This is a genomic window from Neorhizobium sp. P12A (genome assembly GCF_008365395.1).
Classification (GTDB): domain Bacteria; phylum Pseudomonadota; class Alphaproteobacteria; order Rhizobiales; family Rhizobiaceae; genus Rhizobium.
This window is the reverse complement of record NZ_QOVX01000005.1, coordinates 342,688-389,211: the sequence shown is the minus strand read 5'-3', so window position 1 is coordinate 389,211 and position 46,524 is coordinate 342,688. Positions and strand designations below refer to the sequence as shown.

40 protein-coding genes and 1 pseudogene (1 of these 41 only partly in view) are annotated in these 46,524 nt (G+C 60.0%); 16 read left to right on the top strand and 25 right to left on the bottom strand.

Annotated features, from left to right (window positions below):
- Positions 1-118 precede the first annotated feature (118 nt).
- The 3 genes and pseudogenes from DTW90_RS18060 to DTW90_RS18050 form a co-directional block, all read left to right on the top strand.
- A pseudogene (locus DTW90_RS18060) lies at positions 119-739 on the top strand (ATP-binding cassette domain-containing protein); the annotation flags it as partial.
- The gene (locus tag DTW90_RS18055; RefSeq protein WP_149339894.1) at positions 720-1,436 is read left to right on the top strand and encodes an ABC transporter ATP-binding protein; all 717 of its coding nucleotides are present in this window, start codon (positions 720-722) and stop codon (positions 1,434-1,436) included. The pseudogene DTW90_RS18060 and the gene DTW90_RS18055, both read left to right, overlap by 20 nt.
- Positions 1,437-1,605: 169 nt before the next feature.
- Positions 1,606-2,853, top strand: a complete 1,248-nt coding sequence (locus DTW90_RS18050; protein WP_149339892.1) for an MFS transporter — start codon at positions 1,606-1,608, stop codon at positions 2,851-2,853.
- A 66-nt stretch (positions 2,854-2,919) separates the two neighbouring features.
- On the opposite strand, the gene DTW90_RS18045 is transcribed toward DTW90_RS18050, so the two are convergent.
- The 5 genes from DTW90_RS18045 to DTW90_RS18025 form a co-directional block, all read right to left on the bottom strand.
- Complete coding sequence (locus DTW90_RS18045; RefSeq protein ID WP_149339891.1) at positions 2,920-4,023, bottom strand: ABC transporter ATP-binding protein; 1,104 nt, start codon at positions 4,021-4,023, stop codon at positions 2,920-2,922.
- A 120-nt stretch (positions 4,024-4,143) separates the two neighbouring features.
- On the bottom strand, positions 4,144-5,220 hold the full coding sequence (locus DTW90_RS18040; RefSeq protein ID WP_132522685.1) for an extracellular solute-binding protein: 1,077 nt from the start codon (positions 5,218-5,220) through the stop codon (positions 4,144-4,146).
- A 190-nt stretch (positions 5,221-5,410) separates the two neighbouring features.
- A complete protein-coding gene (locus DTW90_RS18035) occupies positions 5,411-7,150 on the bottom strand; it encodes an iron ABC transporter permease (protein ID WP_132522686.1) in 1,740 nt (579 codons plus the stop codon).
- 664 nt (positions 7,151-7,814) lie between these two features.
- Positions 7,815-9,425 carry an FAD-dependent monooxygenase gene (locus DTW90_RS18030; protein ID WP_246664967.1) on the bottom strand — a complete coding sequence of 537 codons (1,611 nt, stop codon included), beginning with the start codon at positions 9,423-9,425 and terminating at the stop codon, positions 7,815-7,817.
- A gap of 132 nt (positions 9,426-9,557) precedes the next feature.
- Positions 9,558-10,496: a LysR family transcriptional regulator gene (locus tag DTW90_RS18025; RefSeq protein WP_149339887.1), complete on the bottom strand. Its 939-nt coding sequence runs from the start codon at positions 10,494-10,496 to the stop codon at positions 9,558-9,560.
- Between the two features lie 114 nt (positions 10,497-10,610).
- Here DTW90_RS18025 and DTW90_RS18020 point away from each other — a divergent pair, with 114 nt between their 5' ends.
- Together DTW90_RS18020 and DTW90_RS18015 are read left to right on the top strand one after the other, a co-directional pair.
- Positions 10,611-11,630: an amidohydrolase family protein gene (locus tag DTW90_RS18020; RefSeq protein WP_149339885.1), complete on the top strand. Its 1,020-nt coding sequence runs from the start codon at positions 10,611-10,613 to the stop codon at positions 11,628-11,630.
- 513 nt (positions 11,631-12,143) lie between these two features.
- Complete coding sequence (locus tag DTW90_RS18015; protein WP_149339884.1) at positions 12,144-14,039, top strand: methyl-accepting chemotaxis protein; 1,896 nt, start codon at positions 12,144-12,146, stop codon at positions 14,037-14,039.
- A 134-nt stretch (positions 14,040-14,173) separates the two neighbouring features.
- Here DTW90_RS18015 and DTW90_RS18010 read toward each other — a convergent pair whose 3' ends face one another.
- A complete protein-coding gene (locus DTW90_RS18010; RefSeq protein ID WP_149339882.1) occupies positions 14,174-15,625 on the bottom strand; it encodes an aldehyde dehydrogenase in 1,452 nt (483 codons plus the stop codon).
- Between the two features lie 259 nt (positions 15,626-15,884).
- On the opposite strand from DTW90_RS18010, the gene DTW90_RS18005 reads away from it, so the two are divergent.
- On the top strand, positions 15,885-17,273 hold the full coding sequence (locus DTW90_RS18005) for a DHA2 family efflux MFS transporter permease subunit (RefSeq protein WP_149339880.1): 1,389 nt from the start codon (positions 15,885-15,887) through the stop codon (positions 17,271-17,273).
- A 190-nt stretch (positions 17,274-17,463) separates the two neighbouring features.
- Here DTW90_RS18005 and DTW90_RS37150 read toward each other — a convergent pair whose 3' ends face one another.
- The 3 genes from DTW90_RS37150 to DTW90_RS17995 form a co-directional block, all read right to left on the bottom strand.
- Entirely contained in the window at positions 17,464-17,619 is a 156-nt protein-coding gene (locus DTW90_RS37150) for a hypothetical protein (protein WP_188079966.1), read from the bottom strand.
- Positions 17,620-17,702: 83 nt separating this feature from the next.
- The gene (locus DTW90_RS18000) at positions 17,703-18,341 is read right to left on the bottom strand and encodes a YjbE family putative metal transport protein (RefSeq protein ID WP_246664966.1); all 639 of its coding nucleotides are present in this window, start codon (positions 18,339-18,341) and stop codon (positions 17,703-17,705) included.
- A 306-nt stretch (positions 18,342-18,647) separates the two neighbouring features.
- Positions 18,648-19,730 carry a porin gene (locus DTW90_RS17995; protein WP_132522694.1) on the bottom strand — a complete coding sequence of 361 codons (1,083 nt, stop codon included), beginning with the start codon at positions 19,728-19,730 and terminating at the stop codon, positions 18,648-18,650.
- A gap of 287 nt (positions 19,731-20,017) precedes the next feature.
- Here DTW90_RS17995 and DTW90_RS17990 point away from each other — a divergent pair, with 287 nt between their 5' ends.
- The 3 genes from DTW90_RS17990 (at position 20,018) to DTW90_RS17980 (ending at position 23,015) form a co-directional block, all read left to right on the top strand.
- Positions 20,018-20,992: a LysR family transcriptional regulator gene (locus DTW90_RS17990; RefSeq protein ID WP_188079965.1), complete on the top strand. Its 975-nt coding sequence runs from the start codon at positions 20,018-20,020 to the stop codon at positions 20,990-20,992.
- A gap of 249 nt (positions 20,993-21,241) precedes the next feature.
- A complete protein-coding gene (locus DTW90_RS17985) occupies positions 21,242-22,231 on the top strand; it encodes a PhnD/SsuA/transferrin family substrate-binding protein (protein WP_149339875.1) in 990 nt (329 codons plus the stop codon).
- Positions 22,232-22,322: 91 nt separating this feature from the next.
- A complete protein-coding gene (locus tag DTW90_RS17980) occupies positions 22,323-23,015 on the top strand; it encodes a class II aldolase/adducin family protein (protein ID WP_149339873.1) in 693 nt (230 codons plus the stop codon).
- A gap of 114 nt (positions 23,016-23,129) precedes the next feature.
- Here DTW90_RS17980 and DTW90_RS17975 read toward each other — a convergent pair whose 3' ends face one another.
- The 7 genes from DTW90_RS17975 to DTW90_RS17945 form a co-directional block, all read right to left on the bottom strand.
- Positions 23,130-24,647, bottom strand: coding sequence for an ethanolamine ammonia-lyase reactivating factor EutA (locus DTW90_RS17975; protein ID WP_149339871.1), 1,518 nt, complete (start codon positions 24,645-24,647; stop codon positions 23,130-23,132).
- Positions 24,648-24,651: 4 nt separating this feature from the next.
- Complete coding sequence (locus DTW90_RS17970) at positions 24,652-25,890, bottom strand: cupin domain-containing protein (protein ID WP_132522699.1); 1,239 nt, start codon at positions 25,888-25,890, stop codon at positions 24,652-24,654.
- A 185-nt stretch (positions 25,891-26,075) separates the two neighbouring features.
- Entirely contained in the window at positions 26,076-27,572 is a 1,497-nt protein-coding gene (locus tag DTW90_RS17965) for an ethanolamine ammonia-lyase reactivating factor EutA (protein WP_245512687.1), read from the bottom strand.
- 122 nt (positions 27,573-27,694) lie between these two features.
- A complete protein-coding gene (locus tag DTW90_RS17960; protein WP_210251416.1) occupies positions 27,695-28,918 on the bottom strand; it encodes a hypothetical protein in 1,224 nt (407 codons plus the stop codon).
- Between the two features lie 382 nt (positions 28,919-29,300).
- Positions 29,301-30,299 carry a tripartite tricarboxylate transporter substrate-binding protein gene (locus DTW90_RS17955; RefSeq protein ID WP_246664970.1) on the bottom strand — a complete coding sequence of 333 codons (999 nt, stop codon included), beginning with the start codon at positions 30,297-30,299 and terminating at the stop codon, positions 29,301-29,303.
- 138 nt (positions 30,300-30,437) lie between these two features.
- Positions 30,438-30,998, bottom strand: coding sequence for a tripartite tricarboxylate transporter TctB family protein (locus tag DTW90_RS17950; protein ID WP_149339868.1), 561 nt, complete (start codon positions 30,996-30,998; stop codon positions 30,438-30,440).
- Positions 30,995-32,512 (bottom strand): tripartite tricarboxylate transporter permease, encoded by a 1,518-nt coding sequence (locus DTW90_RS17945; RefSeq protein ID WP_149339866.1) that lies wholly within the window; start codon positions 32,510-32,512, stop codon positions 30,995-30,997. The genes DTW90_RS17950 and DTW90_RS17945 overlap by 4 nt, the downstream gene beginning before the upstream one ends.
- Before the next feature lie 437 nt (positions 32,513-32,949).
- Here DTW90_RS17945 and DTW90_RS17940 point away from each other — a divergent pair, with 437 nt between their 5' ends.
- The 4 genes from DTW90_RS17940 (at position 32,950) to DTW90_RS17925 (ending at position 36,207) form a co-directional block, all read left to right on the top strand.
- On the top strand, positions 32,950-33,525 hold the full coding sequence (locus DTW90_RS17940; RefSeq protein ID WP_165927809.1) for a chromate transporter: 576 nt from the start codon (positions 32,950-32,952) through the stop codon (positions 33,523-33,525).
- Positions 33,526-33,533: 8 nt separating this feature from the next.
- Positions 33,534-34,073: a chromate transporter gene (locus DTW90_RS17935; RefSeq protein ID WP_132522708.1), complete on the top strand. Its 540-nt coding sequence runs from the start codon at positions 33,534-33,536 to the stop codon at positions 34,071-34,073.
- A 169-nt stretch (positions 34,074-34,242) separates the two neighbouring features.
- Complete coding sequence (locus DTW90_RS17930; protein WP_149339862.1) at positions 34,243-35,109, top strand: phosphate ABC transporter substrate-binding protein; 867 nt, start codon at positions 34,243-34,245, stop codon at positions 35,107-35,109.
- A gap of 60 nt (positions 35,110-35,169) precedes the next feature.
- Complete coding sequence (locus DTW90_RS17925) at positions 35,170-36,207, top strand: amidohydrolase family protein (RefSeq protein WP_149339861.1); 1,038 nt, start codon at positions 35,170-35,172, stop codon at positions 36,205-36,207.
- Between the two features lie 32 nt (positions 36,208-36,239).
- On the opposite strand, the gene DTW90_RS17920 is transcribed toward DTW90_RS17925, so the two are convergent.
- Complete coding sequence (locus tag DTW90_RS17920; RefSeq protein WP_149339859.1) at positions 36,240-36,536, bottom strand: hypothetical protein; 297 nt, start codon at positions 36,534-36,536, stop codon at positions 36,240-36,242.
- Between the two features lie 165 nt (positions 36,537-36,701).
- Between DTW90_RS17920 and DTW90_RS17915 the strand changes: the two genes are divergently transcribed.
- From DTW90_RS17915 to DTW90_RS17905, 3 genes are read left to right on the top strand one after another with little or no spacing between them, the layout of a single operon-like run.
- Positions 36,702-37,811: an alcohol dehydrogenase catalytic domain-containing protein gene (locus DTW90_RS17915; RefSeq protein ID WP_132522716.1), complete on the top strand. Its 1,110-nt coding sequence runs from the start codon at positions 36,702-36,704 to the stop codon at positions 37,809-37,811.
- A gap of 10 nt (positions 37,812-37,821) precedes the next feature.
- Positions 37,822-38,499: an RraA family protein gene (locus DTW90_RS17910; protein WP_132522718.1), complete on the top strand. Its 678-nt coding sequence runs from the start codon at positions 37,822-37,824 to the stop codon at positions 38,497-38,499.
- 21 nt (positions 38,500-38,520) lie between these two features.
- On the top strand, positions 38,521-39,384 hold the full coding sequence (locus tag DTW90_RS17905; RefSeq protein ID WP_132522720.1) for an alpha/beta hydrolase: 864 nt from the start codon (positions 38,521-38,523) through the stop codon (positions 39,382-39,384).
- An 8-nt stretch (positions 39,385-39,392) separates the two neighbouring features.
- Here DTW90_RS17905 and DTW90_RS17900 read toward each other — a convergent pair whose 3' ends face one another.
- The 8 genes from DTW90_RS17900 to DTW90_RS17865 form a co-directional block, all read right to left on the bottom strand.
- Positions 39,393-40,313, bottom strand: coding sequence for a LysR family transcriptional regulator (locus DTW90_RS17900; RefSeq protein ID WP_149339858.1), 921 nt, complete (start codon positions 40,311-40,313; stop codon positions 39,393-39,395).
- Positions 40,314-40,534: 221 nt separating this feature from the next.
- Positions 40,535-40,738 carry a hypothetical protein gene (locus DTW90_RS17895; protein WP_132522724.1) on the bottom strand — a complete coding sequence of 68 codons (204 nt, stop codon included), beginning with the start codon at positions 40,736-40,738 and terminating at the stop codon, positions 40,535-40,537.
- 137 nt (positions 40,739-40,875) lie between these two features.
- Entirely contained in the window at positions 40,876-41,811 is a 936-nt protein-coding gene (locus tag DTW90_RS17890; RefSeq protein WP_132522726.1) for an ABC transporter substrate-binding protein, read from the bottom strand.
- Positions 41,812-42,128: 317 nt separating this feature from the next.
- A complete protein-coding gene (locus tag DTW90_RS17885; RefSeq protein ID WP_149339857.1) occupies positions 42,129-43,058 on the bottom strand; it encodes a LysR family transcriptional regulator in 930 nt (309 codons plus the stop codon).
- Between the two features lie 42 nt (positions 43,059-43,100).
- Positions 43,101-44,111 (bottom strand): 2Fe-2S iron-sulfur cluster-binding protein, encoded by a 1,011-nt coding sequence (locus DTW90_RS17880; protein WP_149339856.1) that lies wholly within the window; start codon positions 44,109-44,111, stop codon positions 43,101-43,103.
- 25 nt (positions 44,112-44,136) lie between these two features.
- Complete coding sequence (locus DTW90_RS17875) at positions 44,137-44,994, bottom strand: IclR family transcriptional regulator (RefSeq protein WP_245512671.1); 858 nt, start codon at positions 44,992-44,994, stop codon at positions 44,137-44,139.
- A gap of 42 nt (positions 44,995-45,036) precedes the next feature.
- Positions 45,037-45,561 (bottom strand): hypothetical protein, encoded by a 525-nt coding sequence (locus DTW90_RS17870; protein WP_132522732.1) that lies wholly within the window; start codon positions 45,559-45,561, stop codon positions 45,037-45,039.
- Positions 45,562-45,590: 29 nt separating this feature from the next.
- A protein-coding gene (locus DTW90_RS17865; RefSeq protein ID WP_149339855.1) for an aromatic ring-hydroxylating dioxygenase subunit alpha crosses the window boundary here: on the bottom strand, positions 45,591-46,524 show its 3' portion. Its footprint extends 353 nt past the window's final position; only the last 934 of its 1,287 coding nucleotides appear in the window; its start codon lies beyond the right edge, outside the window; it ends in the stop codon at positions 45,591-45,593.

The following is a 46,524-nucleotide window of genomic DNA, read 5'->3' as shown; positions in this document are numbered from 1 at the left end:
GAGCAGCAACGCAACGCCCATGGCGCAAAGATCCAATGGATGTTCACAACCGAAAACGCCCGCCAAAAACTCCGCAAAGCTTACCCTGTCAAAGAGTCATAATCTCTGTGGCCTGGTACTAGTGACCGGCAATCTTCGCCCCGACTCTGGTGAGGTGCGCCTCAATGGGGAGACGGTAACGCGCGTCGATGCGATCGGCCGCGTTCGACGCGGGCTCGTCCGCTCTTTCCAGGTCACGCGGCTGTTTCAGGACATGACGCCGGCCGAGCATGTCGGCCTCGCCATCCTGCTGCATTCCGGGCGATCGGGCCGTATGTTCGGCAATTTCCTGGCCATGGGCGACGTCATGGCCGAGGTCGATGGATTGCTCGGCACACTCGGCCTTCGCGAGCTGATGCATCGCAAGGTCGGCGAGATCGCCTATGGCCAGCAAAGGCTGCTCGAGATCGCCGTCGCCATGGCTCTGAAGCCGAAAGTGCTGCTGCTCGACGAACCGGCCGCCGGCGTGCCGCAGAGCGATACGGCGCGCATCGAGCGGGCGCTTGCGGATCTGCCGCCCGATCTCGCCGTGCTGATGATCGAGCATGACATGGATCTCGTCTTCCGCTTCGCAAAGCGCGTCATCGTGCTTGCAGCAGGAGCCATCATCTTTGATGGATCACCATCCGACGTTACGCGCGACCAGCGCGTCCGGGAAGCCTACCTGGGGAGCTACGCCAATGCCGGCCATGCCGCTTGAGGTCGACAATCTCTCGGCCGGCTATGGGCCAACGCGGGTGCTGGAAGGCGTCAGCTTCACTGCGCCGTCGGGCGCGCGGCTCGCCGTGCTCGGACGCAACGGCATGGGCAAGACGACCCTGCTTGCGACGCTCGCCGGTCAGACGCGGCGCTATGGCGGATCGATCCGTCTCGGGGGGACCGACGTCACCGCCTTTGCGAGCGCAAAACGCGCCCATGGCGGGCTCGGCTACGTCCCGCAAAACAGGGCGATCTTTCCGACGCTGACAGTGGAGGAAAATCTCTTCGTCGGCCTGAAGGGGAGACCGAAAAGCGCGATTACGGAAGCTTACGAGATGTTTCCGCGGCTGCGCGAGCGGCGCAAAAACCTCGGGACCCAGCTCTCCGGCGGAGAGCAGCAGATGCTCTCGACGGCGCGAACCATTCTCGGACGGCCGAACGTGCTGCTGCTCGACGAACCCCTGGAAGGGCTGGCACCCGTCATCTGCGAGGAGTTGATGGCCGCCTTCGTGGAACTCGCGAAAAGTGGCGACATGACGATCCTGCTCGTCGAGCAACGGATCCAGAGCGCGTTGGATTTCGCCGATCAGGTGATCATCCTCGAACGTGGGCTGCTGGCCTGGAGCGGGACACCGCAAGCACTTTCGGCGGATCGCGATGCAGTCGAACGATTGCTGGGCGTTGGCGGGTTGGAATAGCGGCGCGGGCGGCTTCGAAGCGCCCATCGGGCAGATACAAGGAGTACTTCGCGCAACACGGAAAGTTGATTGGCGGGGAAACCCAATTTCTGGACATCAGGCGCCCCCGAGGCTTAGGTCGGGGTAGTCAACTTCGATATCTACAAATTTCCCAACAATAGAATTTCAGATGACCGAGAGTTATTCAGGCGCCTCCAGCGATTCAGCGACCATGCGTTCGCCGGAGCTCGAGCCGAAAGCCACATCTAAAAACGCGATCTACTCCACATACCTGCCAGCCTTTGTCTTGGCGCTTGGTACGGGGATCGCCGTTCCGGCTATCCCCACTCTGGCGAAATCATTCGGTGTCGAATTCGGCGCGGCAAGTGGCATCATAACAGCATTTCTTCTCGGCAACCTCGTCGGAACCCTCCCCTGCGGCTGGCTCATCGACCACTTCGGCCGGCGGCCGATCATGATCGCTGGTCCCTTGCTGACAGCGCTCATGGCCTTTCTTTGTGCCTTTGCGTTCTCATTCCAGGAGCTTTTGCTCCTGCGCTTCCTGGACGGCTTTGCAGCACAGATGTGGCTGATGGGCCGGCTGGCTGCGATTTCGCAAGGTTCGGCTCCCCGTGAACGCGGCAAGCATGTCAGCTGGATGTTCGGCATGAACAATACAGGCGCGCTTGCCGGCCCCATCATGGGGGGCATGATAACGAGCATTTGGGGCGCGCGGTCACCCTTCATTGTTTTCGGTGCCCTTGCGCTCGTCTCACTTCTTCCTACCCTATTTTTCCCTGATGCCGGGGGACGCAAAACGATTTCGAAGCCTTCAGGGAAAAGTGCTGCGACCGGCATTTCGTGGAAAGAGATTATTCTTCCCCGCCTGCCCTACTTTGGCGTCGCATTGTTCGCTGGCCTGACCAGGGGACCTATTTTTGCCGATCTCCTGCATCTATATGCAGCCTTCGCCTACCATCTGGGTCCGCAACAGATCGGTTATTTGGCGACCGGAGCGGCCTTGCTGGCATGGCCGATCGGCTTCCTCGCCGGGTGGATGATGGATCGTTACGGCCGTCTGCGGACGATGATTCCCGGTTTCGGAGGGGTTGCACTTTCCATGGCTGCACTCGGCGTATCCACCTGGATGGGGCTGGGGCTGGATTGGTATATCGTCCTGTTTTTTATCGCTGTTATTCTGCAGGCGCTAACGGGAGGTTCAATCCAGACCGTCGGCGCCGATGTCGCGCCCCCGGAAGCGAGGGGACGATTTCTTGGGGTATGGCGCTTTGTCGGCCAAGGCGGCGCGACACTCAGCCCGATGCTTTTCGTAACGTTGGCACGGTTGGACTACGGGGCGTCCTTCCTGTTCATATCGATATGCGCGGTGGCCGTGGTCGGCCTGCTTATTAAGTACGTTCCCGAGACACGCGAATAGAAGCGGGTTACGAGTTTCGCGCGACCCCGCTCCTTCCTGCCTTTCCGTGATACCCCGGAAAGCACCTCAGTTGCGGACGAGCGTGCAATGTTCCGGCTGGATGTCGACGTAGATCTTCTCGCCGATCGGCGTGCGGAGCGAGGGATGAGCACGCGAGAGAAGCTTGGTACCCCCGAGATCGATCTGGAAGTCAACAAATTCGCCGAGGAACAGCTTGCTGTCGACGCTGCCTTGCAACAGATGACCGGTGGCGTCGCGCTCCACATGCTCCAGCAGGCGCACGTTTTCCGGGCGGATGGAAAGGCTGATCTTGTCGCCCGCTTTCAGAGCATCATTATTCAGGACACGGAGCGTGCCGACCTGGCTGTCGACCACCCAAGCGTCGCTCTCAGAGTCGCGTCCCCGCACGGTGGCGTCTACAAAATTGGTCGTGCCGACAAAATCGGCCGCGAAGTGCGACGCCGGCTTCTCGTAGATCTCACGCGGCGTGCCGAGCTGGACGATCCGACCGCTGCTCATGAGAGCGATCTGATGAGACAGAGCCAACGCTTCCTGCTGATCGTGCGTCACATAGATCGTCGTGAGGCTGAGTTCCCGCTGCAGCCGCTTGAGCTCGAAGCGCATCTTGTCGCGCAACTTGGCATCGAGGTTGGAAAGCGGTTCGTCGAGCAGCAGCAATCGCGGCTCCATGATCAGCGCGCGTGCGAGAGCAAGACGCTGTTGCTGGCCGCCGGAGAGCTTTGTCGCCTCTCGGCCTGAAAAATTTTCGAGCGCGACGACCGACAGGACGCGACCCACCTTCTCGTCGATCTCCAGCTTGCTGAAGCGCTTTCGCCCGACGCGCAGCGGAAAAGCGGCGTTCTCGAAGACGCTCATATGCGGCCAGATGGCATAGCTCTGGAATACCATTCCGAAGTTGCGCTTGTTGGGCGTCACGAAAACCTTGCGACTGGAAGAATAGACGATCGAATTGCCGACCGCGATCGTACCGCCGACCGGTCGTTCCAAACCGGCAATGGATCGCAGGGTGGTTGTCTTGCCGCAACCGCTCGGGCCGAGCAACGTGAAGAGCTTGCCTTCGGGAATTTCGAAGGCAACGTCCTGGGCGGCCTTGACGACGTTTCCGTTCTTGTCGGGATATTCGGTGCAGAGTTCTCTGACGGAAAGCATGGCGATTTCTTCTCCTGGCGGATCGTGTGCCGGTGGATCGGAACCGGCACACCCGAAAGTGTGGATCATCAATGGTCTTGCGGCCGGAAGGCGATGCTCCTCCCCTTCCGGCCCGCTGCATTATTTCTGCTGCTGGAGGACGATCTTCTCGAAGAGGTCCTGCCACTTCTTGCCTTCGTCGAGAACGACCTTGGAATCGATGACGTCGAGGCTAACGCCCTTCGGCAGCGGGAACAGAGTAAGGTTGGTTGCCGTGAAGCCCCGCTTGACGAGGATCGCCTGCGCATCGGTCATTTCGAATTCCTGGAGGAGCAGCGCGGCGTTCGGGTGCGTCGCATGGGCGGAGACGCCGATGCCGTTGACGCGCGAAGGGATCGGCGAGATGCCGAACCAGTCGACGGGCGCTCCATCCGCCTTCAACTGCTGCGCCTTATATTCGTAGACCGTCATCGAGAGCGGCACTTCGCCGGAAGCGACCAGATTGGTCAGCAGCGTATGGCCGGAACGCACGGAGAGGCCGTTCGTGCTGACGAGCTTGCGGAAGAAATCAAGGCCTTCCTGTTCCGAGGGGAAGCGCTTTACGATTGCAGCCATCCAGTCGTAATCCTCGGCCTCGACGCCGAGCTTGCCCTTCCATTGCGGATCGAGGAAATCCGTCCACGTCTTGGGAACGGAAGAGGCGTCCACGAGATTGGTGTTGTAGGCCGAGGTCATGACGTTGAGGCGCGTGCCCACCCAGTTATTGTGATCCTGGACCGCCTGCGGCATCAGCTGCTTGAACGTGGGGCTGGATACCGGCTGCAGCATCTGTTCGCGTGTCAGTGCTTCCAATCCGGGACCGTCGGTTTCGTAGACGTCGGCGGTGTAGCGACCGGCCTTGGTTTCGGTCACGCCGCGGGTCAGCAGGTCTTCCGAGCTTCCGCGCCAGACGTCGACCTTGATGCCATACTTCTTGGTGAAGGCGTCGGTAATCGCATTGATGTCGTCCACGGGCGTCGATGTGTAGATCGTCAGCGTCCCCTCTTGCTTGGCGCCGGCAATCAGCTTCTCCATCCGGTCCGCGCCATCATATTTGGCAAGATCGGCTATGGTGGATTGGGCGAAAGCCGGGGCTGCCGCAGCCAGCGAAACAAGCGCTGCAGCTGCGAGGCGGAGCGTGTAGCGGGTGGAACGCCTGTCGGTCCGGGTAGAATGCATGGTCATGTCCTCCTTTTGTTGTGTAGTCACCAGATGCGGGCTTTCTGCCGCATCGCCTCTCTCTGCTCGCCACTTTGCCGGCGGCGAGCTCCTCCTGATTGGGCGGCATGCGTATGCGAGGTCGGCCTGTTCCTTGCCAGCCGTCGTCCCGGTCGCCGCCGGGACGACGGCTGATGGGGCTTTGCGCAGATCAGCGTTCGCTGACCCCGAAACGGCGGCCGACGAGCTGGGCGATCATGACGATGACGAAGAGCGCGGCGATCAGCATGACGCCGAATGCCGAAAGCTCGACATACTGGCCGTTCTGCCAGAGCTCCCAGATGACGATCGACACGACTTCCGAGCCGGAGCTGTAAAGAAGCACCGAGCTTGACAGTTCGCGTACGGAGACGACGACCACGTAGATCCAGCCGGCAAGCAAGCCGGGCTTCAGCAACGGCAAAAGGATGCGCCAGAAGGTCGTGAGCCAGCCCGCTCCGCTCATCGCTGCCGACTCCTCGAGTTCGCGGTGGATCTGCAGCATCGACGTCATGTTGTAACGCATGCCGTAGGGCATGAAGCGCGTGACGTAGGCGATCAGCATGATCCACAGCGTCCCGTAGATCCCGATGTCGAGATAGAGGTAGCAGATCATCACCGACAGACCGAGGACGAGGCCGGGGAAGACCATCGGCAGCGAGGTGAGATTGTCGAGCAGCCAACGTCCTGGAAGCTTCGTCCTGACGACGATCCAACAGATGATCGAGGTCATCAGCATGACGATGAAGGCGGATCCCAGCGAGAGGAGCAGGCTATTGAAGACCGCGCGATCGACCGTCGGGTAGTTGATCATCTTGATATAGGCGGCGAAGGAGACGTTCTTCAGTGCCGCCCAGCTGGGCACGCTGTAATATTTCTGCAGCGACGACCACAGCAATACGAGGAAGGGCAACACCACGACCAGGAGCATATAGAAGACGAGCACGCAGCCAGCGGGAACCCGCCACGCGCCGAGATCCATCGGGCGCGGCCGAAAACCCTTGCCCGTAACGGTGGAGTAGCGACTGCCCCGGGCGCTCAGGCGGGATTGGAAGTAGATGCCGATAGAGGCGATGGCGAGAAGCGTAATCGCGTAAGCGGAAGCCAGCCCGACATTGCTCGGATATTCGTGGATCGCCTTGTAGATCGACGAGGTGAAGACCTGGATGCCAACGGGAAGTCCGAGCAGCGCCGGCGCCTCGAAGGACTCGAGCGACCGCACGAAAAGGATCAGGAAGGAGCCGAGAACCGCCGGCCAGGCCAGCCTGAAGGTGATGCGCATCGCGATCTGGCGAATGGAGGCGCCGCTCATCATTGCGGATTCCTCAAGCGACGGGTCCATGGCACGAAACGCCGCCGACATCAGCAGGAAGGCGATCGGCGAATAATGCAGCCCGTCCACCCAGATCATCCCGCTCATCGAATAGATGTTGAGGATCGGCTCCTTGATGCCGAACATGCTGCGGGCGAGCAGGTTGAAAATGCCGATCTTCGGGCTTGCCAGCATGATCCAGGCAACGGTGAAGAGGATGCTCGGGATGACCAGCGGCACGATCGAGGCGGCGTAGAACAGCATCTTGAACGGCGTATTCGTCCGCTCGTTCAGCCAGGCGAAGAAGCCGCCGACAACCAGCGACAGCGTGGCCGTGCCCGAGGCGAAGATCAACGAATTGACGAAGAGGCGGAACGTCTCAGGATTGGAATAGGCCTCCACATAATTGCCAAAAGTGGCAACGGCAGGCGAGGTCGCGGTGCCCGGCGTGAAAAAGCTCTGCCAGATGAGAAAGACGAGCGGCACAAGCGCGAGCCACGCGATAACAGCGACGACAATACCGATGACGATCCATTTAGCGTCGAAGCGTGGACCGTTCAGCGGAACCGTCTCCTCTGCATATTCCTGTTGCACCGTCATTCACTTCCTCCTGGTACATGTCTTTTGGCCGGCTCCTCCAAGGCGACGGCTATCGATGCCTGTCGCCGAGTGCCGGATTGCCGTGTGGCCTGCGCGCCGTTCGCATGCGCATAGTCGTACGAACGGTCGCGGCCACGATCGCGACAACGGCCATCATGGCCGTGGCGACGTTGATGGTTGTGCGGATGATCAAAAGGCAGGACGCGAGGTTTCCATTCCCGATAAAGCCGGTGGTACGGCCACTTCGGCCCAGCCAACCACTTCCCGACTTGCGAAGAAGGCAGCGGCTGTACTGACGATGTGGGTATGGCGGGCGCGGCTGCTGGTGCAGCCACCAATGGGTTCCTCACAAGTCTCCTCCTCCTGAGACGAATTCCGCTCGCGCCTCACACCGCAAGCGGAATATGGCTGCTGTCCGATGTCGAGCATCGGGCTGCGAGTTGAGGAAACCTATGGCTACGCGGATTGCCTGTCCAAGATAATAGGATTTAGCAAGCCCTAAGTTTTTCGCGGTATCAGCTCCAGCAGCTGCGGCTACGGGCATGGCGAATTATCCGGCGATCAGATGCGCATTCCACCGATCACCTGTGATCCGCGCATCCGTTTGACGATTCCGACGACCGCAACGCCCGGAGGCCCCGTCGTGGACCAACCTGGCGCAGGCTCAGTGGCCCGTAGCGACCGCGGCAATTGCGGCGGCATCTTCCGGTGCCTGGTTACCGCGCCAGACGACATGCATGTCGGGCCGCAGAAGCAGAAGGTCATGGCTGTAGACCTGGCGGGCCTGTTCGGAGACAATATCGAGGACATCAAACGGTGCGCCAATCGAACGGAAGGCCTTCTCGATGCCTGATGTATCGGCCTGTGTATTGCCGAGCCGCAGCAGCATATAGCCGGATTTGATCCTGTCCTGGACCGGCTCGCCGGGAGCAAGCCACACATGCGGCAGGCGCGCGCCGGGCCATGTGGTCGGCACATAGTCGCGGAAGAGATGCTCCGGTCCGCCCGGCTCCTCCCAGATGACGGGTGAACCCACGTAGCGATAGCCGAGTTCGGCGCCGATCATCTCGTTGGTCTTGCGTTGCTCGATATCGGCAATGCGGGCAAGATTGTCGCGTGTCGCCTGGCCTTCGGGCGTATCCTCGGTGATATCGGGCCGATATTGCGAGCGCCACTTGCGCCGGCCGAGCGAGGCATAGCGCGAAGCGCCGACATTGCGATCGCCGATCTGTCGGCGCTCGATCTCGTACGAGCGCAACAGGTTCGGCCCGCCCCAGCCCTGTAGGGTGGCCGCCAGTTTCCAGCCGAGATCGACCGCGTCGCCGACGCCCGTATTCATGCCGAGACCACCCGTCGGTATGACGAGATGGGCGGAATCGCCCGCGAGAAACACGCGGCCGGTGCCATAGCTGTCGGCAAGCAGCAGGTTCTGCTTCCATTGGCCGACATAGAGCATCTCGTAATCGACAGGCACGCCGACGGCCTTTTCGAACTGGGCCGCCATGTCCTCGTCCTTTTCCACGACGGCATGCAGCGTCCAGTGCTTTGTCGAATCCTGCATGATGAGGAACGTCGCCTGCCCATCGGCGACGTGATAGTGTCGCCCCCTGCCCGCGCCGGGACCGATCGGGATCTTGTCGTAGAGATCGGGGCTGTAATAGAGGGCCTGGCGCAATTGCAGCAGATTGCCCTCCCCGCGAAGCTTGATGCCGAGCTGCTTGCGCACCGGGCTTGCGCCGCCGTCGCAGCCGACAAGATATTTCGCGCGAATTTCCTGTAACTGTCCGTCGGCATCGACGATCTTGGCGGTCACCCCGTTTCCGTCCTGCGCCAGCGACAGGAATTCGCAGCCGTAGCGGACGGTGACGCTCGGCAATTCCTCCGCCACCGACTTAAGAAGCGGTTCCAACGTATATTGCGAAATCAGTTGATAAGGTTCCAACGGTTGGGTTCCGTCGTTGACCCTGTCGATCTCAGCAAGCGCCTCGTTGACCGAAGGATAGGGCAAATGCAGGAGCGGGGGCTCGTTCATCGAAAGCACGACGTAGACATCCATCGGCACATCGGCATCCAGCCCGGCAGCACGGATTTTCCTCGACAAGCCCATGCGACGGAAGATCTCCATCGTGCGCGCGTTACAGCGCTCCATCTTGGGAAGGAACTGCGGTCCGGGCTTTTGCTCGATCAGCATGCAGTTCACGCCACGCTGGCCGAGATCTATTGCCAGCGTAAGTCCGACGGGGCCTGCGCCCACGATAAGCACATCTGGATTCATCATTATCCCCATACTCAGCTATCCGCAAAACCGCCCCGCACGGCTGCACTCGCCGAACCGCAGCTTCGATGAGCCTTTGTACAGTCGCCGAGATTTTCGCGTCAATAATGAATCTTATATTGTGGGATAAATTTAAGAATGCTCCTTGTCTGTCGCGCCGTCGAGGGCGGACCACCGCAATGCGCCGCCGTCCAGAATCCGCGCAACAATCGGCTGCATCAGCGCCTGCAGCATCGACGCTGCCTTGGCCGCGATATCCTGGCGGACACCGAGAATGACAACGCGCTCCAGCGCCGGCTCCACGATTCGTCGCGCAGCCACCCGCCCCTCTCTAATTTCATCGAGAAAAAGCCCGTAGGGAACGATGGTACAGCGCCCATGATGCATGATGATCTCGCGCTTGACGTTGGCCGGCTCGACCTCGATCAGGTCCAGGCGCGTCTTGCGCGTCGCCGCAACCTCGTCGATCAGGCGCCGTATGGACCGCACTTTCCCATCCAGGACGAGCGGCAGTGTCGCCAATCTGTCGAAGGGCACCGGTTCCTCCGCGCCATCGAAGACGGAAGGCTCGCCCACCAGATAAAGGTCTTCCTTGTAGAGTGGCTTGATATCGACTTGCGCAAGGCCGGGCACGTTGTAACAGAGCACCGCGTCGAGATCCCCCTGCAGGAGCCCCTGGCTCAATTCATCGCTCATGCCCTGCCGTGCGACGATCTGCAGGCCGGCCCCGGCGGCAAGCGGCAACAGATCGGGCAGCAATGCCCGCCCGGGCGTCGGCGCCACGCCGAGCAACAGTCGGCGACCCGCCGACCGGCCGAAAGGCGCCAGCGAACGCTCTGCCTCCGAGAAGGCCTCCAGCGCCTTCATTCCGCTCTCGAATAACACCCGGCCGGCATCCGTCATCCGCACGCCCCTAGAATGGCGGTGGAGGAGCACCACCTCCATCTCCCCCTCCAAAGCCTTGAGTTGATAGCCAAGTGCCGGCTGTGAAACGTTGAGAATACGGGCAGCGGCACTCAGGCTGCCCAGGCGGGCGACGGTGATGAAATAGCGAAGTTGGCGAAGGTTCATGGCATACCGCGTGATTTTCGATATAAGCTAGGCTTATAGCTCAGCTAAGTAAACCGTATTGGCCCACCAGCTCGCCGCCTCCTAGTCTGCCCCGGAACTTCAGGAGGAATTGCCATGCAATATATCGACGCATTCAATCACTTTTTCCCGAAAGCGCTTTGGGAGCGCATCCAGCGGCTGGACGGCGCCGGCAAGGATATCGGCAAGCGTATGCAGGGCATTCCCTGCATTTTCGACCTCGAGACACGCTTCCGTGTCATGGACGAATTTGCCAATTACCGCCAGATTCTCTCGCTGGGCATGCCGCCGCTTGAGGCCATGGGCACAGGCGAAGTGTCCACCGAGCTTGCCCGCCTCGGCAATGACGGCCTTGCCGAGCTCGTGCGCGACCATCCGGATCGCTTCGCGGGTTTCGTCGCAGCCTTGCCGATGAATGCACCGGAGGCAGCCGCACGCGAGGCCGAGCGCGCCTTTACCGAGCTGGGCGCCAACGGGCTGCAAATCCATAGCAACATCAACGGCGCGCCGCTCGACGAGGAACGCTTCTTCCAGATATTCGAAGTCGCCGCCAAGCATCGCAAGCCTATGTTGCTGCACCCGTCGCGCGGCGCCAACATGCCCGACTATTTGACAGAGACCAAATCCAAGTACGAGATCTGGTGGACCTTCGGCTGGCCATACGAGACGAGCGCCGCGATGGCCCGCCTCGTCTTTTCCGGCTTCATGGACCGACTGCCCGACCTCAAGATCGTCGCCCACCACATGGGCGCCATGGTTCCGTTCTTCGAGGGACGCGTCGGGCCCGGATGGGATCAGCTCGGCAAGCGCACCTCCGACGAGGATCTGACACTGGTGCTGAAGAGCCTCAAGAAGCGCCCGCTCGACTATTTCAAGGATTTTTACGCCGATACAGCCGTCTTCGGTTCTCGCGCCGCCACGCTTTGCGGACTTGAATTCTACGGCGCCGATCGCGTGCTCTTTGCCTCGGATTCGCCGTTCGATCCGGAAAAAGGCCCCGGCTATATCCGCGATACGCTGAAGATCCTCAATGGCCTCGACCTGTCGCAAGGCGATATGGAAAAAATCTGCTTCCGCAACGCCGCAACGCTGTTCGGTCTTGGCGATCTTCACTGACTGGCCGCAAACGAACCGAGGAAGAGCCGGCATTGATCCACGATGCCGGCTCTTGCACCGCCAGCCGTGCAGCGCGGTCGGCGGCATGCCAACGCATGCAAAAATCTTACATTATGAGATAAACCAAAAAATCCGCTGGACAAAATGACCCTTTTGTCACATATTTCTCACGCTTGAGAAAGCTGGCCGCCTCGGCCTGAAGCCGACCTGACGAAACAGGTCCGGCTAGTCATTTCAATATATCTAGAAGATCTTGAGCATACCTGGTGGATATATTAAAAAATAAGATCAATTCCCCCAGATTCTTCTACATATACTAATGTAGCGAGCGCATTCGCGAAAATAGAACAGAATTTCTCGCCTTCGATATTAACGAGACCTTAGAAATTTTGCTTTAATTCTCATTAAATCCGTCATCACGACGAACGCGCACCGCTGAATGAATCAAGCAAAAAATTTCCATTTACTCGGTGGCGTCGTCATGCCGGCCGCCGTAAATTTTTGGGACTTCAAATGAAACGGCCAAATATCAAATCCGCACTGATTGCCATATTCTCGGTCTTCGCCATCCTGTTCGGCGCAATCGCATATTTTTCCTTGACCGCGCTGACGACGCTGGCCGGCAATACGGAAGAATTCGCAACCGATTATCAGCCCAGCATATCGAAGGCAAAAGACATCCAGATCGCGCGATATTCGCTGCGAGGATCCTATCTCGATATTATTCCGGCCAGCTCGCCCGAAGACACGGCCGTGTTCATCAAGAAGATTACCGACAAAGAAGCCGCGCTTCGCCAATCCGCCGATGACTACAAGAAGCTGGTGAATTCGCCGGATGAGCAAAAGGCCTTTGATGGGGTAGTAAAATCCATTGACGCCTATACCGCGGAAGGCCAGAAGATCGTTTCGATGGCAAAAGCCGGCAAGCGTGATGAAGCGACCATCGAGTTCAAAACCAACCTCGGACCGATCGCGGATGCTTTGGCGAAGGACATCGACAACATCACGAAGCTCAACCAGGATGGCGCGGACGCAGCCCTGGTTGAAAGCCGCGCCCAATATGACAACGCAATCCTGCTGCTTTGGTCGATCCTCGGTGTGAGCGCCCTCCTCATCTGCGGCGCTTCGATCTTCGGCATCACGGGTATCGCCAATCCCATCGGCAGAATGACCAAGGCAATGCTCAATCTCGCGTCCGGCGATACCGCATCGACGATCGCCGGAGCCGATCGAGCCGACGAGATTGGCGGAATGGCAAGAGCCGTCGAAGTATTTCGCCAGGCCGCAATTTCCAACAAGCGGTTGGAGGCAGAGGCCGAGGCAAATCGTATCGAGGCCGAAAACGAGCGCATACGGGTGACCGCCGAAGCCGAAGCATCGGCGCAGGCACGCCTCACGGAAGCGACGGCTGGCCTTGCATCAGGTCTGCGCCTTCTTGCAGCGGGCGATCTTAGCTTTGAGCTGTCAGAGCCCTTCGCGCCGGACTTTGAAACACTTCGCCACGATCTCAACAATGCCGTATCTCAGCTGGACGCGACACTTGGCGCCGTCGCAAATGCTGCGGCGACGATCGGCAGCGGCACCCGGGAAATCGGGCAGGGAGCCGACGATCTTTCCAAGCGGACTGAACATCAGGCGGCATCTCTCGAGGAAACTGCGGCGGCTCTCGACCAGATTACCGTCAATGTTTCGAACTCCTCGCAGCGTGCTGAAGAGGCGCGCCAGATCGCTCTGCAGGCCAACCATAGCGCCGCCCAGTCGGGTGCCGTCGTCGCCGCTGCGGTCGAGGCAATGCACAAGATCGAACAATCTTCCAACCAGATCTCCAACATCATTGGTGTGATCGACGAAATCGCCTTCCAGACGAACCTGCTGGCCCTCAATGCCGGCGTCGAGGCGGCACGTGCCGGCGAGGCAGGCAAGGGCTTCGCGGTCGTCGCCCAGGAGGTTCGCGAACTGGCGCAGCGGTCTGCACAGGCCGCCAAGGAGATCAAGGATCTGATCGGCAAGTCCTCGGTAGAAGTTCAGGGCGGCGTAAAGCTCGTAAGAGATACGGGTGATGCGCTGAGGGCAATCGAAAGCCTGATCGTTACCATCAACCAGCATATGGATGCGATCGCGACCTCGTCGCGGGAGCAGTCGACCGGCCTCTCCGAAGTGAATACCGCGGTTAATCAGATGGACCAGGTCACGCAGCAGAATGCAGCAATGGTGGAAGAGACCAATGCCGCAAGTGCGACCCTGGCGGCAGAGGCCGCGCATCTGAAGGATCTCATCGATCGCTTCAAGATGAAGCCAAGCTCCAGCATGTCCACAGGACGGTCGCGGAGCGGAAATGTCGCGCAAGATACGCGCGGGCGCCGCGAGGCTTATTCCGGGAACTATAATCATATCGGCAATGCCGCATAATGTTGGCGATCTCGCGTCGGACAGGATCTGACGCGAGTGCCTGCTCGGGGTCGATGGCGTCCGCTGCCCTGCGATCCGGCCGAACGACAACTGAAGGCGATCTCAACATCGCCTTCAGTCGAAGCCTCGGGGAATTAAAGCGGAAACTGTCCCGGCATGGTCTCCATTGTGATCCATCGCAGATCGGTGAATTCAGCAATTCCCGCCGTGCCGCCGAAGCGACCGTATCCTGACGCCTTGGTGCCGCCGAAAGGCATCTGCGCTTCGTCATGTACCGTCGCGCCGTTGATGTGGCAGATGCCTGACCTAATGCGCCGCGCCACCGCTATCGCCCGCGCCGTATCGCGGCTGAAGACTGCGGCCGTAAGCCCATATTCGCTATCATTGGCAAGGCGTATAGCATCCTCTTCGTCCTTTGCCCGGACGATGGCAACCACCGGCCCAAAGCTTTCTTCCGAATAGAGACGCATCTCCCGGGTAACCCGATCGGCGACCTGCGCGGGCATCAAGACCCCTTCCGTCAAACCGGCGCTAGTTACCGTTGCTCCCTTCAAGGATGCATCCGCGATCAACGCCTCCACCTTTCGAACCGTGCTCACATCGACAACGGCGCCAAGCGGCGCTTTTCCCTCGATTGGATTGCCTGCGGTAAGGACTTTCGCGCGCTCCACGAATTTCGAAACGAACTCCTCCGCAATTTCGGGGACAACGATGATGCGCTCGGTCGACATGCAGATCTGGCCCTGGTTGAAGAAGGCGCCGAAGATTGCAGCCTTGACCGCCTCGTCGATATCGGCATCCCTCAGCACCAGCAGCGGAGCCTTGCCGCCAAGCTCGAGCAGGACCGGCTTCAGGTTTCTTGCCGCACGTTCCGCGATAATCCGTCCAACCTTGGTCGAGCCGGTAAAATTAATGCGCCGAACCTCGGGATGGTCGATCAGAGCGCCCACGATCTCGGCTGCATCTTCCGGCGCGTTGGTGATGAAGCTGACCACGCCTGCAGGAACTCCGCCTTCTTCCACCGCGTCGACAATCAGCGAATGCGTACGCGGGCAGATTTCCGAAGCCTTGAATATAACGGTGTTGCCGCATGCCAGCGGCGTTGCCAACGCCCTTACACCCAGTATGACTGGTGCGTTCCACGGCGCGATGCCCAGGCAGACGCCCGCCGGCTCTCTCAAGGCCATGGAAAGGCAGCCCGGCTTGTCCGAGGGGATGACCTGTCCGGTGATCTGTGTCGTCAGCGACGCTGCCTCCCTCAGCATGGAGGAAGCCAGACCGACGTTAAACCGCGCCCAAGGCACTGTCGCGCCGATTTCGGTCGCCATTGCCTCGACGAATTCATCGCCCTTCGCCATAACCGCATCGGCTGCCTTAAGCAGAATTGCACGACGCGCATTCGGGCCAAGTGCCGACCAGGCCTGAAACGCTGCCGCTGCAGCGTCGGCCGAGGCAAGCGCATCGGCGACCGTCGCTGCTGCCGCTACAGACGCCGTTTTGCCGTCGATTGGATTGAGACGTTCAAAGGTGCGACCATCGGTCGCCGGCCTTTCGGAACCGCCTATTTTCAGATTGATAGTCTTCATTTGCCTTCCTCCCGATGGAATAAACTTATAGCCGGCTCCCTATCCTGGGCGCCATTTGTCCGGCGAAGCGCCATTCTGCCTTTGGCCAAAAACCAGCGTATTGCAGTCAGCCCTGTTCTGTCTGTAGATAGCGAGGCTCCGTGGTCGATTGCGCCCATGGCATCACCTTATCTATCGCTCATCAGGCGCACGGATATTTCTATCCAGGGTCGCCTTCCAGCTATTGTATAGACGCAAGTCCTGCAGTCCTGAAAACAAAATGAAATTGGAAAAAAGCGTCCCCCTGATCGTTGCCTGCGCACTCATCATGCAGCAGATCGATTCCACCGCCGTCGCGACAGCGCTGCCATCGATGGCAAATGCTCTCGGGGTGCCGCCGGTCAATCTCCATTCCACGATCACGATCTATCTTCTATCGCTCGGCATCTTCCTGCCTATCAGTGGTTGGCTTGCGGATCGCTTCGGTGCGCGCCGGGTCTTCTGCTCAGCGATCGGGATTTTCACGCTTGCCTCGCTGTTCTGCGCGGCCTCGACGAGCCTCACCATGCTAGTGCTTGCCCGCCTCCTTCGGGGCTTTGGCGGCGCCTTGATGCTGCCGACTGCGCGCCTGATCCTCGTGCGCTCGGTCCCCAAGGCGGAGCTCGTTTCGGCCATGGTCATGATGAGCATGCCGGCGGTCGTCGGTCCGACGGTTGGCCCGCTGCTCGGCGGCTTCATCACCAGTGTCAGTTCCTGGCGCTGGATCTTCTGGATCAACCTGCCGGTCGGCATCATCGGCATCATCCTGACACTTCTCTTCATCAAGGAAATTCCGCCGGTTGAACGGCCGCGCTTCGATATGCCCGGTTTCGTGCTTTCGGCCCTGGGCATCGGTGCGCTCATCTCCGGTCTTGATTCCGCATCGCACGGGCTTAGCAGCAGCGCGATGCTGCTTGCCGGCATAGGAGTAGCGATCCTCGGTTTCTATATCCTTCACGCCCGTCGCCGGCCGGATCCCATCCTCGATCTCAAGCTCTTCAGGCATGCGACATTCCGCACCAGCCTGCTCGGCGGATCCCTGTTTCGGCTCGGCTTTGGCGCATTGCCCTTCATGCTGCCGCTATTGATGCAGGAAGTCTTCGGCTATTCGCCGCTGCAATCAGGGGCGATCACCTTCGTGTCATCGATCGGCGCATTCGGCATGAGAACCGTGACGAAGCGCATTCTGCGCCGTTTCGGATTTCGCAGGATCCTGTTCTGGAACGCACTCATTTCCAGCCTTTCCATGGCTCTCTGCGGCAGTTTCACGTCCAGCACCGCGCCGGCTATCATGGTGGTCGTCATCATGCTGGGCGGTGTCTTTCGCGCGCTGGAATTCACCAGCATCAACACCCTGGCTTTTGCCGAGGTCAGCGAAACGGAAATGAGCCACGCGACGACCCTATCGCAAATGGCGCAACGCATTTCTCAGAGTGTCGGAGTGGCAACGGCTGCCTCACTGCTGCAATTCTTTTCTCCGACGTCCACGGCTTTGACGAACCATGCCTTTTTGATTTCATTCCTGATTGTGGCCCTGGTTTCCGCCTCCTCCTGCCTCTCCTTCTTCCAATTGCCGACAGGTGCAGGCGACGTGCTCGCAGGCCGCGCAAAAGAGCCGAAGCCGGCCTGATGGAAGTTGAGGGATTATAGAGCCGGTTGCCTCAGCTGCCCGCAGGGGCGAAACATCCCGCCTTGTGCGGGAACGCGGAGTGCGAGTCTGGAAATGTTCTCCGCGGCTTACAGAACGGTTCCGACGTGTCGTACGAAATTCATGCTTCGTCCCGCCTTGGCCTGTCCGGCCTTGACGGACGAGAACCCCGTCAAAACGGCCAGTAGCTCTCCGGCACCGACCACCACGGATTGAGGGAGCGCCATATTTTGATGATGAGGCTTTCGCCGACCCTAACGGTCGATCCGCCATCACCCGGCCCTGCCGGAGCCGGAATGGAAGCATTCATATGATTATACTCGGTCATGATCATTCCTCCCGTCACTCGCAATCGGCGAATCATGTTCCTCCACGTCATCCGCCTGGAAATTCACAGCCGTCTCCCGGCAATCAGGCGCCGGCGATATGATACGCCGCCATCAACTGCTCGCTGCCATTCACCACCATGTCGAGCGCCACGTAAACGATGATCGCAAGGCCGATCCAGCCGATCCATTTGAAACGGTTGAGCAATTTCGCCACGAGCGAGGATGCGGCTCCCATCAGCACCACTGACAGGACAAGGCCGAAGACCAGCGCATTCATGTTTTCCTTGGCCGCGCCGGCGACGGCCAGCACGTTGTCCAGCGACATCGACACATCGGCAAAAATGATCTGGCCTATCGCCTGCTGAAAGCGCTTGGGATGGCCGGCGGCGTGCCGAACGCCTGCCGAACCGTCGGCGTGGATTTCGACCTCTTCCTCGCCGACCAATTCGCGGAGCATCGTCCAGCAAATCCAGAGGAGCATGATCCCGCCGACAAGTGTGATGCCTGTCACCATCAGCAGCTTTGCCGCGATAACGGCAAACAAAATGCGGATAACCGCTGCAGCTGCGATGCCGATCGCAATTGCCTTGCCGCGCACGTCCGCAGCCAGGCCCGCTGCCGCCATTCCGATGACGATGACGTTGTCTCCCGACAACAGGAGGTTGATCATGACCACTTCGAAATAGGCCGAGATCGTCGCGTGATCCAGATAAGCAGGCACTATCTTATGCTCCATCCCATAATGCTATCAAAGCGGCGCCTGGAAACTCGCTCTCCTCCGATCCAGCCACGCTTGCCACCAGGCAAATTTGCCGCCTTGCCCTGCCGCCACGCAACCTCGCGTTCGGCAAAACAGTCTTGATCGATCCATCCGAAACATCGCCTCGCTGAGCGAGCCGTTCCGGACGATTTGCATATCCCGCCGATCAGCGATCCGCGGGATATAGTGTTCATCAATGCGATCCCGTCCGGCGACAGTCGCAAGACGAGGGCTTGGTATCGACATGAGGGATTGCTTTGTCTTGCCTTAGAACTTGCGGTCAAACCGCAATATGCCGGCCCATGTATCGGCGTCGGCGTCTTCCCAGCGGGTGTAGCTGATTTCCGGTTCGATCGTCAGAGCCTTGACGGGACGGAAGGCAAGGTCAGCCGTGGCGGCGAAGATCTTCGAGTCGGTGTACGCCACCTGCCAGTTGGTCTGCAGCTTCGGCGTCAGCTGATAGCTGAAGCCCGACCACAGAGCCCAGTCGCCCCAGCCGCAATCGGCACCGTTGTTGGGGCATGCGGAGGGATCAAGATAGGTGGCGGCATACTTGTTCATCTTGTCGCCATCCGTATTCCAGCCGCCCATGACGAACGCCTGGAAATCATCGAAGTCGGCATCGACGCGCGCCTTGATCGCGCCTTCCTCTACGATCGAATCGTAGCCGCCGACCACCTTGAGGCTCCATGCGCCACTCTTATAGCCTGCGCCGGCGACGACATCCGGGGCGTAGTGATTCTCTTTACCCGTCTGCCACGCTCCATCAAAAGAATCACTGTCGGCGGAGCTATTGGAATCCTCGAGCGAGATCACCGCCGAGAAACCGTTGGCATCAAACCTGTAGGTCATCTGGTTCAGCTCTTTCGGGCCGTCATAGACGACGTCATCGTTAATGACGTTGCCGGCGAAGCCCGTGTAGAGATTGTATTGCGAATCCAGCTTGCCGACCAGGAAGCCACCGAGGCTGATATTGGCCGCGCGCAGCTTCATCTTGACGCTGCCGTCCCCCTGGGTATCCCAGCGAAGCTCGGTATTGGTCTTCAAGGCACCATATTCGGTGTCCGTCGCGGTATTGAAGTAAAGTTCGGCGCGCGTATGCCAGAATGTTCCAATACGGCTATCGGGATTATAGGCATCCTTCCACTCTCCTTCGCTTCGGGCACGACCGCCGATATTCAGACAGGTGTCCGTGCCCGGAATGAAGAAATAGCCTTTGCCGAACGCATCACAAATGCGGACATATTCGAGCGGTTCCGGCGATGCTGCGACGATCGCGTCAGCCGCAAAGGCCCCGGAAGCAGCCACGCCATACGCAGCCGCGCTCAATAGAAGTCGTCTTAATGTCATGATTATCCCCTAAAAACGGGATACAGGAAGCCTGCCTCAAACCGGCCTTCCCTACCCCTCCTCCTGCGTCACGAATTTGTGATGCTGCGGCCGCCGGACGCAATATCGCGTTCAGCAAAATGGTCTTGACGAAATTTAAAGGGGTGTCAGACCGTAGCGGATGGTTTGACGGCAAAGTCAAATCCCCAACCAATACTGAGCCGCGTAGAAGTGGAGCCGCATCGTTATTCCGACTAGCCCCATCTTAGCTTGACAATTTACAGGAGGGGCCGGGTTATGCGATGACGATGGTGATGACTCAGGCTCCCAACATTACACGATCGAGTTTTGACGGGCTCGATCTCAACGACATCGTGATCTTTTCGCGAGTGGTGCAGCACGGCAGCTTCACGACTGCGGCCAAGCTGTTCGGCAAGTCGCCGTCCTACATGAGCAAGCACATCACCCAGCTCGAAAACGCGCTCAGCCTGACACTGCTGCACCGCTCTACCCATCATGTCTTTCTGACAGACGCAGGTAGCGTCTTTTTCGACCATTGCGTGCGTATCCTGGAGGAATTGGAAGCCGCCAAAGCCGACGCCGTCGGGCTGAGCGACGATCTCGCCGGCACATTGCGCGTGCATAGCACACCCGGCGTCGGGCAGGCTCTGGTCAGCCCGGCGATCGTCGATTTCATCGCGGAATATCCTTCAGTCACGGTCGACCTGACCATCAGCGCCAATTCCGCCAGCCTGATGGAGCGTGGTGTCGACGTCGTGGTCGGCAGCCGAAATTTCGATGATGACGAATCCTTCCACAGCGGCCTGTTCGAGCGCAAGCTGGGACCGGCCCCCTATGTCATCTGCGCCGCGCCAGCCTATCTCGAAAGGCACCCGCGGCCGGAAGACTTTCGGGATCTGGCACAGCACAATTGTCTGATCCACACGACACAGAAGCCTAACCCGCGTCATTGGGCTGCACGAATCGATGGTGAAGAGATCGCGGTCCGTGTGGAGGGAACGTTCCACTCCAATTTGGAAAGCACCATTCTCCTTGCCGCAATTCGCGGCTCGGGTGTCGCCCGCCTGCCGTTTTACAGCGTCATGAACGAACTGCGTTCCGGCTCCCTGATCTCGCTTTTCGCCGGCGAGATCGTTTCTCACCGCGTTATCAAGGCATTTTATCCGCGCAGCCGGTTCGTGCCGAAGAAATTGCGCGCCTTCCTGGCAATCCTCGAAACCCGTCTCGCCGAATCGGTCCACGGCAAGGACAGCGCCTCCTAGCTGCGGCCCTGCCGGGAACAGCCGGGAACTAAATTCAGATAAATACGCCCATCAGCCTGTCGGCGTGAGCTGGCATGGGCCACGGCATCTTCATGCATGCAGGAGAATGCGCACCGCCGGAATGATGCAGATAGAAAATAAATCTCACAATGCAGGATATCTTCAAAAACGCTGGACAGGAGATCGCGCTTTGGCGCATGGTGCGTTCGGAAAAGAAAGCGCGGCGGACGAAGCTGCGGGAGGAATATCTTGACGAAAAAAATCGAGCTCACGCTCGCCTGCGGTGATTACGAGATCGTGCGGCCTTTGCTTGAGGGCACGGTCTCCCCGGATGGCATCGAATTGACGATCCTCACGCAGATGGATTCCACGACAAGGCACTGGCGGTTTCTCAGAAACGGCGAGTTCGACATAGCAGAGGTATCCCTGTCGTCTTATATGGCCGCCAAGACGCGCGGGATGCCTTTTTCTGCCATTCCCGTCTTCCTGCACCGGCGTTTCAGACACGGCTTCATCTTCGTCAATTCGGCGAGCGGAATCCGCGAGCCGAAGGACCTGATCGGCCGCAAGGTTGGCGTGAAAAGCTATCTGGTGACGGCCACGTTGTGGCAGCGCGGGCTTCTCGAAGGCGAATACGGCGTTCCGCACCAATCCATCGACTGGTATGCCGAACTCGACGAAGACGTCGACTTCAAGCCGCCGGAGGGATTGCGGCTGCATCGTCTGCCTGACGACAAATCGGTTGAGCAGATGCTGCTGGACGGAGAGATCGACGCCTTGCTGCACCCGGATCTGATCGAGCCGATCCTGAAGCGCGACCCGCGCGTCGGCCGCCTCTTTCCCGACTACAAGCGGGAGGAGATCGCCTATTACGAGCGCACAGGCATCTTCCCGATCATGCATGTGCTCGGCATCCGTCCGGAGATCGTCGAGCGCCATCCCTGGGTTCCGATCAATCTCTATCATGCTTTCAACGAGGCCAAGCGCATCGCCATGAAGCGCATGGAGAATCCCCGCCTCGTGCCGCTCGCCTGGTATCGCGAAGCGTGGGAGGAACAGCAGCAGATCATGGGCGACGATCCCTGGGCCTACGGAGTTGAGGGACAGAATCGAAAGACGCTGGAAACGGTCATCGGCTATGCCCATCAACAAGGGCTGATCGACCGCCAGGTGACGCTTTCCGAACTTTTCCTGGACATGTCGCAGGGCCGAAAGCGCGGGGACAAGCATCGTGTGTAGCGACTGCGACGCGGCGAATGGGAAGGCCGATTTTAAACCGGCCTGGAGCGAAACTACTTTCCATTGCGAGGGCGTGGGGGAGCGAAAGCAGATGCATGACGACCTGAAGCAGAGAATGATCGAGGCTGGACGAATTCTGGAACAGGCCGGCCAGGGCGACTGGACACGCGGCCATATTTCCGTACGCGTCCCCGATCAGCCGGATCGCTTCTACATGAAGGCGTCGAAGATCGGGCTGGAAGAGATGACCCTCGACAACATCATCACCGTCGGCCTCGACGGCGAAAAGATCGAGGGAGACCACGGGCGCCACAACGAGGTCTATATCCATTCCGAGGTCCTGCGCGCCCGGCCGGACATCAACGCGGTGGTGCATACCCACGCGCCCTATTCCGTCAGCTTTTCCGCGCTCGGAAAGCCGCTGCAGCCGATCGGCCACCCCGGCTCGATCTTCGCGGAGGGCCTGCCGGTGTTTGCCGAGACGACCGAACTCATCACTACGGCAGAACGCGGACGTGCGGTCGCCGCAGCACTCGGTGAATATGGCGCCATGCTTTTGCAAAATCACGGCATCGTCACGGCCGCCCCCAGCATCGAGCAGGCGATCTATCTGGCGCTTTCCCTCGAAAATGCCTGCATGATGCAGCTATGGGTCGAGGCAGCCGGAGGCGCCAAGGCGCTGGGCAAGCCGGAAGATATCAAGGCAAAGCGCAAGCACATGTTCCGCGAGGAAATGTTCAAGGCGACCTTCGCCTATCTGGTCCGTCGGCTGAAGCGCGGCTGAGGGGCGCACCATCCTCCCAGGGACCAGGAGGATGGTGTCATGCTGCTCCCTGGGATTGAAGGTCCGGAGCATTTCGATCTCGATCCGCCTTGCGGATCGCGCCAACCGGATGGTTCAATTCCGTTCGGCCATTCCCGCCCGGCCGAGTTCCTTGGTCGGGAAGACCAGGGACTTGATGACAACGGGCACGGCGCCCGAGGTTTCCAGCATGCCGCCGATATCGATGAAATCGAATTCGTCGAGTTTGATGCCGTCGATGGAGACGAGATTGGCGACGCCCACTTCTGCCTTGCAATGCATCCCAACGAGGCCGCCCACATCGCCGTCACCAACGAGGATCAGCGGATGGCCCTTGCTGAGAACATCGGACAATCCATCAATCACGCCACGGCAAAAATCGTCGAGCCGACGATAGCTGGCCGACCCCTGCCATTCGTAGCAGAGCGCGACCGGGCTTTCGCCTGCCGCAAGATCAAGCCGTGCCAGGCCGGCTTTGACCTTTGCGGCCACATCGCTAGGATCTATCACCTCGTCGAAGGAGAGTTCCGGCTTGATGACGGGGACGTTTTTGACAGGCAATAGCGAAAGCGGATGCACGAAGATCGTGCTGCCGCTGACCTGCACGGTGTATTGCGATGCCCCGACAACGGTCGCCCGGATGCCCTGCGCCGGATGTTCCAGACTTGGCGGCCATTGGCGCAATTTCTCGCGCAACGCCTCCGCCAGAAGCGGACCGAGATCGCTGAACTCCTCCTGCGTCTCGCCGTAGAAGAATTCCGAAACACCGCCTGAGATCGTCACGATGTCGGGCGCGGGAGCAGACGGCAGCGGCGGCAGGCGATGCAGATCGAGCGTTTCCTTCGGCATCTCGCCGCCGGTCATCGCCTCGAAGAGCTGGTCGACCATGCATGCCGCAAGCTTGCGCGCATCCTGCGGCGACAGCACGTTCCCGCGTTCGAGGACGATGCCGGCCCGATGGGCAAAATAGCGACCGGCCTCCTCGATGCGGGTGATCCTGCGATCGGCGTCGAATGCAACGATACGGGCGCCGATGTCAATCGCGGAAATATTGCGGATGGCGCCATTGGCGCAGCGCGCAAGTTTGGACGTGCCGCCGCCGATATCGACGTTGAGAACGGTGGCTCCCGTTTCTCCCGAGCGCGCCACTGCCCCCGAGCCGAAGGCGGCAAGCGTCGTCTCCAGCCCATCGCCGGCGCTGACGACAACGAACTTTCCAGTCTGTTCGGAAAAGATATCGCCGATCGCCCGCGCATTGCTGCGCCGGACGGCAACGCCGGTGAGGATAAGCGCACCGGTATCGATCGTTTCAGGCGTGATGCCGGCCGCGTCATATTGCGCCCTGATGAAGGCGCCGAGCACGTCGGCATCGATCTCGTCCTCGCCGCGATAGGGCGTCATCAGCACGTCGGACTGATGCAGCAGCGTGCGTTCGACGACCATGTAACGCGTATCGAGCCGTTCCAGCACGATACGCGAAAAGGCGAGATGGGAGGTCGAGGACCCGATATCGATGCCAACGCTGACCAGCACGATTTCGTCTTCGACTTCCATGCTGCGGCCGATATTCGAGAAGAATATCCGGCCGCCCTGTTCTTCCTCGTCATCGGCCATTGGATCAGACGACGGTCGACAGCTTCTTGGTCGTGTCGGACGGCTTTTCGTACCATTCCGGCTTCATGCGGACCTCGACGCCGTTCTTGTTCAGAAGCGCCTCATATTCCTCGCGGATATGCGGATCTTCCATCCAGTACGGGATCGCGGTGCCGCCTTCGTTGACATCGATCGCGGTGTAGTCCGTGTGCTTCTCGCCAGGCGCACCGGGATCGCGACCCGGATTGTGCGGGCCGAACCAAGCCGTCAGACGGAATGGCTCCTTGGAGACGCTGAAATGCTGGTGATACCAGCGTGCGCCGCCCGGAGCCGCCGTGACCATGCCGTACTGACCGTAGTCGAGACGGCGGACGCGGTCGGCATGGCCGTTCGCCCACGGATTGACACCGCATTCTTCCGGCCAGGTATAGGTATAGCCCTGACCCTTGAGGCAGATCAGGATTGCGGCCGAAGTATGCGCATGCGCCTTGGAGTAACGGCCGTTCTCGTGCTGGCCGATCCAGTAGTAGAAGGCGTTGTTGGTCATGAAGGGCTCGACGCGGCGATAGCCGACCGAACGACGGTTGTCGAGCGGCAGCTCGCAGTTGACGGCATCAGGCATGAAATTGGTGCGGCGCATGGCAAGGCCGCGCACCGGATCCGGCTCGATCTCTTCGCGATACTTGTAGAAGTCATCTGCGCCGGAGAAGCGGTCGCGGAAAATGAAGGGATTGCTGAAGACGGCATCGACGTTCTGGATCTGGTTCAGCACGTTCGGGGCAGTCGTGCCGCCGAGCAGAAGCGCCGGGCTGTTGGTGGCGTTGACGATGCGGTGCATGGCGTTCATCGGGATTGAGAACATCGATCCTTCCTGCCATTCGAAGATGTGCTTCTTGCCTTCGCCTTCGATCCAAACTTCGGTCGAGCCACGGCCTTCGACGACGAGGTAGATTTCCTCGTACATATGCTTTTCAGGATTGAGCGCGCCTGCGGCCGGAACCTCGACGAGGTGGCAGCCCCACTTGGTTTCCGTTCCGTAAAGCTGGATATAGGTGCCGCGGCCGCCGGTGCGCTTCCAGGGTTTCAGCGGCAGGTTCTTGACGCTGTCGACGCCGAGATCGCGGAAGACCGGAATACCCTCTTCTTCCATGAACTGGTCATAGGGGGTCGGCTGCTTCTTGAACTCGCCGAAGCCTGCCTTCTTCGTGCCTGCCGGCTCATGCCAGTGCGTGCCCGTGCCGCCGCCAAGTGGATCCTGATGCATATAGATACTCCTCTTCAATACGGGGCGGGCAATCGCAATCGCCGAACTGCACCGCTCCTCCCCTGGAATGCGATTTAAAAACGTTCCTTCATAAGGAACATTGTTCTTGTCTTGAAATTACAGCGAGCGCCCTCGCAAATCAACGCGGCGGTAGGCCCATTCCGGCAACACAGTCTTTCCGTCGCTCACGAGAACAACAATGACTTGATGACGACGGGAATGACCCCCGGCGGATCGATAAATTCGCCGAGATCCACGAAATCGAGATCCTTCAGCTGGACCCCGTCGATAGAAATGAGATTCGTGCCGAGACTTAGTTCGCGATCCAGGATGCGCCCAATGGTTTGGCCGATATCGCCATCGATCATCAACACCAGGAGTTCCTCGCGCTGGCCCTCAGGAGCCAGGGCAAGCTTGATGGCTTTTGCCATCGCCAGCAGGCGCTGATAGTCCGGCAGGCCGGTCCATGCGAAGGCAAGCGCCAGGGGCTCTGCGATACCGCGATCCTGCCGGTCGATACCCGCGCGAAAAGCTTCAGCCACCGCCTGCACGTCGATCTCTTCTTCAAGAGGCATGCCCAGATGGATGACCGGAATATTGTGCGAAGGCAGCCCCTTCGATCCGCGTCGATAGACGGTCTTTCCGCTCACCTGCACAGTGAACTGCGAGGCACCGATGACAGTGGCGCGGATGCGTTGACCGGCATCGACGATCGGAATGGTGATGCGCGGCTTCAGCTGCTCGACGATTTCACGCGCCAGGAGCTGGGCGATATCGCCGTGCTCGGCCTGTTCGTAGTTGAAGATATATTCGGAGACGCCGCCCGAAAACGTGATGTAATCGGGTGCGCCCTTGCGTTCGAGCGGTTCGGTCAGCTCCAGCCGCCGGCCAAGCTCGTCCAGCGGAGCGCCGAGTATCTCGTCTACGGCCACGGCGGCAAGACGCCTGGCGATCGCCCGGCGGGCGGAAGGATCGGCAAGCGTACCCGGATCGATGGAAATGCCGAGTTCCTCGGCGACCATCCGCGCGGAATCGTCGACACGCGTCCACACTCCGTTCTTGTCTTGCGCGACCAGACGCCCGCCGACAGCAAAGGCGGCAACGCTGGCGATTTCGCCGTTCTCGATCATGGCAAGCTTCGTCGTGCCGCCGCCGATATCGACGTGCAGACCACGCCCCTTTCGCTTTTTCGAAAGCGCCGTCGCTCCCGACCCATGGGCGGCCAGCATGCATTCCAGCTTGTGACCCGCGGTCGCGCAGACAAAGCGGCCGGATTCGCTGGCGAAGATTTCGTCGATCGCGCGGGCATTCTTCCGCTTGATCGCCTCGCCGGTCAGGATGACGGCGCCTGTATCGATATGGCTGCGTTTGAAACCGGCATCGTGATAGCAGTGCTGGAAAAAGTGCCGCAGCTCATGTGCATCGATGGTGCCATCAGGCAAGAAAGGCGTCAGCAGGATGGGAGAACGCCAGACGATCTGACGATCGATCACGACGAAGCGGCTGGACAGTTCCTCGGTTTCGCGCTGCAGCGTCACGCGCGCAAACAACAGGTGAGAGGTGGAGCTGCCGATATCGATGCCAACAGTCAGAAGCTCGACCGTCTCCTGCCGCCAGAGCCAGTCGGAAATCGTCTGCCGCTCCTCCTCGGTCATGTCCTCATGTTCGTGGTCCAGATCCATATCGTGCACGTAGGTACCTCCTTACTTGCAAGTCTGCTGCCTTCATATCCATCGCGGACGATGAAAAAGGCAAACGCCCCGCGCGACGACGCACGGGACGTTTGCATCTCAATGGGTCGATCTCAGGTCGCGGGACCTGCGAGAATCGGCGTCTGGATAACCCCTGTCAGCTGCTCCTTCGGGATCGCGAGGATAGCGGGCTCGTCGAAGACATCGCCCATGGCCGAGGGAACGCCCGTCTTCTGCAGTTCCTCCAGGAACTTGCGATGAACGCGCGGATCCTGATCCTCGTACTCGATCTGGCGTCCGCCATCCTTGACCGAAGTGGCACCACCGCCTTCGGCGCTCTTGCGACGAAGCGAGATGAAAGGGTAGCGGCGGCTCCCGAGACTGCAGGCAACATAACGCGCCGGCTGATCGCAAGTATTAAAGTGCTGATGGTACATCCAGAAGGGCGGCGTGTACATGAAACCATGACGCCATGGGATTTCCTTGAATTCGGAATCGCCCTCGTACCACATCAGCGAATAGCCTTCGCCGTCGACTGCATGAACGTGCGTGCCGGCAGCATGACGATGCGCCTTCTTGTAGCGGCCAACCGGCATCTGCGAGACATGCGAGTGCATGGTGCCATCGGCAAGCACGAAATTGACGTTGAGCGATCCCTTCCCGCGACCTTCGAACTCGTAGAGCTTGAAGCCTGTCAGGTCATGGACGAAATTGGTTTCCCAGACGTTCTGCACCTTGCGAACGGACGCCCCGCCATAGGTGTACAGCGCACCATCGCCTTCGAAATAGCGCGATCCGCCGAGCCGATCCTCAAAGGCGAAGTTGTTGGCGAAGACGAAATCGAGGTTATGGTAGAGATTGATGGTCAGCGGCGCATCGTTGGTGCACGAAAGCCGGACCGTTTCCTGGCCCGAGCCGTTGTGGAACTGGTACTCGCAGTTGAGCGGGATGGCGAAAAGTGCCTTGGGACCCCATTCGAATGTCCGCGTTTCACCGTTGGGAAGCCAAACGGTCGTCGAGCCGTAACCGGACAGCACGTAGAAGAACGCTTCGTACAAATGCTTGACGGGCCTGGTCTTCTTGCCCGGCAGAACCTCGATGACGTAATTGGCCATGAAATCGCCCATGCCGACGGTATGGGCGAAGCAGCCGCGCGCGTCATAGCGATCCCATGCCGCGGTTTCGAGGGCCAGAAGATCGTGGCCATAGTCAAAATGCACCGGGATACCCTCGCCGCCCGACCAGTCGGCATAGGGGTCGACGAGGAATTTCTTGTTGTCCGGATCCGGCACCGGCGTCGGGTCGTCACTCTGGACTAGCTGGTCTGTACTGGCCATCGGTCTACTTTCTGGTGGCTAATGATTGAATGATGCGGATGGAGGCGGAAAACACGGGCAACACCTCGCCGCTGAGCGGATACGCATTTTCCGGAGCGGTCCGAACGCATGCGCGGGCGTGAAACGGGAGGCCGGCAGGAATGTGGCAGGTCCGCTCACGCGAGCCCGCCCTCTGTGCGCGGCAACGGATTCATATCGAAAGCTGAGATCAGGTACCCCTTATCGAACATATGCCGGGCCACCACGGCGAACCTCATCTCGCCAGTTCCGACCACTCCGACCCTCATTTGTGGTCCTCCTCGACCGTCGCCCTTACGCAATCGAATGTCCTAGCGCCATCGGACGCCACATTGGGTGGCGTCCGATGGCGAAAGCGGCTTGCCTATTGGTCCTGAAGGGACTCCTTCAGAAAACTGACGATCTCCGGCGTTTGGTCCATTGCCCGCTTGACCAAGCCGCTCACGCTGTCGCCGACCTTCGGATCGACCGGCAGTCCCAGCTCTTTGGTCTTGGCAAGGAATTCCGGGTCAGAGACTGCTGCCGCATAGGCGTCGCGCAGTGTCTTCAGACGGTCGGCAGGCATATCCGGCGGCCCGGCCGTCAAGCGCGAAATGTCGCTCTGGGACTGAACCAGGGCAATGACCTTCTTGGCGGCATCGTTGTCGACAAGCGACGACAGTTGCGGCACATCCGTATCTGACCCGCCGATCTGAGCGATCATCTTGCCGTTTCCGGCATCAACGAAAGGCTGGAAGCTGGAGCGCGAGGCGATAATGCCCTGAACCTCGCCGCGGCGCATGGCGAGCTGATCATCGCTGCCGTTATAGCCCGAAACGATCTCGATCTTCAGACCGAGCGCCTTGATCAGCATGGTCGTCTCGGTGGTCGAGGCGCTGCCGACGCCCGCGGAGGCAAACTTGATCGGCTCCTTGAGATTCTTCAGGTCGTCATAGCTATTGATACCGGAATCCTTGGAGACGACGATCACGCGCGGATCGGAGGAAAAGCTGCCGATCCACGACATCTTCGTCAGGTCAAACCTGATACCCGGATTGCCAGCCAGCTGTCCGTAGACCAGCCCGGTGTTGAAGGTGCCGAAGGTCAATCCATCCGGATCGGAGGCATAGATGAAGTTCGCGCCGATCAGATGACCCGCACCGGGCATGTTCTGCACGACAAAGGTCGAGCCCGGAAGATGCTTCTGCATGAACTGGGCGATCAGGCGGCCGTTGGTATCGTAACCGCCGCCGGGACCGGTCGCGACGATATAATTGACAGTCTTGCCCTTAAAGAAGCCGGGGCCGTCATCGGCCCTGGCAGCGCCTGCCCAGGCGCCGGCCAGGGCGGCGATCGCCAACACCGCCGTGCGAAGTGATTTCATAGTCAATTGCAGTCCTCCCTCGTGTTGTCGGAAATGCGGGTGGGCTTGCCTTCCTCTGAGGCATTCATGCCGAGCCGCCAATTGTCGTATCGTTGCCCGGAACACTCCGGGCGCAGCCGGTTGAAGCCGGAAGACCGCTCAGAGCGCTCCATTCTGGAAGCGTTGCATGAGCCATTTCGTCACGAAGCCCTCATGCAGTTCGATGCCGAGAAACGCGCCGAACACCAGGTAAAGCACCGCAGTCGCAATCACGGCCAAGAGCAGCGAGAATTTCCAACTCTTCTTTGCCTGGGTGCGCAGGGTCGCTGCCAGCATGATCGGTGCGCTGACATAGAAGCCGAAAAGAAGGATCGCGACGATGAAGCTGATGAAATAGCCCCACATGGCCATTTCCTGCGGCACCGTATGCGGCCCGAACTCCGGAAGCTCCGGATCAGCCTCCTGGACAGCCAATGCTGCCGCAGCCGCCGGAGCCTGCGCCGGCACATGATGGTGTCGGCCATGGGAAGACGACGCCCTGTGCGAATACAGGTCCATGCCGAGCTGAAGAATACAGAGCGCCATGCCTGGTATGCCGACGATCAGCGGCATGAATCGCGCCTTGGCGGGAAAGCCGAAGGCCAAACCGACCATAACCGTGAAAATCACAAGCATGACGGCGGTGAGAAAAGTGCTGAAGCTGATGTTTTTCAGGGTCATGAGCTGACCTCCATGCGAGACGCAGCGTTGGAGCCGGTCGACCGGAAGTTCTTGTAGAACGCATAGGCAATCAGGCCGACGATCATCGCGATCAGGACGAGCGACATGGGACGCAGGAAGAAGCTGAAACCCCAAAGCTGCAACGCCTGATGCAGCGACGCCTCCGCCTTACCGCCGAGCACCAGCCCGATGACGAAGGGTGCACGCGGCCAATCCGCTCTCAGGAAGCCATAGCCGATGGCGCTGAAGACGACGAGAACGACGAGATTCTGCCACTGGAAATCACTGACGAAGCAGCCCAGCGAAACAAAGACGAGAATGAACGGCACCAGCACGCGGCCATCGACGAAGGTCAGGACCGCAACCCAGCGGCAGATGACGAGGAGCAGGCTGACGGCGATGAGATTGCCGACGACCAGGGCCCAGATCAGCGTCCACACGAGATCAAGATGCTTGGTCACCATCAGGGCACCCGGCTGGACGCCGAGGATCAGGAAAGCGCCGAGCAGCACGGCCATGCCGGAACTGCCGGGAATGCCGAAGAACAGGGTCGGAAGCAGCGAACCGCCTTCCTTGGCGTTGCTGGCGGTTTCCGGCGCAATAACGCCTTCGATCGCTCCCTTGCCGAAACGCTCCGGATGCTTGGAGCTCTGCACCGCATGACCGTAACACAGCCAGGCTGCCGTCGAGCCGCCGAGGCCGGGGATCATGCCGATAATGGCGCCGATAATAGATGTACGCACGACCAGCCACCAGTTGCGCGGCACTTCCATGACGCCCGACAGGAGCTGCTGGTATGAGAAGCCCTTGTCCATCGGCACGGCCGAGATCGAGCCACCCTTTGTGCTGAGCGAAATCATTTCCGGCACGGCGAACATGGCAAGCACTGCGGTCACGAGGCTGACGCCGTCCCACAGGAATAGCATGTGGCCGGCGTAACGCGGCGTACCGGTGATGGAGTCCATGCCGATGGTCGACAGCATCAATCCGTAGAAGCCGACGATCAGGCCTTTGACGATCTTGTCGCCGCTTGAAAGGAAAGCAATGAAGCTGATGCCGAGCAGGGCGATCAGGAAAAATTCCGCCGGACTGAACATCATGATGACAGGCTCGAGAACCGGGATCATGATCGCAAAAACGATTGCGCCGATGATGCCGCCGACGCCTGATGCAGTAATACTGGCGCCGAGGGCCCGCGCGGCTTGTCCCTGCTTTGCCAGTGGGTAGCCGTCAAGCGTGGTCGCCGCATCGTCGCCATCACCGGGAATGCCGAACATGATGCTCGATATCTGGCCGCTGGTGCCGTTTACGGCATGCATCGTCAACAGGAAGACGCAGCCGGAAACCGTATCCATGCCGTAGACGAACGGTATGGCCATGGCAATCGACAGCTTGCCCCCGATTCCAGGGGTGACGCCGACCAGCAGCCCGAAGAAGACTGCGATCAACATCAGTCCCATGATGTGGGGAGAGCTCACCAGACCGTAGAGCGCCCCGAACATAGTTCCAATCATTTCAGATTCCGATCCTCCCAATTTCGGGCAGCAAAGGCTGTCCGCCCTCGCAATACCGCGGCGCTCCCACGCAACTCAGATGGCGATATTGCGAGCGTCGTGTCCTCCGACACCCTCTCGTCATTTGAGGCACGCCTCGAAATTTTGTCCAAAGCAAAAATTTATGCTTAGTCCAACAGTTTTTACGCTGGCTCGCATTCGAGGCACGCGGAAGATAGCCACCCAGCATCCATCGCATCGCGCCAACCTGCTGTAATAATTTTGATATTTCGCGCAACGGAGAGGAGATCGCCCCGCTGGCGCAGTAAGTTTTTCTTAATTCCAAACTAAGCCGAAATGCCATGGACTTCCCATGGAGCCAGAATAGCATTCCGCCATTGGCCCGATGCACCGGTCAAATCGTCCGCTTCGGAGTGCCTTTTTCAGCAGGAATCGTAATGGACAAGCCAGTCGACGACAGAATTGCAATATCGCCTCCGCACGTGCGGCTGCAGGCGCTGCTCGCCTCGTTTTTGCGCCTTGGCACCTCTTCGTTCGGCGGCGGCATGTCGGGATGGACGCATCGCGAGATCGTCGAGCGCCGGCAGTGGCTCGATGAAGACAATTTCCTGAAGACGCTGACGATTGCGCAAATCCTTCCCGGTGCCAACCCGGTCAATCTTGCAGTCTATATCGGCCTGAAGCTCAGAGGTGTCGTCGGCGCGGCAATTGCCTTCGTTGGCATGATCGCACCCGCATTCGTTGCCATCCTGCTGATCCGTCTCGTCTATGTTCAGCTCAGTCCTTATGCCGAAACCCACGCCGTCCTGCGTGGCTTTGCCTGCATCGGCATCGCCTCGACGCTGGCAATGGGGATAAAGACCGCCAAACGGCTGCGGAGGGAAACCGCTTCAATCGCCATTGCTCTCTCGGTCTTTGTCATGGTCGGACCGCTGCACTGGCCGCTTATTCCCGTAGTCGCCGTCGCCATTCCCGTCAGCATCGCGGCGGCCTTCCTGCAGGCAAGGAGCTGAGTGCGATCATGGCTGACGGAAAGCTTCTGAACCTCGTGCTCCTCTGTGTACCGCTTTCGCTGGTCTCCTTCGGCGGCGGGCAATCGATCATCGCCGGACTGCAGCATCAGACCGTCGACATTCAGCACATTCTGACTGCCCGTGAATTTACCGACTACTATGCCATTTCACGGGCGGCGCCCGGACCTGGAACATTGATCGTCGTATTGATCGGCTGGCATATCGCCGGCATCCTCGGCGCGCTCGCCGCAATGCTCGCCATCTTCGTTCCGTCCTCCGCCGTCGTTTGCATCTTCGGCAGTATCTGGCAGCGCCATCGCCACGCGGCATGGGCAGTTGCCGTCGAGCGTGGGCTGGCCCCAGTGGCCGCCGGCCTGATCTTCGCCGGCGCTTTTGCCGTCTCGGTGGCCGCCGGTCTTACCTTGATCGACATGGCCACGGTGGGAGTGGGAACGGCGGTCCTGTTCCGCAGCAAGATCGGCGCCTACCCTCTGCTGGCGGCGGCTGCCGTCCTCTACTTTCTTCTGGCTCTCGGCGGCATGGCCTGATTTCTCGGGTTCCATCCGCCAGCCGCGACCTCGCACGACAGCCGCAAACCCCTCTCATCGAAAAATCGCCGGACCCGAATTGACCGGCTGTCATTTCGCGTTATTATACTCCATAGGAGAACGTCGTTCTACATAGAAGAACATTGACGCTCGGAGGAGGTAAATCAATATGACAGACCCGTTGGTCCTGCGGACTTCCGTCGGAAAGCACGCTCATGTTCAGCCATTGAGAGACGGTCGCGTTCGCTCCGAGCGCGTAAGCCTGGAATTCCGCGACTACGAGCCGCTTCCCAAGGCATTTCGCACCATGGTGCGCGGCGACGAACTGGACGTCTCCGAAATGGCTGTCGTCACGCATCTGCTTGCGCACCACTACGGCAAGCCGATCACCGGCATAGCCATTCCCCTCTGGAGCAGGCTGCCGCACACCAATCTCGTCAGTCCCGCCGATTCGAGCATTGCCGGGCCATTGGATCTGCAGGGCAGCAAGGTCGGCGTGCGCGCCTATGCACAGACCTCCGGCGTCTGGGTGCGCGGCGTGCTTCAATCCGAATATGGCGTCGACCTCAACAGCATCATCTGGCTCACCATGGAGGATGCGCATCTGGAGGAATACGACGATCCGGCCATCGCCGTGCGAAACCAGTCGTCTTCCGGTCTGCGCCAGCTGATGATGGCGGGCGAGCTTTCGGCGATCATGGGCGAGCGCGAGGTCGATCCATCAGGCATCCGCTCCGTAATCCCGGAGGCGGAAACGGCCGCCAAGGCATGGATAGCCCGCACCGGCATCTATCCGATCAATCATATCCTGACCGTGCGGACCCCCATCCTGGAAGCCCATCCCTGGCTGGCCCAGGAGCTGATGGAGATGTTCGACGAAGCCCGCCGCATTGCCGAAGCGGATGGCGCCGCCGCACCGCCGGCCTATGGGCTGGAAGCCAATCGTCGTTCCCTTCAGCTCGCCTTCGATTTCTCCGCCCAGCAATTGATTACGCCGCGCGTCTACGACGTCAGCGAGCTTTTCCATCCGATCTGAGATCACGACATCACAGCGTGGGTCTGACGATCCGCGCCTCGAATGCAAAGGCATCCCATCATGATCATCGATATCCACGGACATTACACGACAGAACCGCAGGCGCTTCACCAGTTCCGTGACAAGCAGCTTGCCGGGCTGGCCGACCCCATGCGGCGCCCGACCACCAGCGATCTCGGCATATCCGAAGACATGCTGCGTGAATCGGTGGCGCCGCAGCTCAAATTCCAGCAGGAACGCGGCAGCGACCTGACCATCTTCTCGCCACGCGCCGCCGGCATGGCCCATCATGTCGGCACCGAGGCGATCAGCATGCAATGGTCGGCCATGTCCAACGACCTGATCCACCGCATCTGCAAGCTATTGCCGGACAATTTTGCCGCTGTCGGCCAATTGCCTCAGCATCCCGGCGCCCCGCCCAAGAACTGCATTCCCGAATTGCGCCGCATCGTCACCGAACTCGATTTCGTCGGCGTCAACCTCAATCCGGATCCATCAGGCGGCTACTGGACCGATCCGCCGCTGACCGACCGCCAGTGGTATCCGATCTATGAGGTGCTTTGCGAGCTGGAAGTCCCGGCGATGATCCACGTCACCTCGTCGTGCAATCCGAATTTCCATCACACCGGCGCACATTATATCAATGGCGATACCACCGCCTTCATGCAGCTGCTGCAGGGCGATCTGTTCCGGGATTTCCCGATGCTGAAATTCGTTATTCCGCACGGCGGCGGCGCTGTTCCCTTCCATTGGGGTCGCTATCGCGGCCTCGCGCAGGAAATGAAGAAGCCGCTGCTTGCCGACCACCTGCTCAACAACGTGTTCTTCGACACCTGTGTCTATCACTATCCCGGCATCGAACTGATGGCGAAGGTCGTGCCGGTCGACAACATCCTTTTCGCGTCGGAGATGCTCGGTGCGGTCAAGGGCATCGATCCTGAAACCGGCCACCACTACGACGACACCAAGCGCTATATCGATCAACTCGATACGCTTGATGAGGCAAGCCGCTACAAGATCTTCGAGGGCAATGCCCGTCGGGTCTATCCGCGGCTGGACGCCCAGCTCGCAAAGCGCGGCCGACCGGGCAAAGCATGATGCGCCCGTTGCCGGCTCCCGCCAGCCTCCGCTTAGCAGCAGGAGAGGTCGTCGCTGTCGGAAATGATCGCGTTCTTCATCCAGTAGGGAGGCAGGTCGTCCTGCGTGGTCTCGGCGACAGGCTTGAATGCCTTGAAGACATGCCGCGTCTCAGGCGTCGTCCAGAACGTGACCACCGTCTCCAGCGGTGGGCAGCCCGGCATGCCGCAGGCGAGCTCGGACACCATGACGGGGACATCGTCGCCGAGCGAAAAACGCTCGCGCGTCCAGTCCTTCAGGCGGCGGATAGCTGCAAGCTGTTCGGTGTTTCTGGTGGCTGTCTTGAGCATGGCTTCGAACCGGGGAAACGCCGGCGCCCGTGTGGCGCCAAGTCGAGGAATAAATAGGGCGCGGGTCCCGCGCTTGTCAAAGCAGATCACGGAAAAGCAACGGTGACCGGTCGCGCATACAGCCAAACGGTTTCAATGCCAGCCAATCCCTAAGGAGTGAAAGACATGACAGAACAGGTTCTCGCCGCGGTTCGTACCGGACCAAGCCAGATGGAAATCCGCGAATATCCGATGCCCGACGTGCCGGAAGACGGCGCGTTGCTGAAGATGGAAGTCGCCGGCATCTGTGGCACCGACGTCAAGCTCTTCAAGACGCCGCCGAACAATGCACCCACCATCATGGGCCATGAGAATATCGGCTACATCGCCAAGGCCGGCCGCGAATTCACCCGCCGCAAGGGTTTTAAGGAAGGCGACCTCGTCTTCGTCGAACATTATGTCATGTGCGGCAAGTGCAAGTGGTGCCATGCCGGCCAGTATCGCCATTGCGAGAACACCGACTGGCGCAACAACCCGGACAGCATTCGCTACGGCTATACCTCTGCCGAGCGCGCGCCGCATCTGTGGGGCGGTTTCGCACAATATGTCTACCTGCCGTGGAATGCCGTCGTGCATGGCGTGCCCAAGGGCGTTACGCCGGAGCTCGCCGGCCTCGTGACGCCGATGGCGAACGGTGTGGAATGGTCGCTCTTCGATTCCAATGTCGGCTATAACTCGACCGTGCTCATCCAGGGTCCGGGCCAGCAGGGCCTGTCGCAGACCGTGATCTGCAAGCAGGCAGGCGCGGCGCTCATCATCGTGACCGGCACGACCAAGGATACAGCGCGTCTCGAAGTCGCAAAGCAGCTCGGCGCCGACTACGTCATCGATGTGCAGAAGGAAGATCCGCTCGCCCGCATCATGGAAATCACCGGCGGCAAGGGCGTCGACATCTCGCTCGACTGCACGGCAGGTGCCGGTACGATCCCGATCACGCTCGGCGTTGAGGCACTGGTGCGCAAGGCCGGCACGATCCTCGTCCAGGGCGAAATGAAGGAGTTCCCGAACTTCCCGCTGGAAAAGGTCACGACGAAGGCGATCACCATCAAGAGCGCCCGCGGCCACAGCTACCGGGCTTGCGAGCTGGCGCTGGAGCAGATCGCTTCTAATCGCTTCCCGCTCGAAAAGATCACGACACACCGCTTCGGACTGAAGGATGCGGCGCTCGCCATCAAGTCCGTCGGCGGCCAGGGCGTTCCCGATGTGATCCACGCCTCGCTGCTGCCCTGGGAATAAGGAGAGCCTCATGACTATCGGTTTTAGGATCGTTCCGCGCACGCGTCGCGTCGATGCGGCAACGATCGAGAAATATCGCACCCTGCCGGTCGCCAATGTCAGCGACGTCATGTCCCGTATGACGGCCGGCGGCCCGGCGCTGCGGCCGCTGCATGCCGGCGGCCAGATGTCCGGCGCGGCCTTCACCGTGAAGACCCGTCCCGGCGACAACCTGATGCTCCACAAGGCTCTGCTGATGGCAGAGCCGGGTGACGTCATCGTCGTTGATGCCGGTGGCGACCTCACCAATGCACTGGTCGGCGAGATGATGCTCTCGCATGCAATGATGGTCGGTGTCACCGGCGTCGTCATCAACGGCGCGGTGCGCGACTACGGCTGGATCAAGGCCGGCAATTTTCCGGTCTTTGCAGCCGGCATCACCCATCGCGGCCCCTATAAGGACGGTCCCGGTGAGATCAATGTGCCGATCTCCTTCGGTGGCATGGTGATCGAGCCGGGCGACCTCATCATCGGCGATGATGACGGTCTGCTCTGCGTGCCCTATGACCGCACCGAGGAACTTTATGCACAGGCCAAGGCGAAGAACGAGGCCGAGGCCAAGACCGTAGCGAACACGCTTGCCGGCAAGCTCGATCCCAAGCTCTGGGTCGAGGAAAGCCTGAAGCGGCTCGGCTGCGAAGGCCTCTGAACCCTTATTCTGGAGATCACGATGGCAACAGCAATCATCGACGGTATTTCGACGCGTTATGAAGTGCTGGGCTCCGGCCCGCCGCTTCTGATGTATTCACCTGGCGGCTTCGATGCGACGCTCGAAAAATGGCGCACGCAGGGCATCTACCAGCACATCAAGTTCCTGGACCAACTGCCCGATCACTTCACCTGCATCACCTTTGACCGCCGCGAGACTGGGCTTTCCGGCGGCCGCGTCGAGCGCGTGACCTGGACCGACTATGTCAACCAGGGTATCGGCCTGCTCGACCACCTCGGCATCGAGAAGGCGCATATCATGGGCGGCTGCATGGGCTGCAGCGTCGTCATGCGCTTCGGCGTCGAGCGCCCTGAGCGCGTCCTCAGCCAGGTCCTGTTCTGGCCCGTCGGGGGCGCACGCTACCGTATGACCGGACACCAGCGCTTTGCCGAACATCTGGCCTTCGTCCAGCAAAACGGGCTGGAAGCGGTGCTTACCCTCGCCAAGGAAAGCAACAAGGCCTTCGGCGCCGATCCGCGTGGCGGGCCATGGGTATCGGTCCTTCGCCACGATGCCGATTTCGCTGAACGCTACATCAGCCAGAATGTCGATCACTACAAGGCGATCATCGCTGGCATGCCGCGCACGCTGCTTGACCGCGACACCTCGCCGGGCGCCGAGCCGGAAGATCTGGTCCGCCTCGAGATCCCCACGCTGATTGTCCCGGGCGCCGATTTCTCGCATGCCACGTCGGCTGCGCGCTATCTTCAGGAATGCATTCCCGGTTCGCAATATTGGGATGTGCCGGTCTCCGCCCAGGATTCCGTCAGTACCAACGCCAAGGTGATCGAATTCCTGCAGCAGGCGTCCGCCAAGGCTGCCTAAGGCTCGATTCAATGAAGCGGGGCATCGGGCAGGAAGCTCGCGCCCTGCTTCGTCAGAAAATCCTGAAAGGCTCTCATAACAGGCGTCAGCACCCGGTCTGCACGGCTGATGGCGAACCATTGTCGCCTGATGGGCAGGCCGGCAACGTCGAGAATGACAAGGCGGCCGTCCTGCACTTCGCCGGCAACGCTGTGCGCAGCGAGGAATGCCAGGCCAAAGTCGGCCATGACCGCCCGCTTTATATCCTCGACCGACTCCATTTCAGTCGTTGTCGCGCCGGCGCGGACCGCTGCATCGCCGATGAACCGATCGAAGAACAAGCGGATACCCGAACCGGCACCCCGCAGGATGAAATGCTCGCCTGCAATATCCGCCTTCGCAATGCCACGACGGCGGCTAAGCGGATGGGTGGGAGCAGCAACGGCGACAAGAAAATGTTCGCCGAAGGTTGTCGCCCGTACCGACAAACTACGCGGCGGTCGTCCCACGAGGGCGATGTCGATGGTCCGGTTTTTCAACCGATCTATCGTCTCGGCATACCTATCAATGATGAAATCACAATCGACATCGGGGAACGCTTCGGCAAAAGCCGCAAGCATGGGCTCTGCGAAATAGCGCACCGTCGACACCGCACCGATGGCGATGCGCCCGCGCCGTAGACCCTTGAAAGCATCGATCTCGATATCGAGAAGTCGCAGCCGCTCCCCGATGTCCCTGGCTGCCGCCAGAACGGCGCGTCCAGCTTCCGTCGGTCGCATACCATGCGCACTGCGCTCAAAGAGCTGGACACCGGCTTCAGCTTCGGCCTGCTTGAGCTGCAGGGTCACGGCCGGTGCCGTGAGGCCCAGCACTTTTGCAGCTTCGACGACCTTGCCACTCGCCTCGATGGCAAGCAGCGCTTTAAGCTGTCGAAAGCTGATATTTTTCATTATGTTAGAATAGAAAATCCCGCCTCGCCTGTAAAGGCACGACGATATGGCAGAGCTCAAAAGACGAAACCTCCGGCTGTAACCGGAGGTTCTTCAGAATGATGCCCAATGTAGGAAGAAGCTTACGCCTTTCGTCGGCGGCGGGGATCGCTCAACTGCCTTGAAACATGCCGGCGTTTCAATGGACGCAACCGCTTATGCTACCAGGCGGTGCCGACCGATCAGCGACGCTTCAGCGCCTGACGGAAAGCCATTTCATCGATGCCGAGCGTGCGCAGTGCGGCTGGGGAAGCGTTGCGATGCTCCCTGCGGGCCGTCGAGCATTCCTGGGCGGCGCGTACCATGCCCATGGTGTCGGCCACACCGCCGAAGACGGTGCGAAGCCAAGAAGAAGAGGAGAACTGATGTTGGGTCAGAACAGCCATGACACGACCTTCCCGCGATTATTGTGCACTGCATATAACGCCGCAGTGCACACACCGGAAGGGCTTTTGCGGGAAGGCTGATATTCGAGGCCTGCATAGGTAAGCGTCGGCTTGGGAAAGTCGCCTCGAACGCGACCTCAGATGACGAAATTCTCCATTGTTTCCGGCACGAAGATGTCCTCCGGCCGCAGCCTGCGCTTTGACAGCCGCTGCTCGTAGGAATAGCGCAGGAATGTATCCAGCACCTCGCGATTGGGGCGGAAGCCGTAGCTCCAATAATCGTCGCCCATGATGCTTCGCGCTTCCTCAACATGGGCACTGAGCCACGGCAGCATCACTTTATGAGCGGCTGTTTCCTCCAGATCGCGATACATGCGCATCTGCGACTCCGCGAAGGCCTTATAGAGCGATTGCGCAATCCACCGGTTGGCTTCGTAAACCTCACGTCGGATAACGATGGTATGCATGATCGGGAAGATGCCGGTCTTCTGGAAATAGGCGCGCTCGACCTCGGCATAGTTCTCGAACAAGCGGCGCACCCGCCCTGTCGGCCCGGTATAGGACGACGGCTTGCGGGCGGTGTAGAGCGCGTCGATCTCACCGCTGTCGATCATCGCCGAGAGCGTTTGCGTCGGGCCTATGCGATTGACGCGAATATTCGGCGGCAGATCGAGCGGCAGCTTCTCGGGGCGGTTCGGCTCCTCTTCGCCGCCGGCGTAATAGGTCACGTCATCGACCTTCACACCGTATTCATCGGACATGATCCCGCGAATCCAGACCGGTGCCGTCATCTGATATTCTGGTGTGCCGATGCGGCGGCCGATCAGATCGCGTGGCTCGCAGATACCGGCTTCCGCGTTCACATAGATGGACGAATGACGGAAATAGCGCGACGGAAAGACCGGGATCGCCACGAAGGGAGCGGCATCCGTGAAATGGGACAGGACATAGGATGAGAGCGACATTTCCGCGACATCGAATTCGCGGTGACGCAGCATGCGGAAAAAAGTCTCCTCCACCGGCATGTTGAGATACACGAGATCGATACCGTCCGGAACGACGGTTCGATCCATGAGGGCTCGGGTCCGGTCATAATTCCAGCACCCGAAAGACAAACGAAGCGACGAACTCAGAATTCTCTCCCACGATAGAGGCTGCGGTGGGACCCGCCCTGGCTACCTCCTGCCAGATCCACGATCTCCCGATCGCGGACACGAATCGCACCCTTGCCGGCAATACCAATTCCGTATGCAGATCATGGCATGCCTCCGGGGTCTCTGACGTGAGAGGACGGAAGTCATGCAACTTTCATCGTACGAAACGGGATATTCGACGGCGCGACCGCGAATGTCCAAGATAAATCGCCGTGTCCAGCCCAAAGAAAATCCGCTTACAGATCGGCATGGTCAATCAGATGCGCATGGGGGCCGATCGCCGCTGCCAATCGGTTGACCATGTCGAAAATGAAGCTGAGGAACTGCTTTTCGTCGGCAAGGCCTTTGTGAGCGGGATATGCCAGGAAGAGTGTAAGCTTAACATTGGGTCGCTCGACGCGCCGCGCGATCAGTTCCCCACTCTTTATCTCTTCCGAAACGATGCCGTAGGGCATAAGGCTCTGAGCGACGCCATGCAGGATCAGTGCCTTGATCGCCTCCATGGACTGAACCTGGTAAGTGATCTTGACGTCGAGCGACAGCCTTGCAGCCACTTCGTGCACACGCTTCCAGATGATGTCGCGGTTCGACACCAGCGCCAGATCACCGCTCACGGCCTGGCGGAAGGAGACGTCCTCTCCAGATGATTTATCATTGGGCGAGGAGATGAAGAGCAGATCCTCCTCCATCAGCGCAATGCGCCGGAGGCCGGGATTGTCCTCGATGTCGAAGGCCAGCACATAGTCGAGTTCGCCACGCTCCAGTGCATCCGTCAGCACAAAGCTCAGTTCCTCGACGACATGCAGTGTGATGTTGGGAAGCTGTTCCCGCGCAGCCACCAGGAGATCCGTGCCGAGCAGCTTCAGGATACTCGGCGTCGCGCCCAGCCGGACACGAACCTTCTCCCCGCCGAGCGATATGAGATCCCGCTTGGTCTCTTCGATGCGTTGCAGAACCTCGATTGCCCTCTCATAGAGCAGCATGCCGGCGGGCGTGGCGCTGACGCCACGCGAATGCCGGTCAAGCAGTTGAATCTGCAGAGAATCTTCGAGATTGCGGATCTGAATGCCAAGCGCCGTCTGCGCAAGGTTTAGCTGCTCCGCGGCCTTGGTAATATTGCCGACCTCGACGACCTTCACGAAATAGACAAGCTGACGAAGCTTCATGACCGCCTCCGGCCCTTTCCGGCCGTCCCTGCCCCGTGCAAATCAGTAGAACTGGTCAAAATGGACCTGCGCTGAAGGCACGCCGAGATCAAGCAGCATTTTCTGAATGGCCTGACCCATCGCCGGAGGTCCTGCGAAATAGATCTCGCATTCGGGAAGGCGCTTGCCAAAAAGCTCGGCTGCAATCTCGTGCACGAAGCCGCGATAACCGTCCCAGCCGTCATCGCCCTCAGGCGCACCTGACACGACAGGGTGATAATATATTGTGCTGCCGAAGCCCGGTAGCTCCTCCAGCATCTCGCGGCCGCAAATGTCGCGAGCGGCGCGGCCGCCATAGATAAAGTCGACCCTGCGGCCTTTCAGCTCCGGCGACATGGCCGCCGCGCGAGTGATCGATATCATCGGCGACAGACCCGATCCGCCGGCAAGACAGATGATGTCGCGCAGCGAATCCTCGCGCAGATAGGCCATGCCATAGGGACCGTCGATCTCGATCCGGTCGCCGCTTGCAAGGCCCTCGAACAACTTGGTCGTCGCAGCACCATTCGGAACCCGACGGACCTGAAAATGCCATTCGTTCTCGTTGTCCCCGGTATTGGCCATAGAATAGGCGCGTGCGCCGTCCACACCAGGCAGCGCAAGCAGCGCGTATTGGCCGGACAGGAAGCGAACGGGCTTCTCCAGCCGGAAACGGAATTCACGGATGTCGTGGGTGATGTCGCGCATCGCGACGAGGGTCGCTGCCTGGCGCACCGGAGCGAACCGGCTTTCATATTGCGGCATCAGTCGCAGCTTCACCACACAGTCCGACATCGCCCGCGCCTGACAGCCGAGCCGCCGGCCACGTTCCCGATCGCGATCGCTGAGACCTGGCGGATCGGTGCGCAGATCCTCCACCTCGCCCTCGAGCAGATCAAAGCGGCAATTGCCGCAGGAACCGACATTGCATTCATAAGGGAAACCGAGCCCAGCGCGCAGCGCCGAACGCATGATCGTATCTCCATCCGAACAGGACCAGCTGACGTCGGTCCCCTTCAACATAATTACGGTCATGCGTTCCTCCTCCTGATATTCCTATTTATCTGTGCCCGTAGCCTAGCCGGGCCGAAATGGCTGAAGCCGCGTCAAGCAACGTCGGCGCAAATCCTTCCAGCGCTTCGATCGACAGGCGCTGCATCGGTCCGGCGATGCCGACGGCCCCGACGACGTTGCCGCTCGAATCGCGGACGGGCGCTGCAATCGCGCGCACGCCGGGTTCGCTTTCCTCATCTTCGATGGCGAAGCCGTGCTGACGCACCTCCGCCATCATCTCCCGAAGCTTCGCCTGATCGATGATCGTGCGAGGCGTCCGGCGCACCAGTGGTCCCGCCAACAACCGGTCGATCATTTCATCCGGCGAAAACGCGAAGATCGCGCGTCCGACCGCCGTGCAATAGGCCGGCTTGCGGGCACCGAGATCCGATTTGATGCCGAGTGCCTGCGGGCTCTCGAGATCGTATACGTGCATCACTTCGATATCGCTCGGAATACCGAGGATGACCGTCTCTCCGGTGTGCTTGCGCAAGTCGAAGAGATAGGGCCTCGCCTCGTTGGAAAGGTTCATCCGCCGGCGAACCAGCGTACCCAATCCGAACAGGCCGACGCCCAGCCGGTAGCGTTCGGTCTCCGGGTTCTGCTCAAGCAGGCCCTCGGCAACGAGCGTGACCGCCAGCCGATGCACCGTGCTCTTGGCGACCTTCAGCTTCTGCGCCAGCGCGCTGACGCCGATTTCGACCTCGTCCTCCGAAAATGCCTTGAGAAGACGAATGGCGGTCGTGACCGACGACAGGCGGTTACGCTTGGCAGGAGCCGCCTTTTTTGGGCGGCTCGTTTCTTTGGCAGATGCATTCATGGCGTGATTGTTCCGTGTGATCGCTGGAAATACAGGATCGTCCATATCACAGCTCCCCGCAATTCTCACGCCAGCTGAATGCCATGCTCAGACCCTCAACGCGCTCAGCATTTCAAGCACATATTCGTCACCGTTGGAGATGACGAGCATGGCTGCGAAGGGGCGCATCGCCGTCAGCGTACGAGCAAGATCGATGGTCGACACGTCGGCCGAACTTAAGACCAGCCCGGTCGTCATCTTGTTGCGCACGAAGCAGGCGTTCCCGATGACTTCCGCGGCCGCCGCCGAAGCGCCGGCCGTCGTCACCATGACGATCACGTCGGCCTCATCGAGCTCGTCGGCCAGGCTGACGCGCTTGCCCTCGGCATTCTCCAGGACGGCGTCGACCGGAAGCATCTTCAGCGAATCCGTCGCACCTTTCGCCTCGATGTAACGCAGGAAATGCGCACCGTCCCAAGAACGCTGTCGTACCACTTCCTGCAAGGCTTCGAGGCCGGCCGCGTCGAGCGCGATGATACGCGATTTACGCGGCCGGGAGTTCGGGTAGTCGATGCGGAAGCGAGCCTCTTCCGCCGTCGTTGCGCGAGCGCTCTCGCTCAGTCCAAGCAGCATGATGTCTCTCCTGGGTTGGACCGGCGGTGTCAGACCGTGGTCGGCGCCTTGCCCTCGATGACCGTCAGCGCCTCATCCGCCACGTCAATGTAGGACTTGTCGACCGGCAGCACGATGGCGGCGGAACGGACCCGCTGATGGACAGGATCGACGCCGGGCGGGGTAACGCCCTTATCCTTCAGGGCACGAACGGCCTTCATCAGGCGATGACGCGCCATGATGATGCCGTTATCCGTCGACACCAGGTTCTCCTTGGTGCGGTCGACGATCGGCCCCATGCTTTCCTGCAGCGACGCGTCCTGCATGGCGATCCCCTCGACACCGGAATAGGTGGTGCCCAAGCGCTGCGCCTCGCGGTCCATCAGGTAGTCGTTGTCCTTGTTGGCGGCCGGTCGGTAGGTGCCCGGGACATAGGTGACATGGATGCCCTTGCCGTCGATCATTGCCTGGCGCTCTTCGGTCGTCAGCGCCCGCACGGGATGGTAGTCGAAGCTCCAGGCCCAGCAGTTTTCGTCATCGATCGGGATCCAGAAGTGGCCATGCACCGGATGGCCGCCGCGCGGCGGCACCATGGTGAAGGACGGCATGACCCAGGGCGTCACGCGCCAGTAGTAGTGCCCCTCTTCTGCATTACGGCGGGCGCCGATGAACAGGCCGCCTTCGCTATCGGTCACTTCGAAGAAGGGCCGGGCGTCCGACATGTTGTATTGGTTGCCGCGGGAGCCCTTGAAGAGGGGGTCGCTGTTCAAGCTGCCGCTGTGCAGCCATGAGACGTGGCTCGAGTCGATGCCGCCTTCCATGGCCTGTAGCCAGTTGCTTTCCTGCCAGCGTTTGGAGGTGAACGTCTGCTCGGGCGGAACCAGGGCGAATTCCCATTCGGGATGGGGCGGCTGCTTGTCGGCCGGGCCCATGTAGGTCCACAGGATGTCGCCGATCTTGATCAGCGGATAGGACTTGAGCTTG

Bases quoted from the DNA above. Each gene is read 5' to 3' on its own strand.
- DTW90_RS18055 (WP_149339894.1), top strand. From the start codon at position 720: ATGCCGGCCATGCCGCTTGAGGTCGACAATCTCTCGGCCGGCTATGGG.
- DTW90_RS18050 (WP_149339892.1), top strand. From the start codon at position 1,606: ATGACCGAGAGTTATTCAGGCGCCTCCAGCGATTCAGCGACCATGCGT.
- DTW90_RS18045 (WP_149339891.1), bottom strand. From the start codon at position 4,023: ATGCTTTCCGTCAGAGAACTCTGCACCGAATATCCCGACAAGAACGGA.
- DTW90_RS18040 (WP_132522685.1), bottom strand. From the start codon at position 5,220: ATGCATTCTACCCGGACCGACAGGCGTTCCACCCGCTACACGCTCCGC.
- DTW90_RS18035 (WP_132522686.1), bottom strand. From the start codon at position 7,150: ATGACGGTGCAACAGGAATATGCAGAGGAGACGGTTCCGCTGAACGGT.
- DTW90_RS18030 (WP_246664967.1), bottom strand. From the start codon at position 9,425: ATGAATCCAGATGTGCTTATCGTGGGCGCAGGCCCCGTCGGACTTACG.
- DTW90_RS18025 (WP_149339887.1), bottom strand. From the start codon at position 10,496: ATGAACCTTCGCCAACTTCGCTATTTCATCACCGTCGCCCGCCTGGGC.
- DTW90_RS18020 (WP_149339885.1), top strand. From the start codon at position 10,611: ATGCAATATATCGACGCATTCAATCACTTTTTCCCGAAAGCGCTTTGG.
- DTW90_RS18015 (WP_149339884.1), top strand. From the start codon at position 12,144: ATGAAACGGCCAAATATCAAATCCGCACTGATTGCCATATTCTCGGTC.
- DTW90_RS18010 (WP_149339882.1), bottom strand. From the start codon at position 15,625: ATGAAGACTATCAATCTGAAAATAGGCGGTTCCGAAAGGCCGGCGACC.
- DTW90_RS18005 (WP_149339880.1), top strand. From the start codon at position 15,885: ATGAAATTGGAAAAAAGCGTCCCCCTGATCGTTGCCTGCGCACTCATC.
- DTW90_RS37150 (WP_188079966.1), bottom strand. From the start codon at position 17,619: ATGACCGAGTATAATCATATGAATGCTTCCATTCCGGCTCCGGCAGGG.
- DTW90_RS17995 (WP_132522694.1), bottom strand. From the start codon at position 19,730: ATGACATTAAGACGACTTCTATTGAGCGCGGCTGCGTATGGCGTGGCT.
- DTW90_RS17990 (WP_188079965.1), top strand. From the start codon at position 20,018: ATGGTGATGACTCAGGCTCCCAACATTACACGATCGAGTTTTGACGGG.
- DTW90_RS17980 (WP_149339873.1), top strand. From the start codon at position 22,323: ATGCATGACGACCTGAAGCAGAGAATGATCGAGGCTGGACGAATTCTG.
- DTW90_RS17975 (WP_149339871.1), bottom strand. From the start codon at position 24,647: ATGGCCGATGACGAGGAAGAACAGGGCGGCCGGATATTCTTCTCGAAT.
- DTW90_RS17970 (WP_132522699.1), bottom strand. From the start codon at position 25,890: ATGCATCAGGATCCACTTGGCGGCGGCACGGGCACGCACTGGCATGAG.
- DTW90_RS17965 (WP_245512687.1), bottom strand. From the start codon at position 27,572: ATGGATCTGGACCACGAACATGAGGACATGACCGAGGAGGAGCGGCAG.
- DTW90_RS17960 (WP_210251416.1), bottom strand. From the start codon at position 28,918: ATGGCCAGTACAGACCAGCTAGTCCAGAGTGACGACCCGACGCCGGTG.
- DTW90_RS17955 (WP_246664970.1), bottom strand. From the start codon at position 30,299: ATGAAATCACTTCGCACGGCGGTGTTGGCGATCGCCGCCCTGGCCGGC.
- DTW90_RS17950 (WP_149339868.1), bottom strand. From the start codon at position 30,998: ATGACCCTGAAAAACATCAGCTTCAGCACTTTTCTCACCGCCGTCATG.
- DTW90_RS17945 (WP_149339866.1), bottom strand. From the start codon at position 32,512: ATGATTGGAACTATGTTCGGGGCGCTCTACGGTCTGGTGAGCTCTCCC.
- DTW90_RS17940 (WP_165927809.1), top strand. From the start codon at position 32,950: ATGGACAAGCCAGTCGACGACAGAATTGCAATATCGCCTCCGCACGTG.
- DTW90_RS17935 (WP_132522708.1), top strand. From the start codon at position 33,534: ATGGCTGACGGAAAGCTTCTGAACCTCGTGCTCCTCTGTGTACCGCTT.
- DTW90_RS17930 (WP_149339862.1), top strand. From the start codon at position 34,243: ATGACAGACCCGTTGGTCCTGCGGACTTCCGTCGGAAAGCACGCTCAT.
- DTW90_RS17925 (WP_149339861.1), top strand. From the start codon at position 35,170: ATGATCATCGATATCCACGGACATTACACGACAGAACCGCAGGCGCTT.
- DTW90_RS17920 (WP_149339859.1), bottom strand. From the start codon at position 36,536: ATGCTCAAGACAGCCACCAGAAACACCGAACAGCTTGCAGCTATCCGC.
- DTW90_RS17915 (WP_132522716.1), top strand. From the start codon at position 36,702: ATGACAGAACAGGTTCTCGCCGCGGTTCGTACCGGACCAAGCCAGATG.
- DTW90_RS17910 (WP_132522718.1), top strand. From the start codon at position 37,822: ATGACTATCGGTTTTAGGATCGTTCCGCGCACGCGTCGCGTCGATGCG.
- DTW90_RS17905 (WP_132522720.1), top strand. From the start codon at position 38,521: ATGGCAACAGCAATCATCGACGGTATTTCGACGCGTTATGAAGTGCTG.
- DTW90_RS17900 (WP_149339858.1), bottom strand. From the start codon at position 40,313: ATGAAAAATATCAGCTTTCGACAGCTTAAAGCGCTGCTTGCCATCGAG.
- DTW90_RS17895 (WP_132522724.1), bottom strand. From the start codon at position 40,738: ATGGCTGTTCTGACCCAACATCAGTTCTCCTCTTCTTCTTGGCTTCGC.
- DTW90_RS17890 (WP_132522726.1), bottom strand. From the start codon at position 41,811: ATGGATCGAACCGTCGTTCCGGACGGTATCGATCTCGTGTATCTCAAC.
- DTW90_RS17885 (WP_149339857.1), bottom strand. From the start codon at position 43,058: ATGAAGCTTCGTCAGCTTGTCTATTTCGTGAAGGTCGTCGAGGTCGGC.
- DTW90_RS17880 (WP_149339856.1), bottom strand. From the start codon at position 44,111: ATGACCGTAATTATGTTGAAGGGGACCGACGTCAGCTGGTCCTGTTCG.
- DTW90_RS17875 (WP_245512671.1), bottom strand. From the start codon at position 44,994: ATGGACGATCCTGTATTTCCAGCGATCACACGGAACAATCACGCCATG.
- DTW90_RS17870 (WP_132522732.1), bottom strand. From the start codon at position 45,561: ATGCTGCTTGGACTGAGCGAGAGCGCTCGCGCAACGACGGCGGAAGAG.